The organism is Pseudarthrobacter humi (assembly GCF_024294965.1).
GTDB lineage: Bacteria > Actinomycetota > Actinomycetes > Actinomycetales > Micrococcaceae > Arthrobacter > Arthrobacter humi.
This window is the reverse complement of record NZ_JANCLV010000009.1, coordinates 1-55454: the sequence shown is the minus strand read 5'-3', so window position 1 is coordinate 55454 and position 55454 is coordinate 1. Positions and strand designations below refer to the sequence as shown.

54 protein-coding genes, 5 tRNA genes and 1 other RNA gene are annotated in these 55454 nt (G+C 65.3%); 22 read left to right on the top strand and 38 right to left on the bottom strand.

What is annotated here, in order from left to right:
- The first annotated feature begins 47 nt into the window (after positions 1-47).
- Complete coding sequence (locus NFC73_RS13745; RefSeq protein ID WP_254751070.1) at positions 48-1058, top strand: endonuclease/exonuclease/phosphatase family protein; 1011 nt, start codon at positions 48-50, stop codon at positions 1056-1058.
- Here the strand turns inward: NFC73_RS13745 and NFC73_RS13740 are convergent.
- Positions 1055-1813, bottom strand: a complete 759-nt coding sequence (locus NFC73_RS13740) for an SDR family oxidoreductase (protein WP_254751068.1) — start codon at positions 1811-1813, stop codon at positions 1055-1057. The genes NFC73_RS13745 and NFC73_RS13740 overlap by 4 nt on opposite strands.
- An 82-nt stretch (positions 1814-1895) precedes the next feature.
- Between NFC73_RS13740 and valS the strand changes: the two genes are divergently transcribed.
- Entirely contained in the window at positions 1896-4514 is a 2619-nt protein-coding gene (valS, locus tag NFC73_RS13735; protein ID WP_254751066.1) for a valine--tRNA ligase, read from the top strand.
- A gap of 313 nt (positions 4515-4827) precedes the next feature.
- On the opposite strand, the gene NFC73_RS13730 is transcribed toward valS, so the two are convergent.
- From NFC73_RS13730 to NFC73_RS13705, 6 genes are all read right to left on the bottom strand, one after another.
- A complete protein-coding gene (locus NFC73_RS13730; protein ID WP_254751064.1) occupies positions 4828-5442 on the bottom strand; it encodes a mycothiol-dependent nitroreductase Rv2466c family protein in 615 nt (204 codons plus the stop codon).
- 68 nt (positions 5443-5510) lie between these two features.
- Entirely contained in the window at positions 5511-6791 is a 1281-nt protein-coding gene (gene clpX / locus NFC73_RS13725; RefSeq protein ID WP_056340575.1) for an ATP-dependent Clp protease ATP-binding subunit ClpX, read from the bottom strand.
- Positions 6792-6970: 179 nt separating this feature from the next.
- A complete protein-coding gene (locus NFC73_RS13720) occupies positions 6971-7630 on the bottom strand; it encodes an ATP-dependent Clp protease proteolytic subunit (protein ID WP_190988153.1) in 660 nt (219 codons plus the stop codon).
- A 39-nt stretch (positions 7631-7669) separates the two neighbouring features.
- Complete coding sequence (locus tag NFC73_RS13715) at positions 7670-8293, bottom strand: ATP-dependent Clp protease proteolytic subunit (protein ID WP_254751233.1); 624 nt, start codon at positions 8291-8293, stop codon at positions 7670-7672.
- Positions 8294-8517: 224 nt separating this feature from the next.
- Entirely contained in the window at positions 8518-9909 is a 1392-nt protein-coding gene (gene tig / locus NFC73_RS13710; RefSeq protein WP_254751062.1) for a trigger factor, read from the bottom strand.
- A gap of 85 nt (positions 9910-9994) precedes the next feature.
- A tRNA-Pro gene (locus NFC73_RS13705) sits at positions 9995-10069 on the bottom strand.
- Positions 10070-10217: 148 nt separating this feature from the next.
- On the opposite strand from NFC73_RS13705, the gene NFC73_RS13700 reads away from it, so the two are divergent.
- Positions 10218-10291: transfer RNA gene (locus NFC73_RS13700), tRNA-Gly, on the top strand.
- Between the two features lie 58 nt (positions 10292-10349).
- Here the strand turns inward: NFC73_RS13700 and NFC73_RS13695 are convergent.
- The 3 genes from NFC73_RS13695 to NFC73_RS13685 form a co-directional block, all read right to left on the bottom strand.
- Positions 10350-11270 (bottom strand): Fpg/Nei family DNA glycosylase, encoded by a 921-nt coding sequence (locus NFC73_RS13695; protein WP_254751060.1) that lies wholly within the window; start codon positions 11268-11270, stop codon positions 10350-10352.
- Entirely contained in the window at positions 11270-11764 is a 495-nt protein-coding gene (locus NFC73_RS13690) for a ribose-5-phosphate isomerase (RefSeq protein ID WP_254751058.1), read from the bottom strand. The genes NFC73_RS13695 and NFC73_RS13690 overlap by 1 nt, the downstream gene beginning before the upstream one ends.
- Positions 11765-11843: 79 nt before the next feature.
- Positions 11844-12860 carry a hypothetical protein gene (locus tag NFC73_RS13685; RefSeq protein ID WP_254751056.1) on the bottom strand — a complete coding sequence of 339 codons (1017 nt, stop codon included), beginning with the start codon at positions 12858-12860 and terminating at the stop codon, positions 11844-11846.
- A 110-nt stretch (positions 12861-12970) separates the two neighbouring features.
- On the opposite strand from NFC73_RS13685, the gene pepN reads away from it, so the two are divergent.
- Entirely contained in the window at positions 12971-15538 is a 2568-nt protein-coding gene (gene pepN / locus NFC73_RS13680) for an aminopeptidase N (protein WP_254751054.1), read from the top strand.
- 9 nt (positions 15539-15547) lie between these two features.
- Positions 15548-16021: an OsmC family protein gene (locus tag NFC73_RS13675; RefSeq protein ID WP_254751052.1), complete on the top strand. Its 474-nt coding sequence runs from the start codon at positions 15548-15550 to the stop codon at positions 16019-16021.
- 102 nt (positions 16022-16123) lie between these two features.
- Here NFC73_RS13675 and NFC73_RS13670 read toward each other — a convergent pair whose 3' ends face one another.
- Positions 16124-17116 carry a Rossmann-fold NAD(P)-binding domain-containing protein gene (locus NFC73_RS13670; RefSeq protein WP_254751050.1) on the bottom strand — a complete coding sequence of 331 codons (993 nt, stop codon included), beginning with the start codon at positions 17114-17116 and terminating at the stop codon, positions 16124-16126.
- A gap of 120 nt (positions 17117-17236) precedes the next feature.
- On the opposite strand from NFC73_RS13670, the gene NFC73_RS13665 reads away from it, so the two are divergent.
- Positions 17237-17935, top strand: a complete 699-nt coding sequence (locus tag NFC73_RS13665) for a mechanosensitive ion channel family protein (protein ID WP_254751048.1) — start codon at positions 17237-17239, stop codon at positions 17933-17935.
- Positions 17936-17939: 4 nt separating this feature from the next.
- Positions 17940-18392, top strand: coding sequence for a globin (locus NFC73_RS13660; protein WP_305884513.1), 453 nt, complete (start codon positions 17940-17942; stop codon positions 18390-18392).
- Between the two features lie 51 nt (positions 18393-18443).
- Here the strand turns inward: NFC73_RS13660 and NFC73_RS13655 are convergent, their stop codons facing one another.
- A complete protein-coding gene (locus NFC73_RS13655; protein ID WP_254751046.1) occupies positions 18444-19100 on the bottom strand; it encodes a DUF8185 domain-containing protein in 657 nt (218 codons plus the stop codon).
- Between the two features lie 63 nt (positions 19101-19163).
- Between NFC73_RS13655 and NFC73_RS13650 the strand changes: the two genes are divergently transcribed.
- A complete protein-coding gene (locus NFC73_RS13650) occupies positions 19164-20144 on the top strand; it encodes an acyl-CoA thioesterase (RefSeq protein ID WP_254751044.1) in 981 nt (326 codons plus the stop codon).
- A gap of 94 nt (positions 20145-20238) precedes the next feature.
- Here NFC73_RS13650 and ettA read toward each other — a convergent pair whose 3' ends face one another.
- From ettA to NFC73_RS13635, 3 genes are all read right to left on the bottom strand, one after another.
- Positions 20239-21921, bottom strand: a complete 1683-nt coding sequence (gene ettA / locus NFC73_RS13645) for an energy-dependent translational throttle protein EttA (RefSeq protein ID WP_058932192.1) — start codon at positions 21919-21921, stop codon at positions 20239-20241.
- A 46-nt stretch (positions 21922-21967) separates the two neighbouring features.
- A complete protein-coding gene (locus NFC73_RS13640; RefSeq protein WP_254751042.1) occupies positions 21968-22543 on the bottom strand; it encodes a DUF6993 domain-containing protein in 576 nt (191 codons plus the stop codon).
- A gap of 108 nt (positions 22544-22651) precedes the next feature.
- The gene (locus tag NFC73_RS13635; RefSeq protein WP_254751040.1) at positions 22652-23233 is read right to left on the bottom strand and encodes a single-stranded DNA-binding protein; all 582 of its coding nucleotides are present in this window, start codon (positions 23231-23233) and stop codon (positions 22652-22654) included.
- A gap of 215 nt (positions 23234-23448) precedes the next feature.
- Here NFC73_RS13635 and NFC73_RS13630 point away from each other — a divergent pair.
- Positions 23449-23521: transfer RNA gene (locus NFC73_RS13630), tRNA-Arg, on the top strand.
- A gap of 109 nt (positions 23522-23630) precedes the next feature.
- On the opposite strand, the gene NFC73_RS13625 is transcribed toward NFC73_RS13630, so the two are convergent.
- From NFC73_RS13625 to NFC73_RS13615, 3 genes are read right to left on the bottom strand one after another with little or no spacing between them, the layout of a single operon-like run.
- Entirely contained in the window at positions 23631-24488 is an 858-nt protein-coding gene (locus NFC73_RS13625; protein WP_254751038.1) for a sugar phosphate isomerase/epimerase family protein, read from the bottom strand.
- Positions 24485-25699 (bottom strand): dihydrodipicolinate synthase family protein, encoded by a 1215-nt coding sequence (locus NFC73_RS13620; protein WP_254751036.1) that lies wholly within the window; start codon positions 25697-25699, stop codon positions 24485-24487. Before NFC73_RS13620 ends, NFC73_RS13625 begins: the two co-directional genes overlap by 4 nt.
- Complete coding sequence (locus tag NFC73_RS13615; RefSeq protein ID WP_254751034.1) at positions 25699-26868, bottom strand: Gfo/Idh/MocA family protein; 1170 nt, start codon at positions 26866-26868, stop codon at positions 25699-25701. Before NFC73_RS13615 ends, NFC73_RS13620 begins: the two co-directional genes overlap by 1 nt.
- A gap of 178 nt (positions 26869-27046) precedes the next feature.
- Between NFC73_RS13615 and NFC73_RS13610 the strand changes: the two genes are divergently transcribed.
- Entirely contained in the window at positions 27047-28135 is a 1089-nt protein-coding gene (locus NFC73_RS13610) for a LacI family DNA-binding transcriptional regulator (protein WP_254751032.1), read from the top strand.
- A 5-nt stretch (positions 28136-28140) separates the two neighbouring features.
- Positions 28141-28776, top strand: coding sequence for a GNAT family N-acetyltransferase (locus NFC73_RS13605; RefSeq protein ID WP_254751030.1), 636 nt, complete (start codon positions 28141-28143; stop codon positions 28774-28776).
- On the opposite strand, the gene map is transcribed toward NFC73_RS13605, so the two are convergent.
- Positions 28763-29530 (bottom strand): type I methionyl aminopeptidase, encoded by a 768-nt coding sequence (map, locus tag NFC73_RS13600; RefSeq protein WP_254751028.1) that lies wholly within the window; start codon positions 29528-29530, stop codon positions 28763-28765. The two genes, NFC73_RS13605 and map, sit on opposite strands and share 14 nt — an antisense overlap.
- A 140-nt stretch (positions 29531-29670) precedes the next feature.
- Between map and NFC73_RS13595 the strand changes: the two genes are divergently transcribed.
- Positions 29671-30447 (top strand): DNA alkylation repair protein, encoded by a 777-nt coding sequence (locus NFC73_RS13595; RefSeq protein WP_372494656.1) that lies wholly within the window; start codon positions 29671-29673, stop codon positions 30445-30447.
- Positions 30448-30462: 15 nt separating this feature from the next.
- Here NFC73_RS13595 and mptB read toward each other — a convergent pair whose 3' ends face one another.
- Positions 30463-32019, bottom strand: coding sequence for a polyprenol phosphomannose-dependent alpha 1,6 mannosyltransferase MptB (gene mptB / locus NFC73_RS13590; RefSeq protein WP_254751024.1), 1557 nt, complete (start codon positions 32017-32019; stop codon positions 30463-30465).
- A gap of 161 nt (positions 32020-32180) precedes the next feature.
- Between mptB and orn the strand changes: the two genes are divergently transcribed.
- From orn to def, 3 genes are all read left to right on the top strand, one after another.
- On the top strand, positions 32181-32813 hold the full coding sequence (gene orn, locus NFC73_RS13585; RefSeq protein WP_308292686.1) for an oligoribonuclease: 633 nt from the start codon (positions 32181-32183) through the stop codon (positions 32811-32813).
- A gap of 129 nt (positions 32814-32942) precedes the next feature.
- Positions 32943-33015: transfer RNA gene (locus NFC73_RS13580), tRNA-His, on the top strand.
- Between the two features lie 116 nt (positions 33016-33131).
- Positions 33132-33704, top strand: a complete 573-nt coding sequence (gene def, locus NFC73_RS13575; protein ID WP_254751022.1) for a peptide deformylase — start codon at positions 33132-33134, stop codon at positions 33702-33704.
- A gap of 9 nt (positions 33705-33713) precedes the next feature.
- On the opposite strand, the gene NFC73_RS13570 is transcribed toward def, so the two are convergent.
- The 4 genes from NFC73_RS13570 to rnpB all read right to left on the bottom strand — a co-directional run bounded on the left by NFC73_RS13570 (position 33714) and on the right by rnpB (position 37053).
- Entirely contained in the window at positions 33714-34511 is a 798-nt protein-coding gene (locus NFC73_RS13570; protein WP_254751020.1) for an HNH endonuclease family protein, read from the bottom strand.
- 127 nt (positions 34512-34638) lie between these two features.
- The gene (locus NFC73_RS13565; RefSeq protein WP_254751017.1) at positions 34639-34842 is read right to left on the bottom strand and encodes a hypothetical protein; all 204 of its coding nucleotides are present in this window, start codon (positions 34840-34842) and stop codon (positions 34639-34641) included.
- A 77-nt stretch (positions 34843-34919) separates the two neighbouring features.
- Positions 34920-36398 (bottom strand): glyceraldehyde-3-phosphate dehydrogenase, encoded by a 1479-nt coding sequence (locus NFC73_RS13560; protein ID WP_308292685.1) that lies wholly within the window; start codon positions 36396-36398, stop codon positions 34920-34922.
- 268 nt (positions 36399-36666) lie between these two features.
- An RNA gene (gene rnpB / locus NFC73_RS13555) (RNase P RNA component class A) lies at positions 36667-37053 on the bottom strand.
- Positions 37054-37110: 57 nt separating this feature from the next.
- Between rnpB and NFC73_RS13550 the strand changes: the two genes are divergently transcribed.
- Positions 37111-37875 (top strand): YaaA family protein, encoded by a 765-nt coding sequence (locus NFC73_RS13550; RefSeq protein ID WP_254751015.1) that lies wholly within the window; start codon positions 37111-37113, stop codon positions 37873-37875.
- Between the two features lie 60 nt (positions 37876-37935).
- Here NFC73_RS13550 and NFC73_RS13545 read toward each other — a convergent pair whose 3' ends face one another.
- Positions 37936-38691, bottom strand: coding sequence for a zinc ribbon domain-containing protein (locus NFC73_RS13545; RefSeq protein ID WP_254751013.1), 756 nt, complete (start codon positions 38689-38691; stop codon positions 37936-37938).
- A 123-nt stretch (positions 38692-38814) separates the two neighbouring features.
- Positions 38815-39738 carry a Nif3-like dinuclear metal center hexameric protein gene (locus tag NFC73_RS13540; protein ID WP_254751011.1) on the bottom strand — a complete coding sequence of 308 codons (924 nt, stop codon included), beginning with the start codon at positions 39736-39738 and terminating at the stop codon, positions 38815-38817.
- Between the two features lie 99 nt (positions 39739-39837).
- Here NFC73_RS13540 and msrA point away from each other — a divergent pair, with 99 nt between their 5' ends.
- The 3 genes from msrA to epsC all read left to right on the top strand — a co-directional run bounded on the left by msrA (position 39838) and on the right by epsC (position 41987).
- Positions 39838-40362, top strand: coding sequence for a peptide-methionine (S)-S-oxide reductase MsrA (msrA, locus tag NFC73_RS13535; RefSeq protein WP_254751009.1), 525 nt, complete (start codon positions 39838-39840; stop codon positions 40360-40362).
- A gap of 65 nt (positions 40363-40427) precedes the next feature.
- Complete coding sequence (cysK, locus tag NFC73_RS13530; RefSeq protein WP_058932137.1) at positions 40428-41363, top strand: cysteine synthase A; 936 nt, start codon at positions 40428-40430, stop codon at positions 41361-41363.
- 39 nt (positions 41364-41402) lie between these two features.
- The gene (gene epsC, locus NFC73_RS13525; protein WP_252601539.1) at positions 41403-41987 is read left to right on the top strand and encodes a serine O-acetyltransferase EpsC; all 585 of its coding nucleotides are present in this window, start codon (positions 41403-41405) and stop codon (positions 41985-41987) included.
- 4 nt (positions 41988-41991) lie between these two features.
- Here epsC and NFC73_RS13520 read toward each other — a convergent pair whose 3' ends face one another.
- Both NFC73_RS13520 and gnd read right to left on the bottom strand, forming a co-directional pair.
- Entirely contained in the window at positions 41992-42837 is an 846-nt protein-coding gene (locus tag NFC73_RS13520; protein ID WP_254751008.1) for an oxidoreductase, read from the bottom strand.
- Positions 42838-42961: 124 nt separating this feature from the next.
- Positions 42962-44398 (bottom strand): NADP-dependent phosphogluconate dehydrogenase, encoded by a 1437-nt coding sequence (gene gnd, locus NFC73_RS13515; RefSeq protein WP_254751006.1) that lies wholly within the window; start codon positions 44396-44398, stop codon positions 42962-42964.
- A gap of 172 nt (positions 44399-44570) precedes the next feature.
- Between gnd and NFC73_RS13510 the strand changes: the two genes are divergently transcribed.
- The gene (locus NFC73_RS13510) at positions 44571-45299 is read left to right on the top strand and encodes a FadR/GntR family transcriptional regulator (RefSeq protein WP_254751004.1); all 729 of its coding nucleotides are present in this window, start codon (positions 44571-44573) and stop codon (positions 45297-45299) included.
- Between the two features lie 32 nt (positions 45300-45331).
- Here NFC73_RS13510 and NFC73_RS13505 read toward each other — a convergent pair whose 3' ends face one another.
- From NFC73_RS13505 to NFC73_RS13495, 3 genes are read right to left on the bottom strand one after another with little or no spacing between them, the layout of a single operon-like run.
- Positions 45332-46432: an L-idonate 5-dehydrogenase gene (locus NFC73_RS13505; RefSeq protein WP_254751002.1), complete on the bottom strand. Its 1101-nt coding sequence runs from the start codon at positions 46430-46432 to the stop codon at positions 45332-45334.
- Positions 46432-47202 carry an SDR family oxidoreductase gene (locus NFC73_RS13500; protein ID WP_254751000.1) on the bottom strand — a complete coding sequence of 257 codons (771 nt, stop codon included), beginning with the start codon at positions 47200-47202 and terminating at the stop codon, positions 46432-46434. Before NFC73_RS13500 ends, NFC73_RS13505 begins: the two co-directional genes overlap by 1 nt.
- Positions 47199-48143, bottom strand: a complete 945-nt coding sequence (locus NFC73_RS13495) for an NAD(P)-dependent oxidoreductase (protein WP_254750998.1) — start codon at positions 48141-48143, stop codon at positions 47199-47201. The genes NFC73_RS13500 and NFC73_RS13495 overlap by 4 nt, the downstream gene beginning before the upstream one ends.
- Positions 48144-48216: 73 nt before the next feature.
- Between NFC73_RS13495 and NFC73_RS13490 the strand changes: the two genes are divergently transcribed.
- The gene (locus NFC73_RS13490) at positions 48217-49281 is read left to right on the top strand and encodes a D-2-hydroxyacid dehydrogenase (protein ID WP_308292684.1); all 1065 of its coding nucleotides are present in this window, start codon (positions 48217-48219) and stop codon (positions 49279-49281) included.
- A gap of 235 nt (positions 49282-49516) precedes the next feature.
- On the opposite strand, the gene NFC73_RS13485 is transcribed toward NFC73_RS13490, so the two are convergent.
- From NFC73_RS13485 to NFC73_RS13455, 7 genes are all read right to left on the bottom strand, one after another.
- Positions 49517-50833 (bottom strand): MFS transporter, encoded by a 1317-nt coding sequence (locus tag NFC73_RS13485; protein ID WP_254751225.1) that lies wholly within the window; start codon positions 50831-50833, stop codon positions 49517-49519.
- A 214-nt stretch (positions 50834-51047) separates the two neighbouring features.
- Positions 51048-51845, bottom strand: a complete 798-nt coding sequence (locus NFC73_RS13480; protein ID WP_254750994.1) for an IclR family transcriptional regulator — start codon at positions 51843-51845, stop codon at positions 51048-51050.
- Positions 51846-52110: 265 nt separating this feature from the next.
- Entirely contained in the window at positions 52111-52401 is a 291-nt protein-coding gene (locus NFC73_RS13475) for a hypothetical protein (RefSeq protein ID WP_254750992.1), read from the bottom strand.
- Between the two features lie 127 nt (positions 52402-52528).
- A tRNA-Val gene (locus NFC73_RS13470) sits at positions 52529-52604 on the bottom strand.
- A gap of 98 nt (positions 52605-52702) precedes the next feature.
- Positions 52703-53623: an NAD-dependent protein deacetylase gene (locus NFC73_RS13465; protein ID WP_254750990.1), complete on the bottom strand. Its 921-nt coding sequence runs from the start codon at positions 53621-53623 to the stop codon at positions 52703-52705.
- Positions 53624-53629: 6 nt separating this feature from the next.
- A complete protein-coding gene (locus tag NFC73_RS13460) occupies positions 53630-54124 on the bottom strand; it encodes a peroxiredoxin (RefSeq protein ID WP_254750988.1) in 495 nt (164 codons plus the stop codon).
- Positions 54121-54540 carry a DUF3052 domain-containing protein gene (locus NFC73_RS13455; protein ID WP_254750986.1) on the bottom strand — a complete coding sequence of 140 codons (420 nt, stop codon included), beginning with the start codon at positions 54538-54540 and terminating at the stop codon, positions 54121-54123. The genes NFC73_RS13460 and NFC73_RS13455 overlap by 4 nt, the downstream gene beginning before the upstream one ends.
- A 398-nt stretch (positions 54541-54938) precedes the next feature.
- Between NFC73_RS13455 and NFC73_RS13450 the strand changes: the two genes are divergently transcribed.
- A partial coding sequence (locus tag NFC73_RS13450) for a pyruvate dehydrogenase E1 component-related protein (RefSeq protein WP_504967617.1) occupies positions 54939-55454 on the top strand: 516 nt, incomplete at its 3' end.

The window sequence follows — 55454 nt, the reverse complement described above, 5'->3', positions numbered from 1 at the left end:
TAGACTCGTGCCATGACAGACTCCCGGGCGACTTGTTCCGGTCCCTGATGGGCCATCGTGCACACCGCGGCTGGCTGTGGTCTGCTGGCCTGGTTGCGGCACCTGTTGTGGTGGTGTCCTGGTTCCGCACCGTCCCGGCGCCGTGGCCGCCGCTTGTGGTACAGGTGGTGGCCTTTACGCCGTGGCTGGCATTCCTCGCCGCGGCCGCGGTGTTGTTGGCACTGCCCAGCCGGCGTGCCTGGGCTATCCTGCCGGCGGCAATCCTGCTGACCGCACAGCTTATCTGGCTGTTCCCGCCGGAGGTGTTCCTGGCCCGGCAGGGAGGGTACCCCCAGGTCCGGGGGCCGGATGCCCCGGCCGCGGCGAAGCTGACAGTCATGAACCTCAATGCCCGGCTCGGAGGTGCTGATAGCGCCGCCATCGTCCGGCTGGTCAAGGACCACCATGTTGGCCTGCTGACCGTCCAGGAGCACAGCCTGGAGCTGGAGAAGCGGCTGGCGCGTGCGGACCTGGGCAGCGTGCTTCCCCACCGCGTATCCCATCCCCGGAACGGAGCGGCCGGCAGCGCCGTCTACTCGTCTTTCCCGCTCAAGGAGGTGGGACTGGTCCCTGACACAGCGTTCAGTATGCCGGTTGTCCGGCTTGAGACCGGCGACCCGGGCGCCGGCGCCGGCCTGACGGTCATCAATGTGCACACGCACGCGCCCGTGGACAGTGCCGTTCATCAATGGCGAAGTGACCTTGCAGCGGTGGCCCGGGCAGGCAGCGGAGCCGGTCCTACGCTTCTGGCCGGCGATTTCAACGCGACATATGACCACTGGGAATTCCGCGCGATGCTGGAGGGGGCCGGCGGCGGCCTGAAACTGGTGGATGTTGCAACCGCGTTGGGCAGCCGGCTCATCCCCACCTGGCCGATGCGGGATTACAGCCTTCCCGGAGTGACTCTGGACCATGTGGTGACCAGCCCTGACGTTTCAGGTTCGGGGTACTCGGTCCACCCGGTCAACGGTACCGACCACGCTGCAGTGATCGCTACCCTGGAGATCCGCCTTCCCTAACGCTTGCGGATCAGCTTGTGCGTGGCCGCCTGCGCAACGGGCCGGATCACGATCTGGTCCAGGTTGACATGGTGCGGCGCGCTGACGGCGTAGCGCACCACGTCGGCGACGTCGGCTGCGGTCAGGGGCTTCTCCACGCCCTCGTAAACCTTCTCCGCGGCGTCCTGGTCACCAAAGCGGTTGAGCGCGAACTCTTCGGTGCGGACAAGGCCCGGGGCTACCTCGATGACGCGGATGTTGTGTTCCGCCTCTTCCAGCCGGAGGGCACCGGTCAGTGCGTGCTGGGCAAACTTGGCGGCGTTGTAGCCGCCGCCGCCCTCGTAGGCCACCAGTCCGGCGGTCGACGTCAGGTTCAGGACAGTTCCTTCGCCGGTGGCACGGAGCATCGGCAGGAACGCCCGGGTGAGCTTCACGGTGCCGAGGACGTTGACCCGGAACATCCACTCCCAGTCCTCGGTGTTGGCCTCGCCCACCAGGTCAGCACCCCGGGCCCCGCCGGCGATGTTGATGAGCGTCCCCACGCCGCCGGCTTCGGTGACGCGGGCAAGGAGCCGGGCGACGTCGTCGTCCTCGGTGATGTCAGCGGGAATTCCGACGGCGCCGGTCTCCGCTTCCAGCGCGGCGAGGCGTTCGGCGCGGCGTGCCACAGCGAATACCGTCCAGTTTTCCGCCCGCAATGCCCGCACGGTCGCCTCGCCGATGCCGGTGCTGGCGCCCGTTACTACTGCTGTCTTGTTCAGTGAATCTTCAGTCATGGCACCACCCTAACGGGCCCGGCCGGTGGCATACGTGGAGCGATGTCGCCGGATGAAGTCCTGGTCATGAAACAATTGCCAGATGGCTGAAGACACTCAGGGTACAGACACGCCCTCCACCGCCCCTATCAACGTTCCGGACAAGCCCGCCCTTGAGGGGCTCGAAGCTGCCCTCACGCAGCGCTGGCTTGCCGAAGGGACCTACAAGTTCAACCCGGACACCACCCGGGAGCAGGTCTACTCGATCGACACTCCCCCACCCACGGCGTCCGGCTCCCTGCACGTGGGGCACATGTTCTCCTTCACGCAGACGGACGTGTTGGCCCGCTACCAGCGCATGACCGGCAAGAACGTGTTCTACCCGATGGGTTGGGATGACAACGGCCTGCCCACCGAGCGCCGCGTCCAGAACTACTACGGCGTGCGCTGCGACCCGGCCATCCCGTACGACGCCGGCTACCGCGCTCCGGCCGAGCCCGCCAAGAACCAGCGCGATTTTGACGTCGTCTCGCGCCGGAACTTCATCGAGCTGTGTGAAGAACTTGCCGTGGAGGACGAGAAGGTCTTCGAAAGCCTCTTCCAGCAGCTCGGTCTTTCCGTGGACTGGCAGCTGACGTACCGGACCATCGATGACGCCTCCCGCGAAGTCTCCCAGCGCGCCTTCCTGGCCAACCTGGCAGCCGGCGATGCGTACATGGCCGAAGCGCCAACTCTCTGGGACATCACCTTCCGCACGGCCGTGGCCCAGGCGGAACTCGAAGACCGCGAAGTTGCCGGCGCGTACTACCGCTATCCGTTCTTCACCGAAGACGGCGAGAAGATCTATGTCGAGACCACCCGTCCCGAACTGCTGGCAGCCTGCGCCGCCCTCGTTGCAAACCCCGACGACGAGCGGTACCAGCCGCTGTTCGGCAAGATGGTCACGTCCCCGGTCTTCGGTGTTGAGGTTGAGGTCAAGGCCCACCCGCTGGCCAAGGCGGACAAGGGCTCCGGCATCGCCATGGTGTGCACGTTCGGTGACCTCACCGACGTCACCTGGTGGCGGGAACTCCAGCTGCCCACCCGTGCCATCGTGGGCCGGGACGGCCGGATCGTCGGCGAAACCCCGGACTGGATCACCACCGATGCAGGGCGCACCGCCTACGAAGCCATTGCCGGCAAGACCGTCTTCAGCGCCAAGGAAGCAGTGGTGGAGCTCCTGGCCGCCGAAGATCTGATCGACGGCGAACCGAAGAAGATCATGCACCCGGTGAACTTCTACGAAAAGGGCGACAAGCCCCTCGAGGTTGTCACCTCACGCCAGTGGTACTACCGCAACGGCGGCCGCGACGAAGAGCGCCGCGCCCGCCTGATCGCGCGCGGCCAGGAGATCGACTTCCACCCGGCCTTTATGCGGTCCCGCTTCGAAAACTGGATCTCCGGGCTGAACGGGGACTGGCTCGTGTCCCGCCAGCGCTTCTTCGGTGTGCCCATTCCCGTCTGGTACCCGCTGGACACCGACGGCAACCCGCGGTACGACGCCCCGATCGTGCCCCTGGATGAGCAGCTGCCGGTTGACCCTGCGGCCGATGCCGCACCGGGTTACGACGAAGCCCAGCGCGGTGTTCCCGGTGGCTTCGCCGGCGACGCCGACATCCTGGATACGTGGGCCACGTCGTCCCTGACGCCGCAGATTGTGGGCGGCTGGAGCCGGGACGAGGACCTCTTCGCCAAGGTCTTCCCGTTTGACCTGCGCCCCCAGGGCCACGACATCATCCGCACCTGGCTGTTCTCCTCGGTAGTCCAGGCTGATGCGCTGCAGCACGCCGCGCCGTGGAAGCATGCCGCCATCTCCGGCTGGATCCTGGACCCGGACCGGAAGAAGATGTCCAAGTCCAAGGGCAACGTGGTGGTTCCCACCGATGTGCTGGACGAATTCGGCTCCGACGCCGTCCGCTACTGGGCCACGTCCGCCAAGCTCGGCGCGGATACGGCATACGAGATCGCGCAGATGAAGATCGGCCGCCGCCTGGCCATCAAGTTGCTGAACGCCTCAAAGTTCGTCCTGAACCTGGGCGCGACGGAGAATTCCGTGGTCTCCACCGATCTCTCGGTGCTGACCAACCCGCTGGACCGCGCGGTGCTGGCCCAGCTGGCGGAGGTGGTGGGCCAGTCCACCAAGGCGTTCGAGAATTATGACTACGCCCGGGCCCTGCAGATCACTGAGAGCTTCTTCTGGCAGTTCACGGACGATTACGTGGAGCTCATCAAGGACCGCGCCTACGGTGCCGCCGGCGACGCTGAGCAGGCCTCCGTGCTGGCAGCTCTTGCCACCAGCCTGGACACCCTGCTGCGCCTGTTCGCCCCGTTCCTGCCCTTCGCCACGGAAGAGGTCTGGGGCTGGTGGCGCAACGGCTCCGTACACCGTGCACAGTGGCCCACGGCAGTGGACGTGGACGGCGACACTACCCTGCTTGCCACCGTTGGCACGGCGCTGAGCGGTGTCCGCAAGGCAAAGTCCGAGGCCAAGGTCAAGCAGCGCACCGAGGTCCTCTCCGCCACCATCACGGCGTCGGAATCCCTGACCACGCAGTTGAAGGCCGGACTGGGCGATCTGAAGGCAGCCTCGAACGCCCGCGAACTGACCCTCGTGGCAGGCGACGGCGAACTGACCGTCAGCGATGTCGTGCTGGCCGCTCCGGAGGAACAGCCCAGGGCCTGACCTGTTTTTGGGCAAAGGGGAAGCCCCATCAGCGTTTTGCCGTTGGTGGGGCTTCGACTTTTCGGCCATCCTGGTGACGTCTTTGATGGTCTGGCAGGATCCTTGGATCTTCAGGTCTTCCTACCTCGTCACTGGTAGCTTGTATCTGACTTTGCCGATGGCTGCGTCGGATACATATCACTGAATCTTTGGTTCCTGCGTCCCGCTTCTTTCGAAGTGGGTAAGAACTATTGTTGTCCCGCCGGTTTAGATACGCAAGAGCCCCGGACGAACTACATCAGAGTAGTTCGTCCGGGGCTCTTTGCTGTCTGCGTCAGTTGAATTCGGGACGTTCGCTGCGGCTGCGCTTAATCTCGAAGAAGTGCGGGTACGAGGCGAGTGTGACGGTGGCATCCCACAGCCGGCCCGCCTGCTCGCCGCGCGGGATGCGGGTCAGCACGGGGCCGAAGAAAGCAGTTCCGTTGAAGGCAACAACCGGCGTGCCGACGTCCTGGCCCACCAGCGAGATGCCCTCCTCATGGCTGGCCCTCAGCTGGGTGTCAAAAGCGTCCATTGCGGCAACGTCTGCCAGGCCGGCCGGGAGTCCGCACTCCGCCAGTGCCTTGCTGATGACAACGCCGAAGTCCTTCTCCCCGCCAAGGTGGATCAGGGTGCCCATGGCATCGTAGAGCGGCTTCACCACGTGGTCGCCGTGCTGCTCCTGGGCCGCAATGATGACCCGGACCGGGCCCCATGCGGTGTCCATGGCTTCGCGGTACGCGGGTTCCAGGTCCCGGCCTTCGTTCAGGACAGAGAGGCTCATAACATGCCACACGGTTTTGATGTCGCGGACAGCCTCAACCTCGCCGATCCAGCGTGAGGTGATCCAGGCGAACGGGCACAGCGGATCAAACCAAAAGTCGGCCTGGTTGATGGTTTTTTCAGTCATGCGTGAGTCCTCTGTTCCTGGGCATGCGGGGGCGGAAGGCGGATGTGTCAGGCGGCGTGGCGGACGTGTCAGGCGGACTTGCGACGCTTGGTCACGTGCGGAATGAGGGTTGGCTCGGCCTTGCTGAGGACAACGTCGGCGGTGATGACCACGCTGGCCACGTCTTCGCGGCTGGGGAGGTCGAACATGACCGGGAGCAGCACTTCCTCCATGATGGCGCGCAGGCCCCGGGCACCGGTGCCACGCTCCAGGGCCTGGTCGGCGATGGCATTGAGGGCGTCGTCATCGAAGACGAGTTCCACGCCGTCGATCTGGAACATCTTCTGGTACTGCTTGACCAGCGCGTTCTTCGGCGTGGAGAGGATCTGGATGAGCGCGTCGCGGTCCAGGCTGGAGACCGTGGTGATCACGGGAAGGCGGCCGATGAATTCCGGGATCAGACCGAACTTCAGGAGGTCCTCGGGCATCACTTCACCGTAGGAGTCCACCTTGTTGCTGGCATCGTTGAGTGGGGCGCCGAAGCCAATGCCTTTGCGTCCGGAACGCGAACCGATGATCTCCTCCAGCCCGGCAAAGGCGCCCGCCACGATAAACAGCACGTTGGTGGTGTCGATCTGGATGAATTCCTGGTGGGGGTGCTTGCGTCCGCCCTGGGGCGGAACGGAGGCGACGGTTCCTTCGAGGATCTTCAGGAGGGCCTGCTGCACGCCCTCACCGGAGACGTCCCGGGTAATGGAGGGATTCTCGCTCTTGCGCGAAATCTTGTCGATTTCGTCGATGTAGATGATGCCCTGTTCGGCCTTTTTGACGTCGTAATCCGCTGACTGGATAAGCTTGAGGAGGATGTTCTCCACGTCCTCACCCACATAGCCGGCTTCGGTGAGTGCCGTGGCGTCGGCAACAGCAAACGGAACATTCAACCGCCGCGCCAGTGTCTGGGCCAGGTAGGTTTTGCCGCAGCCCGTGGGGCCGATCAGGAGGATGTTGGACTTGGCGATTTCGACGTCGTCGTGGTGGCCGCCCTCGGCGAGGCTGCCGCTCTTCGGTGCGTGGCCGGCCTGGATCCGCTTGTAGTGGTTGTAGACGGCGACGGCGAGGGACCGCTTGGCAGGTTCCTGGCCGATGACGTATTCCTGCAGGAAGTCAAAGATTTCGCGGGGCTTGGGCAGTTCGAAGCTTCCCAGATCGGCGACTTCGGCGAGCTCTTCCTCAATGATCTCGTTGCAGAGCTCAATGCATTCGTCGCAGATGTAGACACCGGGCCCGGCTATAAGCTTCCGCACCTGCTTCTGGCTCTTTCCGCAGAAAGAACACTTCAGCAGATCCGTGCTCTCGCCAATCCGAGCCATATGTGAACCCCTTTAGTATCTTGCTGCCAGGCAGCTGTGCACCGTTGCTGGAATCGTGGCGGGCCTGGGAGGACCGGCCGTGACACCTTCCACTCTAGGTCACAATTGCGTCCAAGGGTGGAAAGCGAAGGCCGGTGCGGCCCAAATTACTGGACCGCACCGGCCGTTGAAGAGCCTTGTTACCGAGTGATGGCCTGGGGCTTCATCTTGCGGGAATCAAGCACCTGGTCAATGAGGCCGTAATCGAGCGCCTCGGCCGCGGTCAGGATCTTGTCACGCTCAATATCGTTGTTGACCTGCTCCGGGGTGCGGCCCGAGTGGTGGGCCAGCGTGTCCTCAAGCCACGAGCGCATCCGCATAACTTCCGCAGCCTGGATCTCAAGGTCCGAGGCCTGGCCGCCCTGGCCGCCGGAAAGTGCCGGCTGGTGGATCAGGACACGGGCGTTGGGCAGGGCGAGGCGCTTGCCAGGCGTGCCCGCTGCGAGGATCACGGCGGCAGCGCTGGCGGCCTGGCCGAGGCAGACGGTCTGGATCTCGGGCCGGATGTACGTCATGGTGTCGTAGATCGCGGTCATGGCGGTGAAGGACCCGCCCGGGGAGTTGATGTAGAGCGTGATGTCGCGGTCCGGGTCCGTGGACTCGAGAACCAGCAGCTGTGCCATCACGTCGTCAGCCGAGGCGTCGTCGATCTGGACACCGAGGAAGATGATGCGGTCCTCGAACAGTTTGGTGTACGGGTCCTGGCGCTTGAAGCCATACGGCGTGCGCTCTTCGAACTGGGGAAGTACGTAGCGGCTGGTCGGAAGGTTACCGGCAGTCGATCCGAAGTTGTAAGTCATTTTTGTTGCTCCTGATCTGAAAAGTTCGAAAGTGCCGGGTTACTTCTCGGTTGCCGACTCGCCGGAGGTGCCGTTGGCGGTGCCGCCGCCGCCGGAGACGGAACCGGCGTGGGCCGCAATCTTGTCGAAGAAGCCGTATTCGAGGGCTTCAGGCGCGGTGAACCACTTGTCGCGGTCGTTGTCCTTGAGGATGGTTTCCACGGACTGGCCGGTCTGGTCCGCGGTCAATTCGGCCATGACCTTCTTCATGTGCAGGATCAGCTCGGCCTGGATCTTAATGTCCGAGGCCGTGCCGCCGATGCCGCCGGAGGGCTGGTGCATCAGGACGCGGGCGTTGGGGGTGGCGTAGCGCTTGCCCTTGGTGCCGGAGGAGAGCAGGAACTGGCCCATGGAGGCTGCCAGGCCGGTGGCGACGGTGACGACGTCGTTCGGGATGAACTGCATGGTGTCATAGATGGCCATGCCCGCGGTCACGGAGCCGCCTGGAGAGTTGATGTAAAGGTAGATGTCCTTTTCCGGGTTCTCGGCGGACAGGAGCAGCAGCTGCGAGCAGATGGCGTTGGCGTTGTCGTCACGCACCTCGGAGCCCAGCCAGATGATGCGTTCCTTCAGGAGGCGGTTGTAGATGTAGTTGTCCTGGGCGGCCGGATCTACAGTCGCCATCCGGGGGGCCTCTGCGTGCTGTGACATGTGTACTTACCTCTCGCTGGTGACGGTGACATCACTGAACTTCACTACTTGGACACTAACCGGTTTGGTGGCCGATTTGTTCGCGGGAATCGCGCTGTTCGCTGACGGCGCACGATCCCCGCGACCGCCCGTTAACCAAGGCAGCCCCCGGACCAATAGGTCCGGGGGCTGCCTTCAGTCGCACTGCCAGGGGCGTGCTAGAACTTCACGGCTGCCGGGTCGTCACTCGGAGTGGCCTCGGTCTCGGCGGTGGTGCCTTTAGTAGCCCCAGCCTCAACGGCGGGAGCCTCTTCTTCGCCGCCGGGGCGGACGAAGTCGCTGAGGTCAACGGTCTTGCCGTCGGTGTCGGTCACGGTGGCCTGGCCCAGGACAACAGCCAGTGCCTTCCTGCGGCGGACCTCGGAAACCATCATGGGAACCTGGCCGCTCTGATCAATGATCTGGGCGAACTGGTTCGGGTCCATGCCGTACTGGCTGGCGGCGCTGACGATGTAGTCGATCAGCTCGGCCTGGCTGACATTGACTTCTTCCTTTTCGGCAATGGCGTCAAGGATGACTTCGTTCTGGAAGGCGCGGGCGGTGTTGGCCTTGACCTCTTCGCGGTGCTCCTCGGTGTCGTGTTCGCCTTCACCGTGGCCGTTGCCCTCCTTGAAGTGGGCGTCGACCTGCTCGTCGACCACGGAGTCCGGAACCGGAACCGCAATGAGCTCAACGAGCTTGTCCAGGACCTTGTCGCGGGCCTCTACGCCCTGCTCAACAACCTTGGAGTCGGCGGCTTGCTTGGCCAGGTCCTCGCGGAGTTCGGCGAGGGTATCGAACTCGGAGGCCAGCTGGGCGAAGTCGTCGTCGGCCTCGGGAAGCTCGCGCTCCTTGACAGCCTTGACAACAACCTTCACCTGGGCGGACTCACCGGCGTGGTCACCGCCCACCAGGGTGGTTTCGAAGATTGCGTCCTCGTCAACGCTGAGGCCGGTCACGGCCTCGTCCAGACCCTCGAGCATGGTTTCCGTGCCCACCTGGTAGGACAGGCCGGACGCGGAATCAACGTCGGCGCCGTCAATGGTGGCGGTGATGTCGATGGTCAGGAAGTCGCCATCGGCGGCCGGGCGGTCCACGGACTTCAGCGTGCCGAAGCGGCCGCGCAGTTCGTCCAGGGCCTTGTCAACGTCTTCGTCGGAGGATTCCGCTGCCGCTACCTCGACCTTGATGCCGGCATAGTCCGGGAGTTCGATCTCCGGACGGATATCCACCTCGGCGTGGAACTTCAGTTCCCCGTCCGTGGAGGTGGGGTCCGGAACTTCGGTGATCTCAACCTCGGGACGGCTCAGGGGGCGGATGCCGGATTCCTGGACTGCAGCCTGGTACCAGCCATTGAGGCCTTCGTTGATGGCCGTCTCCAGGACGTAGCCGCGGCCAACGCGCTGGTCGATCAGCTTGGACGGGACCTTGCCCTTACGGAAGCCAGGGACCTGGATCTGCGAAGCAACAGTCTTGTATGCCTCGTCGATGCTGGGCTTCAATTCCTCAAAAGGGACCTCAACATTGAGCTTGACCCGCGTGGGGGTGAGGTTCTCGACAGCGCTCTTCACGGTCTAAGTACTCCTGGGTTTGTGGGTTGGGTTTCTGCAAACGCATTTTTCTGCCCGGGCCGCTTGCACGGACCGAGCCGCAGAGTCGGGGTGACAGGATTTGAACCTGCGACTTCCTGCTCCCAAAGCAGGTGCTCTAGCCAAGCTGAGCTACACCCCGTAAGTGCACAGGCAAGTCTACGTTCATCCGGGCCTTCTTTGCACATTTGACACGTGGGGCATGAATTAGGTTTAGTTGTATCCGGCTTCAACAGCCAGCCCGAAGAAACGCCGAACAGCCTGATGCAACAGCTGAGCCGCATTTTTCCGGGGACGTAGCTTAGTGGTAAAGCCTCAGTCTTCCAAACTGATGATGCGGGTTCGATTCCCGTCGTCCCCTCCACATAGAGCAGGGCCCCTCACTGAGGGGCCCTGCTCTATTGTTCGGCCGGCTGGGTTGGCTACTGCTGGCAGCCGGGGCACCAGTAGAGCTTGCGGCCCACCATTTCGGTGATGGCCACCGGCACGGCGCAGACCCGGCAGGGCTGCCCTTCGCGCTTGTACACAAAGTGGGCATCGCCGCCCGCGGGCAGGAGCGCCCCTGGTTCCCGGTTATCCGGCTCCCAATACACCGGCGGTGTGGTGATGATCCGCCCGTCGCGGACGCCGTCGGCCATTACTGCGGCTGTGTCATCCCACAACAGACCGGCGGCGCCGCTGGAGAGTCCGGTACCCGGCAGCCACGGATCCAGCCGCTGCCGGAACAGCACTTCGGCCCGGTAGACATTCCCGACGCCGGCAATCACCTTCTGGTCCATCAGCAGCGCTGCGATAGACGTCTTGCGGGACAAAAGGCCCGTCACAAAGCGGGTCCTGTCCGCGGGATGGTTGTGCAGCGGATCCGGCCCCAGCCGGGCCAGGACGGCCCGGGCTTCTGCCTCGGTGATGGCCGCACAGGTGGTGGCACCCCGGAGGTCCGCCCAACCATGCTTGCTGACCAGCCGGACACGCACGGCGCCGCGGGGCTCGGGAGGTCCCGCGTACTCAACCATCCCGGCGTCGTCGGTAATTTCGGGGTCCTCGAAAACCTCGCGCTCCCCGATCTTCCGCGGGGCGCCGATGCTGGAGGCCCCGCGGAAGGTCGCGTCGCCGCCGAAGTCCCATGCCCCGTAGAGCCCCAGGTGGACGTGCAGCACCACGGCGTGGTCAAAGTGCAGGAAGAGGTGCTTGCCGTGGGCGCAGGAATCCGTCAGGATCTGGCCGTCCAGCAGGGCTGCGCCGGCAACGAACCGGCCCTGCGGGCTGCTGACGGACAGCGGCTCCCCGGTAAAGACGTCCCCGAACTGTTGCGCCAGGCGGCGGACTGAATGCCCTTCGGGCACTACTCGATGACCTCGCCGGTGGTTTCGTAAGCCGCGATCTTGCCGATGCGGCGGACGTGCCTTTCGTCGTTGCTGAAGGGCTCAGTCAGGAACGCCTCGATCAGTTCGGTTGCTTCCTCGACGGTGTGCTGGCGGCCGCCCACGGCCACCACGTTGGCGTCGTTGTGTTCGCGTGCCAACGTTGCGGTGGAGTGGTTCCAGGCGAGGGCTGCGCGGACCCCCTTGACCTTGTTGGCGGCGATCTGCTCACCGTTGCCCGAGCCGCCCAGGACGATGCCCAGGGCGTGGATGCCTGCCTGCTGGTCAGCGACGACGGCGAGCGCTGCGTTGATGCAGAAGGACGGGTAGTCGTCCAGGGCGTCGTATTCCTTGGGTCCGTGGTCCACCACGTCGTAGCCCTTGGCCGTGAGGTGGCTGACCAGGTGGGCGCTGAGTTCCATGCCTGCGTGGTCGGTGGCGATGTGTACCCGCGGGAAGGCAGGGGAAGAAGTCACAGCAGTATCCGTTCGTTTCGGCGCCGGGGGGCCAGCAGCGCTGGATCGGGCCAGGGTCAGATCATCAGGGACAAGGTTACTAGGACTCAGGCTCCGGCGCGCGTTCGCCAGGGGTGCCCCCGTGCGCCCTGGCAGCCACCCGGGTCAGGACTTCCGCCAGCCGGGCCGCGGATGCCGGACTGCCGCCGCTGACCGCAAGGTTGCGCCCATCGGTTTGATGCACGACGACGGCGGGGCCGCTGCTGACCAGCATCGCGGCGGTGCCGCTGTGGTTGCGGTAGCCCCACCCGCCGTAGTCGGCGGCGCGGACGTCCGCGGCACTTGCGCTGGAGATCGCGGCCGCCGGCACATCCATGACCGGTAGAACTCCGGCCACCAGGACACGCAGGCCACGGCGATCGGCCTTGACGCGGGCGCAGAGGAAAGCAGCGGCCACCACGGCGAGGGCAGCCACCAGGGCCCCGAGCCAGGGCAGCGCCACAGCGATCAGCGCGGCCGGGAACAGGCTTGCCACCGCGATCATCACAAAGACCGAACTGCGGGCGTGCACCCACATCCGGAACGTGTCCCCCGCCAGCTCCGGGTCAAGCTCGCGGGCGAGTGCCCGCTCCAGGGCCCGGTCATCGTCAAGGGACCACTGCCGGTCGGCCTTGAACACGAAGCCCATGATGACACCCAGCGACAACGCCGCCCCGCTGCCCAAGGCGAGGACCGTGAGATCCACCCGGGACTCCCGGGCGTCCGCCAAGCCGGCCTGCCCCACCAGCCCGGCCGCCAGGACGCTGGTGATGAACAGGCTCAGGAACAGTCCCGTCCCCATCATGATCCGGCGCATCACAGCGGGCCGGGACAGCGGTGCCGCCTGGAACATCACCAGCCAGCCTGAGGCGATGATAAGCAGCGCGCCGCCGCCCGCATAGGCGCCGAACGGGGCAAAGGAGGCGCCGCCGTCGGCCGTCCAGCTGATGGCTACGGGGTCCGGAAGATCGGGACGCAGCAAGAAGGCGCAGAACATAAATGCCGCCGCCAGGACCATGGGAAAGCCGACGGCGAAGCGCAGTGCCTTGGTGTCCACCGAATCCCGGAACTTTCCCATGCATTAACGCTACTCCCGCCGGAGGCCGTGACAGAATGACTTCACTGTGCCGGTGCAGGCCACCGCCCGCCGGCAACCGCAACCCCTTCTGGAGGCCCCACTTGCCAGGTATGAACCTGACTCGCGCCGAAGCCCGCGAGCGTGCCGCACTCATCAACGTTGACTCCTACGATGTCATCCTCGACCTGACCAGGGGCGGGAAGGTCTTCCGGACCACCACCACGGTGAAGTTCACGGCAGTGCCGGGTTCCACCACTTTCATCGACGCCGTAACGCATGCCGTCCACAGCGTCACGCTCAATGGGCGCGCCCTGGACCCTGCGGCAGTCTCCGACGGTATCCGGATCCAGTTGCCGGACCTGGCCGCGGCCAACGAGCTCACGGTGGTGGCCGACGCGCCGTACATGAACACCGGCGAAGGCCTTCACCGCTTTGTGGATCCGGTGGACAACGAGGTGTACCTGTACACGCAGTTCGAGGTTCCCGATTCGCGCCGGATGTTTGCGGTGTTTGAGCAGCCCGACCTCAAGGGCACCTTCAGGTTCACGGTCACGGCGCCGTCACACTGGGATGTCATCTCCAACTCCCCCACCCCTGCCCCGGTGGAAGCCACACCAGGGGAGGACGGCGGCGCCCGCTCCGTCTGGACGTTCGCCCCCACACCGCGCCTGTCCTCCTACGTCACCGCCCTGATCGCCGGCCCGTACCAGTCGGTCCGCAGCGAAGTGGCCAGTTCCGACGGCCGCGTGATCCCGCTGGGAGTTTTTGCCCGGAAGTCCCTGATGCAGTATCTCGACGCGGACAACATCTTCGAGCTGACCCGTCAGGGCTTCGAATTCTTCGAGGCGCAGTTCGGCTTCCCGTACCCGTTCGAGAAGTACGACCAGCTCTTTGTGCCCGAGTTCAACGCCGGCGCCATGGAGAATGCCGGCGCGGTGACCATTCTCGAAGGCTACGTATTCCGGAGCAAGGTGACCGGGGCGCAGATCGAGCGCCGGGCCATCACCGTGCTGCACGAACTCGCGCACATGTGGTTCGGCGACCTGGTGACGATGCGCTGGTGGAACGACCTCTGGCTCAACGAATCCTTCGCCGAATACATGTCCCACCTCGCAGCCGTGGAAAACACGTCCTTCACCAGCGCGTGGACAACTTTCGCCTCGGTGGAGAAGTCCTGGGCCTACCGCCAGGACCAGTTGCCCACCACTCACCCGATCTTCGCGGACATCAGCGACCTGCAGGACGTGGAGGTCAACTTCGACGGCATCACCTACGCCAAGGGCGCCTCGGTCCTGCGCCAGCTGGTGGCCTGGGTGGGTCCGGAACAGTTTATGGCCGGGGTCCGGGAGTATTTCGCGAAGCACGCCTGGCAGAACACCGAGCTGAGCGACCTCATGGTGGAGCTCGAGAAGGCCAGCGGCCGCGACCTGGACCAGTGGGGCCGCCTCTGGTTGGAGACCGCCGGCGTCAATACGCTCAAGCCGGAGCTCGCCGTGGACGGCTCCGGGACGCTGACGTCCTTCACCATCGTGCAGTCCGCCGTCGAGGAGTGGCCCACCATCCGTCCGCACCGGCTCGCCGTCGGGTTCTACAACCTGAACAGCGCGGGCAAGCTGGAGCGCGTGCACCGCGAGGAGCTCGACGTGGACGGTGAGCGCACCGAGGTGCCGGAGCTGGCCGGCCTGGCGCAGCCTGACCTGATCCTGGTCAACGACGACGACCTCGCCTACGCCAAGGTCCGGCTGGACGAGAAGTCCCTTGCCACGGCAACGGCGCACCTGAAGGACTTCAGCGAGAGCCTGCCGCGAACCCTGGTGTGGAACTCCGCCTGGGATGCCGCCCGCGATGGCGAGTCCCCGGCGCGCCGGTATGTGGAGCTGATCCTGGCCAACGTGGCCGCGGAATCGGATTCGTCGGTGATCCTGGTCCAGCTGCGCCAGCTGGCCACCACGCTGAACTTCTATGTGGCCGACGGGCACCGCGAGGACACAACGGTCGCCGCCGTGGACACGCTCTGGGATCTGGCCCGCGCGGCACTTGGCGGGTCCGACGCCCAGCTGCAGTTTGTGAAGTCGTTTGCCCTGTTGGCCGGCAGCCCGGGCCAGCTGGGCACTGTCGCCGGGCTCCTGGACGGCACGGCCACCCTGGAGGGGCTGGCCGTGGACCAGGACCTCCGCTGGGAGCTGCTGGCGTCGCTGGTGGCCGGTGGCCGGCTGGGCCAGGCTGAGATCGACGCCGAACTGGAACGCGACAACACTGCCAGCGGACAGAACGCCGCGGCGCTGGCCACGGCCGCCATCCCCACCGCCGAAGCCAAGGCCGCCGCGTGGGACTCGATCGTGGTCACGGGAGAACTCTCCAATGCGCTCCAGGGTTCAGCGGTTACTGGCTTTATGCGGGTGCTGGACCGTTCGCTGCTTGAGCCGTACGCGGAAAAGTACTTCGAGGCAGTCCCCGGCATCGTGGCAAACCGCACGCACGCACTCGCCCAGCAGATCGTCGTCGGGCTTTACCCGGCGCTGCTGACCACGCAGGCAACGGTGGACCGGACGGATGCTTTCCTCGCCGGTCTTCCGGCCGACAGCAGTGCACTGCGCCGCATGATGCTGGAAAACCGGGACGGCGTGGCCCGGGCCCTGCGGGCACGCGCGGCCGACGTCCTGCCGGGCGAAGCCTAGGCCGGCGCGATGGGCCTCGGCGAGCACCACTATTCCCTGACCGTGCAGTGGACCGGCAACCTGGGTAACGGCACGTCGTCGTACCGGGGCTACTCACGGGACCACGACGTCCGGATCCCCGGACTGCCGGTCCTGCCCGGCTCGGCCGATCCGACGTTCCATGGGGATCGTGACCGCTACAACCCGGAGCAGCTGCTCCTGGCGGCGCTGGCGCAGTGCCATATGCTGTCGTTCCTGCATGTGGCGGTGAAGCACGGGGTGGTGGTGACCGACTATCAGGACGACGCCACCGGTGTGATGCGGCTGAACCGCGACGGCAGCGGACAGTTCGAGTCCGTCATGCTGAACCCGCGGGTGACCGTGGCGGACGCGGCGCACGTGGATCTGGCTGAACAGCTTCACCGCGAAGCCAACGCCGTCTGTTTCATCGCCCGGAGCGTCAACTTCCCGGTGCATCATTCACCCGTGACTTTGGTGGCCTGAGACTCCCAACTGGGTAGCGGCACATGTCGTTATGAGCGCTCATAACGACATGTGCCGCTACCTACTTCGGTGCGGCGCCACTTAGTTGGGTGGGGGCGGGACTCACCGGCTTCGAACAAGCTCCTCTGCCAGCCGGGCTTCGGTGGCTGGCGTGAGCCCGGCCTTCCGGGGGCGGTCCAGGCCGCGGCGGCGTTCGTCCTCAAGCGTGGCGGCCAGCGTTTCCTGCCACGGCCTTATCGCCAACCCGGCGGCCCTGGCAGCATGGTTCCTGCGGTTGCAGAACCCCTCGTGGCCCGGCGGCAGCCACAGCGGGACAGAGTCCGGTCCGGCCCAGTAGTCGACTCCCTGTTCCAGGAGCCAATCCTCCGGGGCATCGAGGGCCTTGCCTTCGTACCCAGCCACAGTTTTGGCCGCCTCGATGTACTCGCCAAAGGGCACGTGCTCCCCCACTGCGTTCAGCGGCCCTGTAACCCCGCGCTGGGCAGCATCGAGGACCCAGGCCGCGAGGTCCCGCACGTCAATCACTTGCGTGGCGTGGCCGGAGATGGCCGGGACCACGGCCGGGCCGTTGTCCCGGGCAAACCTTGCAGGCCAGTACCCATACCGGTCCGTCCCGTCGCCGGGGCCGCTGATCAGGCCGGCGCGGCAAAGGTGGGCCCTGTCCCCCGCCGCCTCCAGGGTGGCCTGTTCAATCGCTGACTTGGATTCCCCGTAGTTCTCCGGGGTGGATTCCGTGCCGGCCGGCAAGGCGGGCAGGAGTGCGGCGTCCTCGGCCGCTCCCGGCGTCGAAGCGTCCGCATAGACGGAGCAGCTGGACACAAACGTCCAGTGGGCGGTCCGGTGGGCCAGGACGGCCAGCGCCCCCTTGGCCAGGACAGGATCTCGGGCCACGTCAATGACCGCATCCCACTCCCCTGCCACCTGGGCGTAGCTGTTCGCGCCGAGTGAACGGTCCGCTTTTACCCACCGGACACCGGCCGGCGGTTTCGTCACGGATCCGCGGGCCAGACAGGTGACAGTGTGACCTGCGGAAACGGCCTGCCGGGCGATTTCGGACGAGAGAAAGGCGGTTCCGCCCAGAATGAGGATGCGCATGGGGCCACGCTACGGCGCTAGGGTTGAAAGAGAATAGAGCCTTATGCCGCGGGCGAACCTGTGCATGGGCCCGACGTCATCCCCGGCCGCCGCCGGTGACCCCCAAGGAGTTTTGCCTCTATGTTCAGCACGATGTCGCTTACACCGCCGCCCCTCACCTCGCAGCCCAACGGCGTCAGCATCACAGGCATCGCGATCAGCCTTGGCGTCGGAATCGCCGTGTGGCTGGTGGCGACGTTCGTGATTTCGCGGATCACCAAGCGCGTGGCTGCGGGTACCAATTTCTTCAAAAAACCGCATTTCAAGTGGGTCGCTCCGGCGCTGCGGGCACTGGACCATGAACGCCGCGTGCAGCGGGCGGAAACCATCGGTTCCCTGCTCAACAGCATCGTGGGCGTGCTGGTGGCCGTGATCACCATCATGTATGTGCTGCAGAACCTGGACATCAACATCGCCCCGCTGCTGACCAGCGTGGGAATCCTGGGTATCGCCATCGGTTTTGGCGCCCAGCAGCTGATCCGTGACTTCCTCGCCGGGATCTTCATCACCATCGAGGACCAGTACGGGATCGGCGACGTCATCGAAACCAGTGAAGTAGTGGGTGTGGTGGAGTCCATGGGGCTGCGCATCACCCGGGTCCGCTCGGAGGATGGCGCCATCTGGTACCTCCGTAACGGCGAGATCCTTCGCGTCGGCAACCGTTCGCAGGGCAACTACGTGCCAGTGCCGGACGCACCAGCTGCGGGCCCCGAAGCCGCACTGCACGAGCCGGCCAGCAACACCGAGACTAAAAAGACTGACCAGAAAGCCGGAGAATAGAGACATGACCATACCCGCCGAGCCGCAGCCGCCACGCCAGCTTATGCAGAACGATCCCTTCAGCCAGCCCGGCTACACGGAGAACTTCTATGACGCCGTGGGCGGACACGGGACGTTCGTCAAGCTGATCGATGTCTTTTACGACGGCGTCGCCACGGACCCGCTGTTGCGCCCGATGTACCCGGAGGAGGACCTCGAACCGGCCAAGCGGCGGTTCCTGATGTTCCTGGAGCAGTACTGGGGCGGCCCCACCACGTACGGCGAGGAACGCGGCCACCCGCGCCTGCGGATGCGCCACATACCGTTCCGGGTCACGCCGGAGGCCAAGGACCGCTGGCTGTTCCACATGCGGACCGCTGTCGATGCCCTGGAACTGCCACCCTTGTACGAGGGAACCCTCTGGGACTACATGGAACGCGCCGCGCTGTCCATGGTGAACAGCCCGTCGGAGGCCTGACGCGGCCCATGGGCTTAGCGTACGGGCGCGTACGACGGCGGCTGGCCGGGCTTAGAGGCCGCTGCCGGTGCGCGCCAGGACGTGGCCGCGTGGACCGCTGAGGCGGAACCAACGGCCGGCCCGGTACAGCTTCTGGTCCGCGTCTGCGAGGAATCCCAGGGTGAGGGCCGCGAAGGCGGCTCCTGCCGGAAGGCCGGAGTCATCAAGGGCCCGGCCCCACACAGCGGCGCGTGCGTTGTTGACGATCAGCGCCCCCGGCTGGGCAGGCATGATGCCCGCCACTTCGGTGATGCCGGCTTCGGCCGCGCGCCGGAGTTCGGCATCCGGCAACGCACCCACCAGCTCCCAGCCGCTGCGCGGCGCGCCGACGCCTGTCCACGATTCGGTGACGGTGGACGGCGGCACCGGCAGCTCGACGTCGTCCTCCCCTGCCCTGGCAAGCCGGTCAAGGACGGCTGAGAGCGGCACCGTCACGTCAATCGCGGAAGGTTCCGCCAGCGCCATGGTCCGCAGGCCCAGGATGGTGGGCGTGGATTCGCCCAGCAGGCGGGGCCGCAGAATGCACACGTAGGCCGCGAGAACGGAACCTGCGGCCTGAAGCCGGATGGCGCCGTCGTCGACCGTCCTGGCACGTGTGGTGAATGTTCGCAGATCGGCGAGATCACGCGGGTCGGCGAACCGGAAGGACTTCGTTAGTAGGTCAGTCACACTAAGAACACTACCGGCTGAAGCTTGGTTGAGCAGCGACGGGGCGGCGTCTAGAGTCGATCCATGACTGAAGCCGAAACCGGACTGCTGGCGCCACCCAGCGGCGACCCCACCGAAACGCTCATCCAACTCCTTAACCTCGGTGAGCTTGAAGGCGCCCGGACCGATGAGGACATTTTCCTCGGCCCATCACAGCAGCAGCCCCGGCAGCGCGTGTTCGGCGGCCAGGTGCTGGCCCAGTCGCTGATCGCTTCCATGCGGACGGTGGACCCGGAACGGTTTGTCCACTCCATGCATGGCTACTTCCTCCGGCCTGGAGACGCCAACAAGCCCATCACGTTCGGTGTACAGCGCCTGCGTGACGGCCGGTCCTTTTCCGCCCGGCGGGTTCACGCCTACCAGGAAGGCGTGCCCATCCTTTCGATGATCGCGTCTTTCCAGGACCTGGACGAAGGCCTCGACCATGAATCCAAGATGCCCGCCGGCATTCCCGATCCTGAGTCGCTGCCGAGCACGGCCGACCTGCTGGGCAAGTTCGATCACCCCATCGCCCAGCATTGGGCTTACGAGCGGCCCTTTGATATCCGGCACGTCGACCCGCCGCTCTACGTTTCAGCCAAAGGCAAGAAGGAGGCCCGGAACGCCGTCTGGATGAAGACGTTCGGGCCCATGCCCGATGATTCAAACCTGCACCGGGCCGCCCTGGCCTACGCCAGCGACTACACGCTGCTGGAATCCATCCTGCGCCGCCACGGGCTGAGCTGGATCACGCCCGGCATGAGTGTCGCCAGCCTCGACCACGCCATGTGGTGGCACCGTCCCGCCCGGGTGGACGAATGGCTGCTTTATGTCCAGGAATCCCCCAGCGCCCAGGGAGCCCGCGGACTCGCCACGGGAAAAATCTTCAACCGGGCCGGGCAGCACGTCGCCTCGGTGGCGCAGGAGGGCATGGTCCGGGTTCCCACCGACCTGAAAAACAAAGTAGTTGGCGCGTTCCAGTCCAAAATCCTGGAGCACCAGATCCGCAAGGCCGGGCGGAACTAAGGCTGAGCCGGCTGGCGGAGCTGGCTGGCTGGCTGGCTTCCGGCAGGCAGCAGAAAGGCCGGCACCCCTGAGGGGGTGCCGGCCTTCTTTGCGATCAGTCGCGGGTGAGGCGGCGGTGCGTCACGCGGTGCGGCTTGGCCGCATCGGGTCCGAGCCGCTCGACCTTGTTCTCCTCGTAGGATTCGAAGTTGCCCTCGAACCAGTACCACTTGGCGGGGTTTTCCTCGTCGCCTTCGTAGGCCAGGATGTGTGTGGCCACCCGGTCCAGGAACCAGCGGTCGTGCGATACCACCACGGCGCAGCCGGGGAACTCCAGCAGCGCGTTTTCAAGGCTGCTGAGGGTTTCGACGTCGAGGTCGTTAGTGGGTTCGTCAAGGAGCAGCAGGTTACCGCCCTGTTTGAGCGTCAGTGCAAGGTTGAGCCGGTTGCGCTCACCACCGGAGAGCACCCCGGCCTTCTTCTGCTGGTCCGGACCCTTGAAGCCGAACGCGGCAACGTAGGCGCGGGACGGCATTTCGACCTGGCCCACCTGGATGTAATCGAGGCCGTCCGAAACAACTTCCCACAGGGTCTTGTTCGGGTCGATGCCGCCCCGGCTCTGGTCCGCGTAGGAGATCTTGACCGAATCGCCGATCTTCAGCTCGCCGCCATCGAGCGGCTCCAGGCCAATGATGGTTTTGAACAGCGTGGACTTGCCCACGCCGTTGGGGCCGATGACGCCGACGATGCCGTTGCGGGGAAGCGTGAAGGACAGTCCGTCGATCAGGGTGCGGTCGTCGAAGCCCTTCTGCAGGTTCCTGGCTTCCAGGACCAGCCCGCCCAGGCGCGGGCCCGGCGGGATCTGGATCTCTTCGAAGTCCAGCTTGCGCGTACGGTCAGCCTCGGCTGCCATCTCCTCGTAGCGGGCCAGACGGGCTTTGGACTTGGTCTGGCGGCCCTTGGCGTTGGAGCGTACCCACTCGAGTTCCTCGGTGAGGCGCTTGGCCTGCTTGGCGTCCTTTTTGCCCTGGACTTCCAGGCGGGCGCGCTTTTTCTCCAGGTACGTGGAGTAGTTGCCTTCGTAGGGGTACAGGTGGCCGCGGTCAACCTCGGCGATCCATTCCGCGACGTGGTCAAGGAAGTACCGGTCGTGGGTGACGGCCAGGACTGCGCCGGCGTAGCTGGAGAGGTGCTGTTCCAGCCACAGCACGCTCTCGGCGTCGAGGTGGTTGGTGGGCTCGTCCAGGAGCAGGAGGTCGGGCTTCTGCAGCAGGAGCTTGCAGAGGGCCACGCGGCGGCGCTCACCGCCGGAGAGCAGTGTCACGTCGGCGTCCGCGGGCGGGCAGCGGAGGGCGTCCATGGCCTGCTCGAGCTGGGAGTCGAGATCCCAGGCCTCAGCAGCGTCAATGGCTTCCTGCAGCTGACCCATTTCTTCGAGCAGGACGTCGAAGTCAGCGTCGGGGCTGGCCATTTCCTCGGAGATCTCGTTGAAGCGCTGGATCTTGCCGTAGATCTCGCCAACGCCTTCCTGGACGTTGCCCAGGACAGTCTTTTCCTCGTTCAGTGGCGGTTCCTGCAACAGGATCCCCACGGTGTAGCCAGGGCTGAGCCGGGCCTCACCGTTGGAGGGGATGTCCAGTCCGGCCATGATCTTCAGGATGGTGGACTTACCGGCACCGTTCGGGCCAACAACACCGATTTTGGCGCCCGGGAAGAACGACATGCTTACGTTGTCAAGAATGAGTTTTTCGCCAACTGCCTTGCGGGCATTGGTCATTGTGTAGATAAATTCCGCCATGGTTCCAAATCTAGTGGGTTGGCGGGCTTAACTCACATTCGAGGCGTCAGGCAGCTGCTCCCACGAAACACCTGCCGCTGGCCAGGACCGGCAGAACGATAACTGTGACCTTGCCGTCGCGGACCTGTCCCACCACGCAGTCGGTGCCCTGCAACACAGCGGCCTCAATGGCATCAGCTTCCAGCCCGGTAGGAGTCCGGCTCGCCGATACTTCGAGCGCCGGCGGGGAAACCCCGGCGCCGCTCAGGGCATCGGTCACCTGGGCTGTGGCTGGCTTTGGTGTCCCCGCCGCCAGCTTCCCCAGCGCATCCGTCACAGTCTGTTTCATCGCGACGATGGCCGGATCCTCCGCCGGGGACGTGGCGGCCGGCCGGGTGGAGCCCGCCGTGGCCAGTTCCGTCGGAGCGGCCACTGCCGAGGGGGCGGCCATTTCGCCGGGGGTGGCAGCGCCCTGTCCCGCTCCTGTTGAGGAGCCGCCGGCGCAGGCTGCAAGCGCAAGAACCATCAGGAGGCTTCCGGCGAGCGCCGCGGGCGCCCGTCCGGCAGAGGGCCCATGCCGACGGGAACGGGTGGTCCGGCTGGTGATGGGGGTTGCCTGCCGGTTGTCCGTCGCGCGATTCATGCCGCCATTCTGCCACGCGGCCCAGCCTGGGACGGAACGGTCCCGGCGCGGGCGGACTGCCGGCACCGGGACCGCCCGGGTCCCGTGCGGTATCCAACGCCAGCACTTTCAGACGGTGGCTCCGGCGAGCTCGCCGGTTTCAGCGTCCACCGGAATGTGATTGCCGTCAGCATCCTCGTGGAAGACCCCCAACGCTGCAGCGTCGTCATCCGGATGCTCCCCTTCTTCCGGGTCTCCGCCGTCCTCGTCAGGATCAGCGGGGCCGACGCCGCTGCCTTCCGCTGACGCCACCTGCCCTGCCGCGCCGTTGCCTGAGACGAGGTGCAGTCCGGTGTCGCTGGTACGGATGTAGTTGGCCGAACCACGCTTGAGGTCGTGACCTACGGAATCCGCATCGATTTCGGCCGAATGGTAGACCCGGCCGTCTTTCTCCCAGCTGCGCAGCTTGAGCCGGCCAACGACGATGACGCACTGGCCCTTTTTGATGCTGCAGGCCATGTTCCCGGCCAGCTGACGGTAGCCCTGGACGTTGAACCAGTTGGTGTGGCTGTCCACCCAGGTGCTGGTGGCCCGGTCAAAACGCCGCGCCGTTGAACCGAGGCGGAACGAGGCGGTGCCAACGCCGCCCGGAGTTGTGGAGGTCTTGATATCCGTAGCAACGAAGCCTCGGAACGTTTGGTAGTCAGTCATCATCTTGTCCTGTCTCGAAAGGTAGCGCCTTAGCGGCAGAACCAGCTTCGCGCGGGACGGCCCCGCGCCGCGAGGGACAACTTCGCGTATGTGCACAACCCTGCCTGAAGCCGTCCTGTTGAGGAGAAGTGCTGGCCGCGCGCCAAGGTGACGCCGCCGCACCGTGGGGCCATGTAAACTTTTGATGCGCCGGATCTCTGGTCGTGGCGCCACGTGCCCCAGTAGCTCAGGGGATAGAGCAGCGGCCTTCTAATCCGCCGGTCGGGGGTTCGATTCCCTCCTGGGGCACAAGATGATGAGTTGGCACGTCCTTGACAGATGCGCCCGGTCAGCAAAAAACACCCCGGTCAGCAGACCGGGGTGTTTTTCACTGTGGCTTGTGTGAAATTACCGTTTCTCAGGCGTAAGGCAGGACGAGTTCCGCGTAGCGCTCCTTGACCGTGGACAGGACGACATCGCCATCCGTGTCCCATATCTCCTGGTTGAAGATTTCGACTTCGATGTCGCCGGTGTACCCGGCGTCCCGGACCCAGGTGCCGATGGTGGCGAAGTCTATGACGCCGTCGCCCATGTATCCGCGCGACAGCAGCGGATCCGCGGCGATGGGCATGTTGAAGTCGCACACCTGGTAGGAAGCGATGCGGTCTTCCCTGCCGGCGCGTTCAATCTGCGCCTTCAGCTCCGGATCCCACCAGACGTGGAAGGTGTCGACGGCGACGCCAACATCCTTCGTATCGAACGGGGCCGCGAGGTCCAGGGCCTGTCCCAGGGTGGAGATCAGGGCACGGTCAGCGGCGTACATCGGGTGCAGGGGTTCGAGCACCAGCCGGATCCCGTTCTCGGAGGCGAACGGAACAAGGTCGGCGAGGCGGTCGGCGACGCGCTGGCGGGCAGCCACCACGTCCTTCTCCCCCGGCGCCAGTCCGCCGACCACCAGGAAGAGTTCCCGGGTGTCCAGCGCCGCTGCCTCGAGGATCGCGGCGCGGTTGTCCGCCAGGGCGGCGGCCTGGCCCTCGGCGTCGGGCGCTGTCAGGAAGCCGCCGCGGCACAGGGAGGAGACACGGAGGCCGGCATCCTTGATCAGCTTGGCGGCTTTGTCCAGCCCTGCTTCTTGAACGCGGTCACGCCACGGGCCGATCGACGGGATGCCGGCATTGGCGCAGCCGTCGACGACCTGTGCGAGGGTCCACTTCTTGGTGGTGGCGCTGTTGATCGAAAGCCGCGAAAAAGGGGACGGTTCTGAATTGGATGTCATACTCCCACCCCGTTGATGCGCAGGTAGTCGGACATCCGGAACGCGGCGAGGGCCGGGTCCTTCAGCAGCCCTGCCTGGTCGGCCAGTTCGAAGGTCTTGGCCAAGTGGCAGACGGAGCGGCCGGAGTGCAGGCCGCCCACCATCTGGAAGCCGGGCTGCCTGCCGTTGAGCCAGGACATAAAGGCGATCCCGGTCTTGTAGTAGAACGTGGGGGCGCTGAAGATGTGCTTTCCGAGCTCACGGGTGGAGTCCAGGATGGCGCGCCCTTCAGCACCTTGGCCGGCGTCGTACTTCTGCAGCGCAACCGATGCGGCAGGGTAGATCGCAGCGAAGATGCCCAGCAGCGCGTCCGAGTGGTGGCTGCCGTCCCCGTCGATCAGTTCCGGATAGTTGAAGTCGTCCCCGGTGTAGAGGCGGACGCCCTCCGGAAGGGCGGCGCGCAGGGCAACCTCATGCGAAGCGTCCAGCAGCGAAACCTTCACGCCGTCCACCTTGTCGGCGTGCTCGCGGATCAGCGAGAGGAACGTCTCGGTCGCGGCAGCGACGTCATCCGAACCCCAGTATCCGGCCAGCGCGGGATCGAACATGGTTCCGAGCCAGTGCAGGATGACGGGCTGGTCCACTTCCTGCAGCAGCGTCGAATAGACGCGCAGGTAGTCGTCCGGACCGCTGGCCACGCGAGCCAGCGCCCGTGAAGCCATCAGGATGATCTTGGGTCCGGCTTCACTGACGACGGCGATCTGCTCGCGGTAGGCGTCCAGGACGGCGGCGAGTCCTGCGTGGCCGGTGGGCAGTGTGGCGAGGTCCAGCTGGTCGGTGCCGGCGCCGCACGAGACGAGATCGCGCACAGTCTTGCCGGCGGTGGCGGGGCCACCGGCGCCGACCACCGAAGCGGCCTCCACACCGGTGCGCTTGATGAGCTGCTGGGTTGCGGCCCAGTCCAGGCCCATGCCGCGCTGTGCGGTATCCATGGCATCGGCGACACCGAGCCCGTAAGACCAGAGTTCGTGCCGGTACGCCATGGTGGCGTCCCAGTCGAGGCTTGCCGGGGCACCTGGCGTGTTGTCCGCCAGGACCTCGGGAACGACGTGCGCGGCCGCGTAGGCACGCCGCGACGTGAGCGGGGCGGTAGGGCGGGCCCACGACACGCCGCCCTGGAGGCGGTACTCGCGGGTGCCGCCGTCGTGGGTGGGAAGGATCAGGGAAGTCATCAGAGCGTGATCTCCGGGATGTCGATGGTGCGGCGTTCGTCGTTGGACTGCAGGCCAAGCTCGGCGAGCTGGACGCCGCGGGCGGCGGACAGCAGGCCGAAGCGGTGCTCGCGGCCGGCTACGACATCGCGCAGGAACTCTTCCCACTGCAGCTTGAAGCCGTTATCCAGCTCGGCGTTGGCAGGGACTTCCTGCCACTGGCTGCGGAAGGATTCCGAGACGGGCAGGTCCGGGTTCCAGACGGGCTTGGGGGTATGCGCACGCTGCTGGGCGACGCACTTGTTGAGTCCGGCAACGGCCGAACCGTGCGTGCCGTCGATCTGGAATTCCACAAGCTCGTCGCGGTAGACGCGGACAGCCCAGGAGGAGTTGATCTGGCCGATGACCGGCTCGCCCGCCGGGGTTTCGAGTTCGAAGATGCCGTAGGAGGCGTCGTCAGCGGTGGCCTTGTATTCCTTGCCCGCCTCGTCCCAACGGGCCGGGATGTGGGTGGCGGTCTTGGCGTTGACGCTCTTGACCTTCCCGATGATGCCTTCGAGGACATAGTTCCAGTGGCAGAACATGTCCGTGGTCATGCCGCCGCCGTCTTCCTTGCGGTAGTTCCAGGACGGGCGCTGTGCTGCCTGGACGTCGCCTTCGAAGACCCAGTAGCCGAATTCGCCGCGGATGGAGAGGATGCGGCCGAAGAAGCCTTCGTCCACCAGGCGGCGGAGCTTGACCAGGCCGGGGAGGTACAGCTTGTCGTGCACAACGCCGGCCGTGACACCGGCTTCCTTGCCGATGCGGGCCAGCTCGATGGCTTCCTGCAGAGATTCGGCCGTGGGCTTCTCCGTGAAGATGTGCTTGCCGGCCAGCATGGCCTTCTTCAGCGTGGCGGCACGCAGGCTGGTCATGGAGGCATCAAAGATGATGTCCACCGAAGGATCATTGATCACGGAGTCGAGGTCCGTGGTCCATTCGGCCACCTTGTGGAGCTCGGCGAGCTCACGGATCTTGGCTTCATTGCGGCCCACCAGGATCGGCTCCACCTGGACCTTGGTGCCGTCCTCCAGCGTGAAGCCCCCGGCGTCGCGGATGGGAAGGATGGAACGCAGCAGGTGCTGGCGGTAGCCCATCCGACCGGTAATGCCGTTCATGGCGATACGGATCGTCTTTGTTTCGAAGCCCATGTGTCCTCCACGGTGAGTGAGCAGTGTTACTCAAGGGATATTGGGAAAGCGCATTCCCACTGCCTCCATCATGCACTGCTCGCCTTCGGATTGGCAAGCGCTTTCCCAAAGTATCCCCAAACTGCCATACTGAAAGCGGCGCTAACGGCGCTGAAAGTCTGGACGAACAGGAGAAGTTGTGGCTGCAAGTACCCTCACCGAAGTGGCCCGGCTGGCGGGCGTGTCGCCGGCCACCGCCTCCCGCGTGCTGAACGGCTCCGCCCGGATACCCGGGAAGGATATTGCGGAACGGGTGCGCCAGGCCGCCGAATCCCTCGGCTACATTCCCAACGCCCAGGCGCAGGGGCTGGCCAAGTCCAGTTCGGGGCTGATCGGGCTGATCGTGCATGACATTGCCGATCCGTACTTCGCAGCCATTGCCCGCGGCGTCCAGGATGCCGCGAGGGAACAGCACAAGATGGTGCTGCTGGCCACCACCGAGGGCGCTCCGGACAGTGAGAAGGAAGCCGTGGCTGCCTTTGCCGCACGCCGCGCCGATTCCATCGTGATCGCAGGATCACGGACCTCCCGCGCCGAGGACCTGGGCGGCAACACCGAACTCGCTGCGGAACTGGACCGGTACTGCCGCAACGGCGGCCACGTGGGCGTGATCGGCCACGGGATTGTGGGCGCCGCGGCAGCGGACGGCTACCACGTGGTGAGGGTGCCCAATGAGGAGCTGGCCGCGCAGCTCGCAACTGAACTGGCCGCGTCGCGGGAAGAAGACTTCGTGATCGTCGGCGGCCCGGAAGGGCTGTTCACCTCCGACGACCGGATCCGCGGGTTCCAGCGCGGCCTTGCCAGCGCCGGCCTGCCCGCCGCGGACGTCATCCGCACGCACTTCACCCGTGCGGGCGGCTTCGAGGCCGGCCTCGCCCTGGCTGCACGGATCGCAGCGTCCCAACCCGGGACCGAGGCAAAACGTCTCTGCATCTTTGCCGTCAACGATGTTATGGCCATCGGGGCCGCTGCCGCGCTGCGCTCCCAGGGACTGCGGATCCCGCGCGACGCCGCCGTTGCCGGTTTCGACGATATTGAGACCCTGCGGGATTTCCGGCCGGCCCTCTCCACGGTGCACCTTCCCCTGGAGGAGATCGGACGGCAGGCCGCCAGCAGCGCAGCCGGCCCGTCCGCCGATGATGCCGGATCGCCCCCGATAACCGGCCAGGTCATACTCCGGCGCAGCACCGAAGTGGCACACCCGAGCAGCACCGAGTCGGTGGCCTGACCAGCATGACGGATGGGCCCGCCCCCGGCCTGACGACGGCCGCGGCGCAGTGGAACGGCGTCGAGCGCTTGTTCAGCCGCCCCGGCGAGCCGTCCCGCTGCTGGTGCCGCTTCTTTGCCCTCACCGGTCCGGAGTACTCCGCGCTGGGGCCGGCCGCCCGCAAGGCACAGTTGAAGGAAAGGTTCGACGGCGGCTCCCCGGCCCCCGGCGTCCTCGCCTTTGTCGACGGTCAGCCCGCAGGCTGGTGTGCCGTGGAGCCACGGACCTGTTATCCCCGAGTGCTTCGCTCCCGCATGCTTCGGCAAGCGGAGGAACCAGGGCCGCCCGATTCCGAAACAGCTTCACCGGATGCGGCCGGCGGGGTGTGGTCAGTGACCTGCTTTGTGGTCGCCGCCCGCCACCGCCGGAGCGGTGTGGCAGCCGCGCTGCTGCGCGCCGCCGTCGAGCATGCCCGGCTCAATGGTGCCGACGTTGTGGAAGGCTACCCGGTGGACCGCGAGCAGCGGCCCAAAGCAGGACCCGCGGACCTTTACCACGGCACGCTGAACCTCTTCCTGCGCGCCGGGTTCACCGTGGTCAGCAGCGCCGTCCCGGGGCGGGCCGTGGTGCGCCTGAGCCTCACCGGACCTAAGGGAGCGTAAGGATCAGCGGGCCATCGGCAGTGATGGCCACTGTGTGTTCGCTGTGGGCAGCCCGGCGGCCGTTGGCGGAACGCAGCGTCCATCCGTCGTCATCCTGGTAGTAGTCGTCCTTGCGGCCCAGGATCAGCATGGGCTCGATGGCGATGACCAGCCCCTCGGTGAGCTTGATCCCCCGCCCCGGCCTGCCATCGTTGGGCACCGGCGGTTCGGCGTGCATGGTGCTGCCGATCCCGTGGCCGCCGTGGTCAGCCAGCAGACCGTAGCCCGCCCGCCGCGCGGCGCCGCCGATCGCGTAGGCAAGATCGCCCATTTTGTTGCCGATCCGGGCTGCCTCGATCCCACGGGCCAAGGCGGCATCCGTAGCATCAATGAGGGCCTGGTCCACAGGATCGGGTGTTCCCACAATGAAACTGACGGCGGCATCGCCGCACCAGCCCTCCAGGAATGCCCCGCAATCCACGCTGAGCAGGTCACCGTCCTGGAGTTTGTAGCCGTCGGGGATTCCGTGGACCACGGCGTCGTTCACACTTGTGCAGATCACGCCGGGAAACGGAACTGCGGCCCAGCGCGGGTGATAGTCCAGGAAGGCCGGTGTGGCTCCCGCCGTGGCAATCGTCTCGGCGGCCAGCGCATCGAGGTCACGCAGGGTGACACCCACTCCGGCGGCCTCACGCACCGCCGCCAGCGTATTGGCCACCACCCGCCCGGCTTCGCGCATGAGCGCAATCTGCTCGGGAGTCTTGATCATGGACATGCAGGGAACCTCCGACGTCGGGTGGCACGGTTCACGGGAACGTGCAGTTTGTCTGGTCCCACTCTAGAGCCGTCCGGCTGAGGATGGACCCGCCGACATACACGCCGCCGGCACCTCGCTAAAGTTGCACCATGGACCGAATGTCGCCGAATGACGAATCGCTGGACACGGAGGCAACGGTCACGGAAGCTCCGGCCACGGAGACTCCGAACCGCGAGTTGCTGGATGCCGTGCGCGCGGCGCTGCGGGAGCGGACGGACCCGCTGCGGGCCACTGGCGCGCAGGCGTATATGAAGTCCACTCTGCCGTCGCTGGGTGTCAGGGTCCCGGAAGTCAGGCGGCTGGCGCTGGCCGCTGCTTCCGTCCATCCCGTGACGTCGGCAGGCGAGCTCCGGGCCACGGTGCTCGAACTCTGGCGCGGCTCCACAGTACGCGAGGAACGCTATGCGGCCATTGACCTGACCAGCCTCCGGTTGGTGGCCCGTGACCAGCTGATGCTCCCTGTCTATGAGGAGATCATCCGCACCGGCGCGTGGTGGGATTACGCGGATGGGGTGTCGCAGCGTATCGGAGGGCTTCTTCAGGCCCACCGGCCCATGATGACCGAACTCCTGCTGGCATGGAGTACAGACCAGGACTTCTGGATCAGGCGGTCGGCCATCACCTCGCAGTTGAAGGCCAAGGCAAGCACCGATCAGGACCTGCTGCGGGCTGTCATTGAGCCGAACCTGGCGGACCCGGAGTTCTTTATCCGGAAGGCCATTGGCTGGGCGCTTCGTGAATACGCCAAAACGGATCCGGAGTGGGTACACGATTTCGTGGTGGAAAAGGGCACGCGGTTGAGTCCGCTGTCCCGGAAGGAAGCCTTGCGGCACCTGGAACAGGGCACGACGGCGGGAATCACCGGCGCCGGATAACCGCGCCTGCGGAGACTAGATAACAGGGCGTTCGGTCACCGGTTCGGCCGACTTCCGGAACAGCCTCTTGGTGTCCGGATCCATGAAGATCAGGTACATGGCAAAAAGCAGGCCGGTAATCGCCGCCGCGAAGCGGGCCAGCACCAGGGCAAGTCCCAGGTCCTCGGTCTGGAGGTAGGGAAATACCTCCAGCTGGTCAGAAATGGCGTAAATCATGAAGAACGACACGATGAAATACAGGGCCTTGACCTGCCAGTCATTGCGGATGCCTGTCACCGCGAACAACGGGATGAGCCACACCACGTACCAGGCCTGGATCATCGGCGCCAGCACCACGATGGCCGCAAAACCCAAGGTGAGACGGCGGATCAGCCGTTCATGCTCGCCCCTGAAGATCTGGAAGGCGACGATGCCAACCGCAAGCAGTTTTCCGGCGTCGAACACCCAGTCGGCGAGCGTCCACCCGTCAAGGCCGAAGGCGTTCGAAACGGAAGCGACCACCAGCCCCACCAAGCCCACCGGCGCGTACCAAATGAAGAGGCTGCCAGGGGCGGACAGCCCATTGATCCAGCCGAAGCCGAACCCGTTGACGAGGCTCAGTCCGTACAGAATGGCCAGGCTCAGCCCTCCGGTCAGTCCCCAGAACAGGAATTTCCGCGGCCAGCCGGCGTTCTTGCCTGCCCAGATCAGGCCGATGAACGGCAGGAAAACGATGGTGATGGGCTTGACGGCGATGGAAAGGGTGACGAGGACTATGCCCAGCACCACGCGCCTGGTGGCCGCGTAGTACAGCCCGGCAAGGGCCAACCCGATCATGAGGGCATCGTTGTGGACGCTGGCGATGAAGTTGGTGAGGAACAGGGGGTTGGCCGCGGTGAGCCACAAGGCGCGGTGCGGATTGACGCCGTGAAGCTCGGCCAGCTTGGGGACGTAGATGACACAGAGGACCACACCAAACAGCGCCACGAGCCTGAAAAGCATCACGCTGGCCTCGGGCTGGACGTTGGTGGACCAGACCACAAACTGCTCGATCCACAGAAACAGCTGGCCGTACGGCACGGGAGCTTCAGTCCACTGTTTGTCGGCGCCAAGCTGGAAATAGTTGGACAACGCCGAGATGCCGTTCTCGTAGGGGTTGAACCCCTCCACCATCAGCCTGCCCTGACCAATGTAGGCATACACGTCGCGGCTGAAGAGCGGGACGGTGAACATCAACGGCAGGCCCCATGCTGCGATGGCCTGCAGTGTTGCCTTTCGCGCCGCCGGCCCCCATACGCGGACCCGCTGGCCGAGCCTCAGCCAGGAGCGGACCAGGAGCATGCCGCCTACCGCAACCAGCACGATGGCCAGGGCAACGCCGATGGCCTCCGTCCGCATCCAGATAAAGATCGGTACGCGGCGGAGTTCGGAAACGGGGGCCAGCCAGCCGACGCCGAGGGATCCGAACACCATAAGGACCGAGCCGACAAGACCGGCAAGGATGGGGGACCTGGCGTTATCCACTTCTGCCGCACCGGGCTCCGGGATCACGCTGGCCGCCATCTCCCCCGTTGCAGGCACAGGCGCCGTCATCTCAGGATCGTCCAATCTCTTTACACTCGGCGCTTCAGTCCCGCGGGCGGAGGTGGCCGCCGGGGCGCGCAGGCACAGCACAGCGGCAAAATCCTCGCCCCCATGTACCCGAAATCCTAGCATCGGACGGTTGCGCCGGAGCTAAACGGTAGGCTGGTCCGGTGCCTATATCTAACGAACGCATCGTCTGGATCGACTGCGAAATGACCGGCCTGGACATCAAAACCGACGCCCTGATCGAGGTGGCGGCGCTGGTGACGGACTCAGAGCTCAACATTCTCGGCGACGGCGTGGACGTGGTGATCAAGCCTGAGGATGCTGCCCTCGCCCAGATGAACGACTTCGTGAGGGACATGCACACCCGGTCCGGGCTGCTCAAGGAACTGCCGCACGGCAAGACCATGGCCGAGGCCGAAGCCGCCGTGATGGAATACATCGAAAAGTGGGTGCCGGACCCGCGCAAGGCACCGCTGGGCGGCAACTCCGTGGGGACCGACCGCGTCTTCCTATCCCGCGACATGCCGGCCGTTGTGGAGCACCTGCATTACCGCGTGATCGACGTGAGCACCATTAAGGAACTCTCCCGCCGCTGGTTCGCCCGGGCCTACTTCCAGTCCCCCGCCAAGAAGGGCGGCCACCGCGCCCTGGGTGACATCCAGGATTCCATCGACGAGCTCCGCTACTACCGCGAGGCGGTTTTCGTTCCGGCTCCTGGGCCTGACAGCGCCACCGCCCGCGAAGTCGCCCAGCGCATCACTGCCTCGCCGGGCACAGCAGGCATTCCGAAAGAGTAATCTGCGCCACGTTTGGCGGAAATTTTCGCAAAAACCCCAAAAGTGGCGCACGCACCCTCAAACAGCAGGTAAGCTATTTGAGTTGCCTTTCCAGAGCACCGGACCACCGGGAAATCTGTGGGGCACATGGTGGGCTTAGCTCAGTTGGCAGAGCGCCTGGTTGTGGTCCAGGAGGTCGCGGGTTCAACCCCCGTAGCTCACCCTCATAGGGCGGCAGTAAAAGCCGCCCATTTGGAGGCCGTACCGGATATCCGGTACGGCCTCCATTTTTTTGCATAACCGCCGGCGCCACGCCGCACGCACGAAGGGCCGCCTGACATGACAGTTCTGCCAATCACCGTCTGGGGTGAACCGGTGCTGCACCGCCGCGCCGCCGAGGTGGAGGTTTTCGACGACGAACTGCGCACCCTGATCGCGGACATGTTTGAAACCAACGAGGCGGCCAACGGCGTGGGCCTGGCGGCGCCGCAGGTCGGTGTGGGCAAAAGAATCTTTGTGTACAAGTACGCCAATGACGACGGCGCTCCGCCCGTCGGGGTCCTGGTAAACCCGGTACTGACCCTGTCCAAGATCTCCGGCGCGCTGCCGGACCCTGAGGAAGAGGAAGAGGGCTGCCTCTCCTTCCCCGGCGGCGCATACCCGCTCAAGCGTGCGGAGTGGGCGCGGGTGGAAGGATTTGACGGCTATGGGCACCCGGTGGAGTTTGAAGCGACCGGATGGTTCGCACGGGTTATCCAGCACGAATACGACCACCTCGACGGAAAGCTCTACGTCAACCGGCTGATTGACCGCTATGCACGAAAGGCCATGAAACTGGCCAAGAAGAGCGGCTGGGGTGTGCCCGGCCTGACGTGGATGCCCGGCGTGGATCCGGACCCGTTCGGCCACTGAGCCGACGCATTACCTCGCGGTAATCGTTGGCTGGTCCGGGCAGGAGTCCAGGACGCGCTTCATCGCATCCTTCTCCGGCTGCGTGACCCACAGCCCATAGGACACCTTCACCGAGATCTGGCGGGCCACGTAGTGGCAGCGGATGTTCTTGTTCTTCGGCAGCCAGGTGGCGGCGTCGCTTGCGCTCTTCTGCTGATTTGCAGGACCGTCCGCGGCGATGAGGTTTATCGGATCGTTGGCCAGGCTCTGGCGCTGCTGCGCGGTCAGCCCCTGTGCGCCTTTCTGCCACGCGTCACCGAGCGCCACGACGTGATCGATCTGGATTTCCTTGCTGCTTTCCGGGCCACGCCGGAACTCCACGGCTTTGCCCGTGTACGGCTCATGGATGGACCCTGACACTACCTTGCATTTAGACCCCTCCGTGAAGCCCACAGCGGTGAGGTCCCTGCGGAGGATGTCGTTGCGGGTGTCGCAGCCGTTCCGGTCCACGTCCAGCCAAGCCTGCCCGAAGGCCTCCCGCTGGTAGTTGTCCTTGGGGGCCCGTCCCTTGACGGCAAGCCGCTCGAGGGCGTCCAGGGCACTCCCCTGCGGTACAGCATGCACAGGGACCACGGGTTTCATCCAGGTCCCATCGTAAACAGGCGCCTCGCGGGGCCCGGCGATTGCCGGTTCTGCCGCTGCGAACTGGCCCGCGGTGAAAAACCACACCACGGCGCCCGCTGCGGACAGTGCCAGCACGGCCAGGAGGGCCCAGGCCTGCCTCGAGCGGCGGCGGGAACGGCGGTAGGCACGCCAGCTGACGGTCATGGGCAACCGGCTCTTCCGGAAATGTAATGCACCAGACGAGCCTAGGCCACCCCCCCCTGACACCCATGCGGTTATCCACAATGGGGAGGACGAGTGGCCCGGGTGATCCGCCGACTGCTATGGCCGGCTACTGCTCCCGGGCTACCCGGCGCAGGTCTTCTTCGGCAACTTGGAGGAGCCCTTCGAGCTGGCGCACACGGTCGTCGCCGACGTCGCCGGAAGCCCGGGAGGCGCGGGCCTGCTCCAGGAGCCTGATGGCTTCTTTGTGGTTGGCCCTGGCAACGTCGAGGGCGTGTTCAAGGGTGGTCTCGTGGAGAGTTTCGTTATCCATGCCACCAGTGTGGTCCCGATTCCCGGCTGATTCCAGCGAATCAGCCGGGAATGTAGGGCAGCCAGCCCGCAAACTGCCTAGACGGCGATTGCGGCCAAGGCAGCAGCGGCTTCCTTGGCGGGGAAGGACGGCGGGTTGACCCCGGCCATCTCTTCCATGACCCGGACTACCTGGCAGCTGTAGCCGAACTCGTTGTCGTACCAGACGTAGAGGATGACGTTCTTGTCATTGGAGATCGTGGCGAGGCCGTCCACGATGCCGGCACGGCGCGACCCGACGAAATCGGTGGAAACAACCTCCGGCGAATCGATGTAGTCGATCTGCTTGCGCAGGTCCGAATGCAGGGACATCTGGCGCAGGTAGTCGTTCACCTCATCCTTCGTGGTGCCGTTCTCCAGGCTCAGGTTCAGGATGGCCAGCGAAACGTCCGGCGTGGGGACGCGGATGGAACTTCCCGTGAGCTTGCCCAACAGCTCGGGCAGCGCTTTCGCCACAGCGGTGGCCGCACCGGTTTCCGTGATGACCATGTTCAGCGCTGCGGAGCGGCCGCGGCGGTCGCCCTTATGGAAGTTGTCGATGAGGTTCTGGTCGTTGGTGAAGGAGTGGACGGTTTCCACGTGGCCGTGGATCACACCGAACTTGTCGTTGATGGCCTTCAGGACCGGGGTGATGGCGTTGGTGGTGCATGAGGCTGCGGAAACGATCTGGTCCGTATCCTCGATCGTGCCGTGGTTGATGCCGTGCACGATGTTCTTCAGATTGCCCTTGCCCGGGGCGGTGAGGAGAACGCGGGCAACACCCTTGCTCTGCAGGTGCTGCGACAGGCCCTCGGCGTCGCGCCAGCGGCCCGTGTTGTCCACCACCAGGGCGTCGTGGATGCCGTAGGCGGTGTAGTCGATCGTGGAGGGGTTGTCCGAGTAGATGACCTGGACCTGGACGCCGTTGGCGGTGATGGTGTTGGCGTCCTCGTCCACGCGGATGGTTCCCTCGAAGGAGCCGTGGACCGAGTCGCGGCGGAGGAGGCTGGCGCGCTTGGTGAGGTCCTTGTCCGAGCCGCGGCGAACCACGATGGCGCGCAGGCGCAGGCCGTGGCCGCCGCCGGCCTTTTCGATGAGGAGGCGGGCCAGGAGGCGGCCGATCCGGCCAAAGCCGTACAGTACGACGTCGGTGCTGGTGCGGTCATCGCCGCCACGCTTGCCGACTACCTCGGCAAGCTCGGCGCGGAGGAACTCTTCCAGGGTGGCGCCGTCGCCTTCTGCCTTGAACTTCTCTGCGAGGCGGGCGACGTCGATCGCCGCTGCACCCAGCTCCAGCTGAGCCAGGATGTTCAGCAGCGGTGCGGTCTCTTCGAGCAGCAGCTCGGTGTTGCTCATGCGGCGGGCGAAACGGTGCGCCTTGAGGATGTTCATGGTGGACTTGTTGATCAGGCTGCGGCCGTGAATGCTGGTCACCACGTTGTTTTCGCGGTACAGCCGGCCAATCACCGGAATCATGGCCTCGGCGAGAGCCTCCCGGCCCATCCACGTATCAAGACAAGAATCTGACGTCTGGCTCACAGAACTACCTTCCTCGGTTCAGCCGCATACGTCGTCGTACGCGGTTGGCGGCCACCTGATGTTGTCCAGGGGCTCTGGCACCGGCAGGATGCGGTCCATCCCGGGTGCCGTGGAGAAGCGTAAAGAAAAGCCACCGGCTGCGAACGCAGACCCGGCGGCAGAACTTCTACGTTCGCTCTCTATTCTAGGCTGGAGCGACACCGCGGACCGCCGCAACCGGCGTGAAATCACTCACATGCGGGGAGGGTCGGTGCCCGGCGGGTGGTGTTGGATGGGTTGACCGATACGCCGGGTTCTGTGCTCCCGTGCCGTTACCAGCGCGGGAGTAGCGGCCATCCATCTACGGACGCCGTTGCCGACGCCCTCCAGCGGCCTACCCGGACACTCGGGCGGGCAGCCCTCAAACGTGTCCTGTCTGGCCTTGCTCCGGGTGGGGTTTACCTAGCCTTCCCGGTCACCCGGGAAGCTGGTGGTCTCTTACACCACCGTTTCACCCTTACCTGCTGAGCCTCCGTTGCCGGAAGACACAGGCGGTCTGTTCTCTGTGGCACTGGCCTGCGGGTTACCCCGAGTGGGCGTTACCCACCACCCTGCCCTGCGGAGCCCGGACGTTCCTCGAGCCACTTGCGTGACGCGCGGCCGCCTGGTCAACCCATCCGCAGCCCAGTCTACCGCCGGTGGAGGGCACCGCCGTCGCCGGTAGGATCGTACGGTGCTGATTCTGCTTCCCCCCTCCGAAGGCAAGACCCCCGCAGTCCGCGGGTCCGCCGTCGACTGGCCGTCACTGAGCTTTCCGGAACTCAACACCTACCGGGCCAAGGTCCTGGAGTCGCTGGGGACGGTGAGTGCGCATGAGGATGCCCTCGCGTTGCTGGGCGTCGGTGCCTCGCTGCAGGACGACGTCGAACGCAACACCCGGCTCGACGCCGAACCGGCGGCCCCTGCGCACCAGATCTATTCGGGCGTTCTGTACGACGCCCTCGGCTACAAAACGCTGACCCCGGCGCAGCGCCGTAAGGCCGATGGTTCCGTGCTGGTGATCTCGGCCCTGTGGGGTGCCATCCGCTTCGCCGACCGGGTGCCCGCATACCGGCTGTCGATGGGAACGGCACTGCCCGACGTCGGCCGCCTCGCCTCGTTCTGGAAGCCGCAGCTTTCGGAAGCCCTCACGGAGTTCGTGTCCGGGCATCTGCTCGTGGACTGCCGGTCCAGCACGTATGCCGTGGCATGGGCACCACCGCCGGCTCAGACGGTGGCCGTCAACGTGTTCACCGAGGTCAACGGGGCGCGCAAGGTGGTCAGCCACTTCGCGAAGCACACGCGCGGCGAGCTCGCACGGCACCTGCTGGCCCGCCGCGGCAACGCCCCGCAGACCCCGGTACAGCTGCTGAAGGCCGCGCGCGAGAAATGGGACGCGGAGTTGGTTGACGGTTCAGCGCGGAAGCCGCACGCCCTGAACATTATCCTTCCCAACTGAGTCGCAGCAGATGTCGGTATGGGCGCCCATAGCGACATCTGCTGCGACCTACATGGGCTGCTAGGCAGTTGGGGCGGGGGTGTTCCACTCGGCGGAGCGCACCAGGATGGCGCCGGAATCCGGGCAGAACACGATGTCGTCGTCGGAGGCGGCCTTGATCTCGGCGAGGTCTCCAGGGCTCAGCTTCATTCCTGAGGCCTCGGAGGTTCCGTGGAACAACCGTGCGGCGCCCACTCCACGCTTAGCGAGCGTCTTTTCGTAAATTGCCAGCATCCCGGCGTCGAGTCCTTCAGCGAATTCGGCGCGCTTGCCGCGGACAACGGCGGCTTCGGCGGCCACCTCGGCCAGGGCCTCATCGAGTTCGGCCCGGATGCCGCCGAAAGAGCCCTGGACGTTGTCCACGATGAGCTGCTGGGCCGCCTGCCGTTCGCGCAAGGAATCCAGGCGTTCCAGGACTTCCAGCTCCACGTCCTCAAGGTCGGAGCGGCGTTTGTTGAGGGAGGCGATGTCCTTCTGCAGTGCCACGAGGTCCTTTGACAGCCCCGTGCCGCTGTTGAGCCGGGCTTCGTCGCGTGCGATGCGGGAGGCTACCTGTTCGACGTCGGCCTCGGCCCGCTTCAGCTCGGCTTCGGCGTCATGGACGGCCATCTTGGCGGAGCCGAGTTCACCGTTGGCGACGGACAATGCTGATTGCAGGTCCTCGATCCGGGGATCGGTTTCCAGGGCGCGACGGCGGTTGGAGAGGGACTTGAGCTTTGCGTCCAGCCCCTGCAGTTCGAGCAACTTCAACTGTTCCGCCGGTGCTGCCTTGGCCACTATTTACCTCCGCTAAATCCAATCCGGCCGAAGCCGGGCACCGTATCGGCGCTGTATAGACTCTAGCGCCTGGCGTGCTCCCCTGCCTCGCTCCGCTCACCCAGGGCCCCTCGCACGCCAGGCTCAGCCCGGAGTCAGAATGAAGTCCCACGGATCGCTGTTGGTGGTGCTTACCTGGATCTCGACGTCGTGGCCCTGGTCGGCGAGCACATTGCCCAGTGCGGACGCAGCTGCAGGCAGCCAGAGCCATTCGCTGGCGAAGTGCGAGACGTCAATCAGGTACGGCCGGCCGTTCACTGCCGCTTCGCGGGCTTCGGACGCCGGGTGGTGCCGGAGGTCGGCGGTGACATAGACGTCGGCGTTGTTGGCCCGCACCTCGTTGAACAGGGAATCCCCCGCCCCGCCGCAAACCGCAATACGCCGCACCAGCCCATCCTTATCCCCGGACACGCGGACTCCCCCGGCCACCGACGGCAGGATGCCGAACACCCTGGCCGCGAAGTCGCCCAGGCTCATCACGTCCGCCAGATCACCCACGCGTCCGATGCCTTCCTCCGGCAGGCCGTTCGCGGCAACCGTCAGCGGGACAACGCCCTCCAGTCCCAGCGCATCAGCCAGGACGTCGGAAACGCCCCCGACGGCGGAATCACCGTTGGTGTGGACGGTCAGGAGTGCGGTGCCGGACTCGATGAGACGGTGGATGGCCTGCCCTTTGGCAGTGGTGGCGGCTACCGACGTGACGCCCTTGAGGAGCAAGGGGTGGTGGGTGATCAGGAGCTCGGCACCCCATTCCACCGCTTCCTCGATTACCGTAAGCGTGGGATCAACGGCGAACATCACCCGGCTCACGGGCGCTGAGGGGTGGCCGGCCACGAGCCCTACTTCGTCCCAGTTTTCGGCCAGTGACTCGGGCCAGAGTTCCTCTACCGCCAGCAGCACCTGGCCCAGCGTGGGAGCAGCCGGACCAGCCGCTGCAGCGTCCTCCCCCGTACGGGAGCCGTCGTCGTGCTTGCCCGCATCTGTCACGCCGGTGTCTGCAGATTCCATAGTCTCAGTTTTACCCCATCCGGCCGTTTGCCCGGCATCATTCAAAGTCTCGTAGGGTGGTCAGGGAATCATCCGGCGCGCTCAACCATTGAAGAGGTCATGAAAACTTTTGTTCTTGGCGGGGGCTGCTTCTGGTGCCTTGATGCTGTCTACCAGAAAACCAAGGGAGTCTCCTCGGTGATTTCCGGCTACACAGGCGGCCATGACCCCCGGCCGGACTACTACTCCGTCTGCGGCGGAACCACGGGCCACGCTGAGGTCGTGGCGGTCACCTTCGACGAGTCCGTCATCCCGGCCGAGGTCATCCTGGACATGTTCTTCGCGCTGCACGATCCCACCACGCTCAACCGCCAGGGCTACGACGTGGGCACCCAGTACCGTTCGTCCATGTTCTATGAGACCACCGAGGAGAAGATTCTCTTCGAGGAAGCCATTGAACGGAACCAGGCGCTGTGGTCGCACCCGATTGTGACCGAGGTCAGCCGGCTGTCACGGTTCCATGTGGCGGAGGACGTCCACCAGGACTATTACGCCAAGTACCCCGAGCAGGGCTACTGCCAGGTAATCATCAATCCGAAGCTCGCGAAGGCCAGGAAATATTACTCTGCATGGCTTAATGCTTAGCAGCGGCTGCTCAGCCATCGTTAGGCTGACCTCAGCATTCACTCTTGAGAGATAGGCATATCTACATGGCACGGATCTATGACGATGTAACGCAGCTGGTCGGCGGCACTCCGCTGGTCCGCCTGAACCGGCTCACCGAGGGCCTGGGCGCCACTGTGGCCGTCAAGCTGGAGTTCTACAACCCGGCCAACAGCGTCAAGGACCGCATCGGCGTGGCCATCGTTGACGCCGCCGAGAAGTCCGGCGCCCTCAAGCCCGGCGGCACCATCGTCGAAGGTACTTCCGGCAACACCGGCATCGCCCTGGCCATGGTGGGCGCTGCCCGCGGCTACAAGGTCATCCTGACCATGCCCGAGACCATGTCCACCGAGCGCCGCGTTATGCTGCGTGCGTTCGGTGCCGAGATTGTGCTGACCCCGGGTTCCGAGGGCATGCGCGGCGCCGTGGAAAAGGCCCAGGAAATCGTGGCCAACACGGAGAACTCCATCTGGGCCCAGCAGTTCGCCAACGAGGCCAACCCTGAGATCCACCGCACCACCACCGCCGAGGAAATCTGGTCCGACACCGACGGCAAGGTGGACATCTTCGTCGCCGGAATCGGCACTGGCGGAACCGTCACCGGCGTCGGCCAGGTCCTGAAGGAACGCAATCCTGACGTCCAGATTGTGGCCATCGAGCCGAAGGACTCCGCAATCCTGAACGGCGGCGCTCCCGGGCCGCATAAGATCCAGGGCATCGGTGCGAACTTCATCCCGGAAATCCTGGACACCAACGTTTACGACGAAGTACTGGACGCCACCCTGGAGGATTCCGTCCGCGTCGCCCGTGAACTCGGCGTCAAGGAAGGCATCCTCGGCGGCATCTCCTCCGGCGCCATCGTCTGGGGTGCCCTGGAACTGGCCAAGCGTCCGGAGAATGCCGGCAAGCTGATCGTGGCGGTTGTCTGCGACTTCGGTGAGCGTTACATCTCCACCGTGCTCTATGACGACATCCGCGGCTGATCAGTCCGTTGTCGCCCCGTTTACTGTAGAAAGAACTTTGTGGGCTTTTTCGCAAGACTGAAGGAAGACCTCGACGCCGCCCGGTCACACGACCCGGCGGCGCGAGGTTCTTTTGAGAATTTTTTCGCCTATTCGGGGCTGCACGCCATCTGGATCCACCGGCTGACGCACCGCATGTGGCAGAGCCCGGGGCTGCGGTTCCCGGCGCGGCTGGTGTCGCAGCTGGGCCGCTTCCTGACCGGAATCGAGATCCACCCCGGCGCCACGATCGGCCGGCGCTTCTTCATCGACCACGGCATGGGTGTGGTCATCGGCGAGACCGCCGAAATCGGCGAAGACGTGATGATCTATCACGGCGTCACGCTGGGCGGCCGCTCCCTGGCCAAGGTCAAGCGCCACCCCACCATTGAGGACCGGGTCACCATCGGTGCCGGGGCCAAGATCCTGGGACCCATCACCATCGGCCGGGACAGCGCCGTGGGCGCCAACGCCGTGGTGGTCAAGGACGCGCCGCCGGAATCGATTGTCACCGGGGTGCCTGCCAAGTGGCGCCACCGCGACGCCCAGCGCGAAACCAAACCCGCAGTGGATCCGGCCGAGTACGACATCGAATACCGGATCTGATCCGTTACTGCAGTCCCTGCCCCGCAACGCGCTTCAGGACTGCCATGACCACCGCGTCATAGAGCCGGTCGGGCAGGACGCGCCGCAGGCCAAGGATTACTGCCGCTCCCCTGCCCACCGGATACCGGGTCCGGGGACGCGCAGCGGTGGCCGCGTGCAGTACAGCAGCAGCAATCACTGCTGGCTGCGTTGACGTCTCAGGCCTGTCCGTGGACGCCAGGACATTCGCCATGTGCTTTGCCTGGGCAGCGTACGGCCCCTCACCGCTGCTGGCCAACAGCCCGTCAGCGGAAATCCGGCCCCATTCGCTGAGCGTACTTGCCGGTTCGATGATGGCTACGTCGATGCCGTGCGGCTTGAGTTCCAGCCGCAGCGCATCGCTCATGCCCTCCACGGCGAACTTCGTGGCGTGGTACCAGGCGCCGAGGGGCTCGTAGAATTTTCCGCCGATGGACGAGATGTTGATGATCCTGCCCCGGCCCGCACTCCGCATGGCCGGCAGGACCAGCTGGGTCATCCTGGCAAGGCCAAAGACGTTCACCTCAAATTGGCGGCGGCCTTCGGCCAGGTCCACCTTCTCCAGCGCCCCGTAGGACCCGTAGCCGGCGTTGTTGACCAGAACGTCTATCCGCCCGCGTTCTTCCAGGACACGGCCGACGGCGGCACGCATCGAGTCGTCGTCCGTTACGTCCAGTGCCAGGACTTGGACGCCAAGCGCTTTCAGCGGCTCCATCCTGTCCACGCGACGGGCGCCGGCGTAGACGATGAAGCCATGGCTGCCGAGCTTCTTCGCCGCCTCGAAGCCGATACCCGTGGAGGCTCCCGTAACAAATGCGACTGGCTTGGGCATTCTGACTCCTTGGATGGACGGACACCGCGCCTGCTGCCAGAGACGCCAACGGCCGGCAGCTCCCAGAATATCCGGGAAGTGCCGGCCGCAGGGTTTGCAGCTTGATGCAATCAGAGCATGGGGATTAGTGCGTGTCCACTGCTTCGATTTCGGACTTGTCCTCGCCCCACAGGGTGTGGAACGTGCCCTCGGCGTCGACGCGGCCGTAGGTGTGCGCGCCGAAGAGGTCACGCTGGCCCTGGATCACGGCGGCCGGCAGGCGCTTGCGGCGCAGGCCGTCGTAGTAGGCCAGTGATGAGGAGAAGACCGGCACGGGGATGCCAAGCTGGACGGCGGTGGAGACCACGCGGCGCCAGGCCGGCAGGACATCGGCGATGGCCTTGGTGAACGCCGGGGCGAACAACAGGTTGGCCGGCTTGTCTTCGGCGGCGTAGGCGTTGGTGATTTCCTTGAGGAGCTCTGCACGAATGATGCAGCCACCGCGCCACAGCGAAGCGATCTCGTCCAACTTGAGGTCCCAGCCGTATTCCTTGGCTGCTGAGGTCAGCATGTCCAGGCCCTGGGCGTAGGAAACCAGCTTGGACGCGTACAGCGCCTGGCGGACGTCCTCAACAAAGGTGTCGGGAACGTCGACGGCGATTTCCTCACCGGCGAGGAGCTCCTGGGCGATCTTGCGCTGCTCGGACTGCGATGACAGGGCGCGGGCGAAGACCGACTCGGCGATGCCCGACGTCGGGGAACCAAGCTCCAGCGCCGAAATGACCGTCCAGCGTCCGGTGCCCTTCTGGCCTGCGGCATCCACCACAACGTCGACGAACGGCTTGCCGGTGCGGGTGTCAACGTGGCCCAGGACCTCGGCGGAGATTTCGATCAGGAAGGAGGCGAGTTCGCCCTTGTTCCACTCTTCGAAGATCTTGGCCTGGTCGGCGGGTTCGATGCCGGCGCCGGAGCGGAGGAGGTCGAAGGCTTCGCCGATGACCTGCATGTCGGCGTATTCGATGCCGTTGTGGACCATCTTGACGAAGTGGCCGGCGCCGTCGGTGCCGATCCAGGCGCAGCAGGGCTTGCCGTCGACGTGCGCGGAGATCTTTTCGAGCAGAGGGCCGAGGGCGTCGTAGGACTCCTTGGAACCACCGGGCATGATGGACGGGCCGTTCAGGGCACCTTCCTCACCGCCGGAGACGCCGATGCCGACGAAGTGCAGGTCCTTCTTCGCCAGCGCGGCTTCGCGGCGGCGGGTGTCCTCGTAGTGGGAGTTTCCGGCGTCGATGATGATGTCGCCGGCTTCCAGGAGGGGTTCAAGCTGCTCGATGACCGAGTCAACCGGCTTGCCGGCCTTGACCATGATCAGGACACGGCGGGGCTTCTCCAGGGAGTCAACAAGGTCCTGCAGCGTCTCGGTGCGGACGAAGTCGCCGTCCGTGCCGTGCTTTTCGAGCAGCGCGTCGGTCTTTTCGACGGACCTGTTGTGCAGGGCAACGGTGAAGCCGTTGCGGGCCAGGTTGCGGGCCAGGTTGGCGCCCATCACCGCAAGGCCGGTGACACCGATGTGTGCAGACATCAAAACTCCAATTTCGTTGTGCAATGGATGTGCAGATGGCTCCGCGTTCGCTGCGAAGCACGCTGTCACGAACCGATGGATCCTAATAAAGCATATATATTCAATCGGCTTGAGGGAAGCGGTGCCCACTTTGTGGAACGGGGCCAGTCCATCCCAGTTTAGGCTTGAGTCCATGTCGACGAGCCTGCACCACCGTGCCATTGAGAACCTTGGCACCCGGATCATCACGGGCGAGCTGCCCACCGGACACATCATGCTGGCCGAGCATCTTGAGGAAGAACTGCAGGTTTCGCGTTCCGTGGTCCGCGAGGCTGTACGGGTCCTTCAGTCCCTGGGCCTCGTGGAAACCACCAAGCGGGTGGGGATCCGGGTGCTGCCGCCGAGCCGCTGGAACCCTTTCGATTCGCAGGTCATCCGCTGGCGGCTGTCCAGCGACGCCCGCGGCGCCCAGCTGCGTTCACTGATCGAACTGCGTTCCGCCGTCGAGCCCGCAGCTGCCGAGCTGGCCGCGAACAATGCCCCGGCACAGCTCCGGCGTGAGCTGGTGGACATCGCCCATGCCCTGCGCGACGCCGGCCACTCCGGGGACGCGCAGAAGTTCCTGGAGCTGGACATCGCCTTTCACTCGGTCCTGCTTTCCGGATCGGGCAACGAAATGTTCGCCAACCTGATGGGGCAAGTGGCGGAGACCCTGACGGGGCGCACGGTCCACGGACTCATGCCGGACCACCCCCACGAGGGAGCGCTCCAATGGCACGTCGATCTCGCCGAGGCGGTCGCCGCCGGGGACGCCGCCACGGCCCGGGCCGCATCCGAACAGATCATGCGCCGCACCACGTCCCGGCTGTCCGGAACGTGGACGGACCAGCCCCGGGTGTTTATCCCGGTCCGCCGGACCTGACAACGCCCCGGCCCCGCCCGTCCCTTATGGCGTTACTCGGGTTGGAAGTTGAGGAGGACTTTTCCTGATGCGGCGGAGTTTTTGGCGGTTTCGAAGGCTTCGAGTCCTTGGCTGAGGGGGTATTCGTGGGTGATGACGGGGCCGATGTTCAGGGTGCGGTCGGCGAGGGCGGTGATGACGTCGTCGATCTCGTTGTTGAAGCGGAAGGATCCGCGCAGGTCCAGTTCCCGGGTGATGGCCAGGGAGATCAGGACCGGCTGGGGCCCGGTGGGCAGCAGCCCGACCATGACCACCGTCCCGCCGCGCCCCGCGCCGTGGATGGCCGAGGCCAGGCCGTGGTGGCTGCCGGAGGATTCGATGACGACGTCGGCCTGCACCGCGGCGATCGCGTCCGCGTCCCCGGCCTGCAGGGTCTGGTCCGCTCCGACGGCGGCGGCGATCTCCAGCGGTTTGGCATGGACATCGACGGCGGTGATCCGGCCCGCGCCGGCACGTTTGAGGACCGCGACGGCCAGCGCACCGATCGGGCCGGACCCGATCACCAGCACGCTCCTGCCCGCGACGTCCCCGGCACGGGCGACGGCGTGCCAGGCCACCGACGCGGGTTCGATCAGCGCCGCGGTCCGCAGGTCCACCCCGGCCGGGAGTGCCCGCAGCATCCGGGTGGGCAGGTTCACGTAGCGGGCGAAAGCGCCGTCGGTGTGCGGGAACCGGGCCGCGCTGCCCAGATACGTACATCCCGGGGAGAGGTTGGGCCGGTCCGCCGGCCACCGCACCTCCCCCGCCCCCGGACCCGGGGTAGCCGGGTGGACCGCGACCGGGGCGCCCGCGGACGGGCCGGTCCCGTCCGCCGCCGCCCGGACCACAACACCGGAAATCTCATGCCCCAGCACCAGCGGCGCCCTCAGGATCGATTCGCCCGCCGCCCCGTGCAGCCAGTAATGCAGGTCCGACCCGCAGATCCCGCCGTACGCAACCTCGACCACGGCCTCGTCCGCGGCCGGGGCGGCCAGCGGGACCTCCTCGATCCGCAGGTCCCCGGCCGCATGCGCCACCACCGCCACACCCGACACCGGCAGGGAAACCGGCAGGGATGTTGCTTCGGTCCCCCGGGCCACTGCTGAAGCGCCCATCAGACCACCACCGTCATTCCGCCGTCGATAAAGATCGTCTGCCCGTTCACAAAGTCCGACCCGTCCGAGGCCAGCCACACCGCCGGCCCGGCCAGGTCCTGGACCGTGCCCCACCGGCGCGCCGGGGTCCGGCCCAGGATCCAGGCGTTGAACTGCTCATCGTCCACCAGGTTCTGCGTCATCTCGGTGTGGATGTAGCCCGGGGCGATCCCGTTGATCTGCAGCCCGGACCCCGCCCACTCCGCCGTCATCGCCCGGGTCAGGTTCCGCAGCCCGCCCTTCGCCGCCACATACGGGGCGATCGTGGGCCGGGCCAGGTCTGTCTGCACCGAACAGATATTGATGATCTTGCCCCTGCCCCGCGGGATCATGTGCCGGGCGGCCTCCCGCCCCACCAGGAACGCGCTCGTCAGATCCGTGGCGATCACCCGCTCCCAGTCCGCGACATCGAGCTCCAGCATCGGCACCCGGTGCTGGATCCCGGCATTGTTCACCAGGATCTCCAACGGACCTACGTTTTCCTCCACCCACGAAACGCCCCGGGCAGCCTCGGCATCACTGGTGACATCAAACGCGACACTATGGACCCGCCCCGGCGCGAAGTCCGCGGCCATCGCCGCCTCAGCCGCCTTCAACCGCTCCGCATTAATCCCGTTCAGCACCACCGTCGCTCCGGCATCCGCCAACGCCCGCGCCAACGCATGACCAATCCCCCGGCTCGAACCTGTCACCAGGGCAACCCGCCCCGTCAAATCAAAAAGTCCACTCATGGCGCAGCTGTCCCTTTCGTTGCGGCTTCCACTGGTTCCGCGCTATTGGTGTTGTCGCTCAGATTCGAAATGGCCTGGCGGACCACGGCAAGGTCCTGATCGCCAAGGCCCTGGCGCTTGAGTTCGGCGTAAAGCTCGACGGCGGCCGCCGCCATCGGCACGGCAGCGCCGGCCGCCCGGGCCGACTCGAGCACAAAGGACAGGTCCTTATGCATAAACTTCGCCGGGCCCGTTGGTGTGTAGTCCTTCCGGGCCAGGCGCGGCCCCGCGTTCTCCAGAACACGGCTGCCCGCAAGGCCGCCGGCCAGGACGTCGAACAGCGCCGCCGGATCCATCCCGGAGCGCTCGGCGAGCTCGGCCGCTTCGGCGAGCGCCGCCGTCGTGGTTCCAACAATGAGCTGGTTGCAGGCCTTGGCGAGCGACCCCGCGCCCAGTGGGCCCATGTGTCTGACGGTTGTCCCCATGGCGCTGAAGAACGGCTCGAGCCGCCGGAAGTCGTCCGCGGTACCGCCGGCCATAATCGCCAGGGTGCCGTCGGTGGCGCCCTTGGTTCCGCCGCTGACCGGGGCGTCCACGACGCTGGCGCGGCCGTGGCTTGCCGCGTGGACCCGTCGCCCGAAGTCCTGGACCTTAGCCGGTGAGACTGAGCTTGCGACCACTACGGCAGTGCCGGCCTGCGGCGGATTCGCATGCCAGCTCGCCAGCAGCCCCGCCGAGGCCTCCTCGATGAAGGAAAGGTCCGGGAGCATAAAGGCGATGATTGGCTGGTCCCGCAGGGATGCAATGTCGGGCGCGGAATGGCCACCCTGCGCCACGAATTCCTGGAGGGGAGCATCGGATCTGTTCCAGGCGGTGACCACCCAGCCGGCGCGGACCAGATTCGCTGCCATGGGCAGCCCCATCAGCCCCAGGCCTACAAAGCCCGCTGTTCTGTCTTCCATATCTAGGCCTCGACTCACATCGTTGTGTGGTTAATGAAGGGACATCTGTCCAATATCCTAGCCGCTATTCAGTATGATGAACACTATGACGACTCTAACCACCGTCGCGATCGCCGTCCCGCTCGAAGCAGAGCTGGTGGACCGCATCCGCGCCGTAGACCCCTCCGTAACTGTCCTCTATGAGCCGGACCTGCTTCCGCCCGAGCGTTTTCCGGCCGACCACTCAGGGGATCCGGACTTCAAACGAACTCCCGCGCAGGAGGAGCAGTACTGGGCCATGCTCAACAAGGCGCAGGTTCTGTACGGCCTGCCCAATGAGAGCCCCGCGGGCCTGGCCCGCATCGCGCGTGAAAATCCACGGCTCCAGTGGGTCCACGCCATGGCCGCCGGCGCCGGCGGCGCTGTCAAGGCATCCGGGCTGGACCAGGAAACCCTCCTCAAGTTCAAGGTGACCACCTCCGCCGGCGTCCATGCCCTGCCGCTGGCAGAATTCGCTGCACTGGGAATCCTCAACGGCTTCAAGCGCAGCGCCGAGCTGGCCCAGGACCAGGCCGCCAAGGTGTGGCCCGAGCTTCGGACCCCCACCCGCCTGGTCAGCGGTTCCACGCTGGTAGTGACCGGCCTGGGAGAAATCGGTCTGGAGACCGCCCGGATCGCCCGGGCCCTGGGCATGACGGTCAGCGGCACCAAGCGGAATGTTGAGCCCATCGAAGGAATCGAGCAGGTTGCCGGCAATGACGGACTGGCCGGACTGCTCGCCTCGGCAGACGCCGTCGTCAATACGCTGCCCGGCACGCCGTACACGGAGAAGCTCTTCAACCGTGCGGCGTTTGCCGCAATGAAGCCGGGAACGGTGTTTGTGAACGTGGGCCGCGGCACTGTGGTGGACGAGGACGCCCTGCTGGAGGCCCTGGACAACGGCCAGGTCTCCTACGCGTGCCTTGATGTCTTTGCCGTGGAACCGCTCCCCCAGGACAGCCCGCTGTGGAACCACCCCAGGGTCATGGTGTCGCCACATACGTCGGCGCTCAGTGCCGCGGAGAACCGCCTGATCGCGGAGCGCTTCTGCAGCAACCTGCGCACGTTCCTCGACGGCGGCGACCTCCCCCACCTGGTGGACCCGGTCCACTTCTACTAAGGCGCAGGCCCCGGCACGTCAGAGCCCCTGCCGTGGATCCTGGAAACAGGGATCCGCAGCAGGGGCTCTTTTGTGTCAGCGGTTGTGTCAGTGTCGCGTCGACGGTTGCATCCGCGTTCTGTCCGCGGGAACAGCCTGCCGCATGGTGCCGGAAGGTACATCAGGCGGTGCGGGCATAACGCGCGAAGGCGGCCTCCCCATCCAGGGGAAGCCGCCCATTGCGTCGGTGAAGTGCCTAGCGTGCATCCTCCACCAGGAGCAGGTCCCTGCCGTTGGTTTCTGGGGTGAAGAAGGTGGTGCCGAAGGAGATCAGCGCCAGGACCAGGGAGTAGATGGCGGGAACCAGCCAGGAATGGCCGGTCGCGGCCAGGAGGGCCACACCGATCATGGGTGCGAATCCGCCGGCCAGGACGGCGGAGAGTTCACGGCTCAGCGCCACGCCGGTGAAGCGATGCTGGGAGCCGAAGAGTTCCGGCAACAGGGCGCACTGCGGACCGAGCATGGACTGCACGCCGAGTGAAATGCCCACCACCATGACCACCCAGACGAGGGTGACGTTGCCGAGCGTGACCAGGTAGAAGGCCGGCAGGGCGATGACGGCCTGGAAGAGGGCGCCGTAGCGGTATACCGGAACGCGTCCGAAGCGGTCGGAAAGGGCGCCGAAGGTGACCACCATGACCGCTGCGAAACCGGCGGCAATGAGGAGGCCGGTGGGGCCGATGAACTTGTCGCCGGCGAAGACCCCGGCGGGCAGGCTGATGAAGGACACCAGGAGGGCGGAGTAAATGGAGGAGTTTCCGTTTTCTCCCATGCGCAGGCCGATGCCGATGAGCACGTTCTTCTTCGAATGCTTCCAGATCTGTACGACGGGGTTCTTAACCACGGCCTTGTGCTTTTCCAGTTCCTGGAAGACCGGAGTTTCCTTAAGCCGGAGCCGGATAAAGACCGCGATGGCAATCAGGATGACGCTCGCCAGGAACGGAACACGCCACAGCCATCCCTGCAGCACTTCCTTGTCGGCCAGTGCCATCAGGGCGAAGGTGCCTGCGCCGAGCAGGGTGCCCAGCTGGATGCCGACGAACGGCAGTGCGGCGAAGAATCCACGACGGCGGCGCGGGGCCACTTCTGAGATCAGGGTAGTGGCGCCTGCCTGCTCGGCGCCGGCGCCCAGGCCCTGAAGGATCCGAAGGGCCACCAGGAGCACTGCGCCGACCATTCCCGCCTGTTCAAAGGTGGGCAGGAGCCCGATGGCGAAGCTGGCCATGCCCATCAGGCCGATGGTCAGGATCAGGACCATCTTCCGGCCGAACCGGTCACCGATGTAGCCAAAGACGATGCCGCCGAACGGCCGGGCTGCGAAGCCCACACCGTAGGTGGCGAACGACGCGATCACGGCGCCGCTTTCCCCCAGCGGTGAGAAGAAGAGCGGCCCAAAGATCAAGGCCGAGGCGAGGCCGTAGATGTAGAAGTCGTAGTACTCCAGTGCGGAGCCTACTGAGCTGGCAAGAGTTGCCCTTCGCAGCTGCTCCGGATCGACGGCGGCGCCGTCCATGTCAGTCTGCGGTGATTTAGTACGAGTTGTCACAAGAACTCCCTCAAAAACACTCCAGGCCCCCGTTGGCCTGGTGGGATAGCGAGGACACTCCGTGGTGTCGATCACTATATTGAACAGAGTACAGCAAGTTGAACACGCAGCAAGTGGTTGACGGATATTTTGTTCACAACCGGGGTGTGAACGTTAAATAGGGCCGCCAAAACGGGGGCACTCAGCCCATGGGGTTGCCCAGGGACCGCGCCAGCTCGTTCAGTTCCTTGACCATCCGGGAACCCTGCTCCGCGGTGTAGGTGGCCTTGAGGGCCGTGACTGACAACCCAAGGCTCGGGCCGTGGGCACCGCGCGTGGGCACGGCCACAGCCAGGCAGACCACTCCGGTGGTGGATTCCTCATCTTCGAACGCATAGCCCTGTTCACGGATGGTTGTGAGCTGCGCTTTCAGTTCGGCCCCGGTGCGGAGGGACTTCGGGGTCAGCACCGGAAGTTGGGCGTCATCGGAAAACATTGCGTCGACGTCGTGGTCATGAAGGCGGGCAATCAGGGCCTTGCCCACGGCACACAGGGACACCGGCATCTTGTCGCCGATGTTGGACGTCAGGCGGACCGCCGGATGTCCCTCGTAGCGGGCCAAATAGATCACGTTGGTTCCGTCCAGCATGGCTATGCGTACCGTCTCCCCGGAAAGGGTCGGCGCCTGCTCGCAGAACCGGTAGAACTCCTGTACTTCGTCGAGCCGGCTGAGATAGGCGGCACCGAGTTCCACGAGCTTGCGGCCCAGCGTGAATTCGGCGCCCTGGCGGCTGATCAGCCGGGCTTCTTCCAACGCCAGCAACAGGTTGGAGGTGGACGACTTGGGGATACCAAGCTCGCGGGCCAGGTCGCTCAGCGTCAGCCGCCCCGTCGCCGAGGCTGACAAGGCGTCCATGACGGCGGCGGCACGCGTGACCGCCGGCGCCGGCGATGTGCTCCCCAAACCCTCGGAGGAGCGGGAGGTGCGGGAATCGGCCATGATTCTCCTTCGATCGGCACGCCGGGGCGCTTCGCGTAGATGCGTTCATTCTGCTGAACACTAACCATCATAATGGCTTAGGCGCGATTCAGGGCCCGGCCAAGGCGCCATTCACCGCGCCATGCACGCCTGGTCCGCGTGGCATTTGTTTGTTTCAGGAAGTTCACGGTATATTCATTTCAGACCCTCCACCGCGGCATCCCCCAATAGTCGCGGTGGAGGGTTTTCCAATGCCTGAATGTTGCCGCGGCCTGGCCCGCCGGGTTCAGGCAACGTCCACCATGGATTCCCTCAGCCTCCAGCCGCCACCAAGGCCGTCGCGCTCCAGCACCATGGTGGTCAGCGCGGACCGGGGATTGCGGCCCAGCCGCACCTGGACCTGCAAGACCTCAACGTCCACGCGGCCCAGACCTTTGGGCATGCGCCGCTGCGCCTCCCACCAGCTCACACGCTCAAACCACCTCACTGCCTCGGCACCGACGGCCCATTCCCTGCCGTTGCTGACCACCGTCGTCGGGCTGCCGTCCTTGGCCGTCTTCACCACCACATATTCCATAGCGGGAACACTAGGGACAGCCACCGACAATATGGCGCCTCAGCGGAACTGAGCCAGCGCGGCCCTGTACGGGCAACAAAAAAACCCCGTTGTTTCCGGCCACTCGGGCCAGGAACAACGGGGTTGGTGGTGGGTCCTACCGGGATCGAACCGATGACATCCACGGTGTAAACGTGGCGCTCTACCAGCTGAGCTAAAGACCCAAACCGCCGGTTTTTCGCACCTCAGCGCGTCAACCAACGAACATAAACTCTACCTGACGGGCGGGACGAAAAGCCAATCGACACGGCCGCCCCGAACGTCAAAGATCGGGGAGTTCGGCGGCGAGCCAGGTCAGTGCCTCGCTGACGCCGGCGTCGAGCTTGATGGTGGCGTGCTGGTCGCCCCGGGTACCGCCCCTGTTGATGATCACCACAGGCTTACCGTCTTTCGCCGCGTGCCGGACGAACCGCAGTCCGCTCATGACGGTCAGCGATGAACCGGCAACCAGCAATGCCTCTGCACTGTCCACCATCGCGTAGGCGGCTTCTGCGCGTTCTTTGGGCACGTTCTCGCCGAAATAGACAAAGTCGGGCTTGAGAATTCCGCCGCAGGCGGGGCAGCCAGCGACCACAAAACTGCTGATAAGAGCAATGTCCTCAACAGAGGCGTCGGCGTCGGGCGCCATTTCCACCAGGCCGGAAGTTGTGGCGCGCGCCAGGAAGCCGGGATTGAGTTCTTCGAGCACCCCGGCCAGCAGGCGGCGCGTGTAGCTGCGCCTGCAATCGAGGCAGACCACCCGGTCATAACGGCCGTGGAGGTCAATGACATTCCGGCTGCCGGCGTCTTCATGCAGCCGGTCGACGTTCTGGGTGATCAACCCGGTGAGCAGGCCCCGCCGCTCAAGTTCTGCGGCCGCAGTGTGCCCAGGGTTTGGATCTGCGTGCCGCAGGTGGGACCAGCCGATATGGTTCCGCGCCCAATAGCGCTGGCGGTTGGCGCGGTCGCGCACAAACTCCTGGTACGTCATGGGCGAACGTGGCACGGCGTCCGGCCCGCGGTAATCCGGGATGCCCGAATCGGTGCTCAGCCCTGCGCCGGTCAGTAACGCCAGCCGCTTGCCGGACAAAAGCTCCCGGACGCGTTCAAGCCCCTGAAGGTCCGCACTGGACAGCGCGGCAGGGTCAGCGGCCGGCAGGCTGGCGAAGCCTGTCAGGCCGATGCCGTGCCGCTGCCGGTCCATGCGGCCTCAGGCTTGTTCCAGACCTGCCAGAGCATCCTGGTACTCGGCGAGCTCGCGGGCCTGCCCGCGCGGATTCACCACGACATAGCGGATTGTTCCTGCTGCATCGATGATGAAGGTCCCGCGCCCAGCCATACCGCTCTCCGGGTCGAAGACTCCATAGGCGGAAGCGACAGCGCCGTGCGGCCAGAAGTCGGCCAGAAGGTCAAAGCCGTAGCTTTCCTTCTCGGCATAAGCCCTCAGGCTGAACTTGCTGTCCACGGACACGGCCAGGACGGTGGCCCTGGCATCCTCGAACGCGGCCAGGTTGTCCCGGATTTCGCAGAGCTCGCCGGTGCAGACACCCGAAAAAGCAAACGGATAAAATACCAGCACAACGTTTTGCCCGCGCAAAGTGGATAGCCGGACAGGTTCTCCGAACTGGTTTACGAGCTCAAAGTCCGGGGCAAGCTCCCCCACCGCCGGAACAGTCTGCCCGGCTACGGCAAGAGTTGCCGTCACTTGTTCTTCCTGCTGACCAGGCGGGTGGCACTCCAGTCCTTTGACACACCTGCCGAGGTGGTGAGGTGCAGGCCCGCAGTGGGCGCCGCTTCCTGGATTTCCGCCGGCGACACGTACCCGGTGCGCCCGGACTTTGGCGTCAACACCCAAACAACCCCGGTTTCACTCAGGGTGGTCAGGGAGTCCATGAGGCTGTCGACCAGATCCCCGTCGCCGTCCCGCCACCAAAAAATGACGGCGTCAACAACGTCGTGGTCGTCCTCGTCCAGGAGCTCGGACCCTGTCAGGTCCTCAATATCATCACGTAAGTCGAAATCGACGTCGCCGTCGTAACCGAACTCCTGAATCAGATCCCCGTTTTTGAAACCCAATTTTTCCGCCACATTTACCGAAGTGGCGGCGTCGGCCTCGCTCACGTGTTCCTCCAATGCCTAATACATGCAATTCGCATAGTGATTTCCATTACTCCCAGCCAACACCCTTTGTGCCTGCGCTTCAAGCTGCCACCACCGCGATCCGCCATATTCTGCGTCACATCCGGTACCGTCAGCCTGCGTTGCAGCGGCTTTCGTCACACAACCAGTATGACGGCGAAATACAACAGGGACGCCATGGACGCGGCTACGCATCGCGCTGGAGTCACAGCTAGAGTGACTGGTGACAACTATGCCTGCGGGGCGACCGCCTGTAACTCAATGGCAGACATAGGCGTGATAGGACCCTGCCCGGCGCACATGACCGGGCTGTTGTAACCGATACGTCGCACACGTCGCATTCATGCCGGACAGTCACCCTGCCCGGCATGTGGGCGCCGATGCATGCGCGCAAAGAGAGGTTGGACGTGGCTGCAGGAGAAGATACCTCCCATATCCTCAGCGGGTTGACAAACCAGCTGCCTGATCGTGATCCGGAAGAGACCGCCGAATGGGCTGAGTCCCTGGACGCACTGATCAGGGAACAGGGCACGGAACGTGCCCAATACATCATGCGGAGCCTGCTGCAGCGCGCGGGCGCGCAGAGCGTCGGCGTGCCGATGGTGACCACTACGGACTACGTGAACACCATCCCGGTGGACCAGGAAGCTCCGTTCCCCGGCAATGAAGAGTTCGAGCGCCGGTACCGGGCGTACATGCGCTGGAACGCCGCCATCATGGTCCACCGGGCGCAGCGGCCGAACATCGGGGTGGGCGGGCACATCTCCACGTACGCCGGTGCCGCCACCCTGTACGAGGTGGGCTTCAACCACTTCTTCCGCGGCAAGGACCACCCCGGCGGCGGTGACCAGGTCTTCTTCCAGGGCCACGCCTCCCCCGGCATGTACGCCCGCGCG

Bases quoted from the DNA above. Each gene is read 5' to 3' on its own strand.
- NFC73_RS13640 (WP_254751042.1), bottom strand. From the start codon at position 22,543: ATGAATCGCGCGACGGACAACCGGCAGGCAACCCCCATCACCAGCCGG.
- NFC73_RS13500 (WP_254751000.1), bottom strand. From the start codon at position 47,202: ATGAGTGGACTTTTTGATTTGACGGGGCGGGTTGCCCTGGTGACAGGT.
- NFC73_RS13490 (WP_308292684.1), top strand. From the start codon at position 48,217: ATGATGAACACTATGACGACTCTAACCACCGTCGCGATCGCCGTCCCG.
- NFC73_RS13625 (WP_254751038.1), bottom strand. From the start codon at position 24,488: ATGACATCCAATTCAGAACCGTCCCCTTTTTCGCGGCTTTCGATCAAC.
- NFC73_RS13670 (WP_254751050.1), bottom strand. From the start codon at position 17,116: ATGCGCATCCTCATTCTGGGCGGAACCGCCTTTCTCTCGTCCGAAATC.
- ettA (WP_058932192.1), bottom strand. From the start codon at position 21,921: ATGGCGGAATTTATCTACACAATGACCAATGCCCGCAAGGCAGTTGGC.
- valS (WP_254751066.1), top strand. From the start codon at position 1,896: ATGGCTGAAGACACTCAGGGTACAGACACGCCCTCCACCGCCCCTATC.
- NFC73_RS13480 (WP_254750994.1), bottom strand. From the start codon at position 51,845: ATGGCCGATTCCCGCACCTCCCGCTCCTCCGAGGGTTTGGGGAGCACA.
- NFC73_RS13685 (WP_254751056.1), bottom strand. From the start codon at position 12,860: ATGGGAAAGTTCCGGGATTCGGTGGACACCAAGGCACTGCGCTTCGCC.
- NFC73_RS13635 (WP_254751040.1), bottom strand. From the start codon at position 23,233: ATGACTGACTACCAAACGTTCCGAGGCTTCGTTGCTACGGATATCAAG.
- NFC73_RS13745 (WP_254751070.1), top strand. From the start codon at position 48: ATGGGCCATCGTGCACACCGCGGCTGGCTGTGGTCTGCTGGCCTGGTT.
- NFC73_RS13570 (WP_254751020.1), bottom strand. From the start codon at position 34,511: ATGACCGTCAGCTGGCGTGCCTACCGCCGTTCCCGCCGCCGCTCGAGG.
- pepN (WP_254751054.1), top strand. From the start codon at position 12,971: ATGAACCTGACTCGCGCCGAAGCCCGCGAGCGTGCCGCACTCATCAAC.
- NFC73_RS13520 (WP_254751008.1), bottom strand. From the start codon at position 42,837: ATGCCCAAGCCAGTCGCATTTGTTACGGGAGCCTCCACGGGTATCGGC.
- NFC73_RS13475 (WP_254750992.1), bottom strand. From the start codon at position 52,401: ATGGAATATGTGGTGGTGAAGACGGCCAAGGACGGCAGCCCGACGACG.
- cysK (WP_058932137.1), top strand. From the start codon at position 40,428: ATGGCACGGATCTATGACGATGTAACGCAGCTGGTCGGCGGCACTCCG.
- NFC73_RS13675 (WP_254751052.1), top strand. From the start codon at position 15,548: ATGGGCCTCGGCGAGCACCACTATTCCCTGACCGTGCAGTGGACCGGC.
- clpX (WP_056340575.1), bottom strand. From the start codon at position 6,791: ATGGCTCGGATTGGCGAGAGCACGGATCTGCTGAAGTGTTCTTTCTGC.
- NFC73_RS13465 (WP_254750990.1), bottom strand. From the start codon at position 53,623: ATGGACCGGCAGCGGCACGGCATCGGCCTGACAGGCTTCGCCAGCCTG.
- NFC73_RS13595 (WP_372494656.1), top strand. From the start codon at position 29,671: ATGTCGCCGAATGACGAATCGCTGGACACGGAGGCAACGGTCACGGAA.
- NFC73_RS13715 (WP_254751233.1), bottom strand. From the start codon at position 8,293: ATGGCGACTGTAGATCCGGCCGCCCAGGACAACTACATCTACAACCGC.
- NFC73_RS13650 (WP_254751044.1), top strand. From the start codon at position 19,164: ATGACTGAAGCCGAAACCGGACTGCTGGCGCCACCCAGCGGCGACCCC.
- NFC73_RS13740 (WP_254751068.1), bottom strand. From the start codon at position 1,813: ATGACTGAAGATTCACTGAACAAGACAGCAGTAGTAACGGGCGCCAGC.
- NFC73_RS13615 (WP_254751034.1), bottom strand. From the start codon at position 26,868: ATGGGCTTCGAAACAAAGACGATCCGTATCGCCATGAACGGCATTACC.
- NFC73_RS13605 (WP_254751030.1), top strand. From the start codon at position 28,141: ATGACGGATGGGCCCGCCCCCGGCCTGACGACGGCCGCGGCGCAGTGG.
- NFC73_RS13510 (WP_254751004.1), top strand. From the start codon at position 44,571: ATGTCGACGAGCCTGCACCACCGTGCCATTGAGAACCTTGGCACCCGG.
- gnd (WP_254751006.1), bottom strand. From the start codon at position 44,398: ATGTCTGCACACATCGGTGTCACCGGCCTTGCGGTGATGGGCGCCAAC.
- NFC73_RS13620 (WP_254751036.1), bottom strand. From the start codon at position 25,699: ATGACTTCCCTGATCCTTCCCACCCACGACGGCGGCACCCGCGAGTAC.
- NFC73_RS13495 (WP_254750998.1), bottom strand. From the start codon at position 48,143: ATGGAAGACAGAACAGCGGGCTTTGTAGGCCTGGGGCTGATGGGGCTG.
- msrA (WP_254751009.1), top strand. From the start codon at position 39,838: ATGAAAACTTTTGTTCTTGGCGGGGGCTGCTTCTGGTGCCTTGATGCT.
- NFC73_RS13505 (WP_254751002.1), bottom strand. From the start codon at position 46,432: ATGGGCGCTTCAGCAGTGGCCCGGGGGACCGAAGCAACATCCCTGCCG.
- NFC73_RS13660 (WP_305884513.1), top strand. From the start codon at position 17,940: ATGACCATACCCGCCGAGCCGCAGCCGCCACGCCAGCTTATGCAGAAC.
- NFC73_RS13720 (WP_190988153.1), bottom strand. From the start codon at position 7,630: ATGACTTACAACTTCGGATCGACTGCCGGTAACCTTCCGACCAGCCGC.
- NFC73_RS13485 (WP_254751225.1), bottom strand. From the start codon at position 50,833: ATGGACGGCGCCGCCGTCGATCCGGAGCAGCTGCGAAGGGCAACTCTT.
- def (WP_254751022.1), top strand. From the start codon at position 33,132: ATGACAGTTCTGCCAATCACCGTCTGGGGTGAACCGGTGCTGCACCGC.
- map (WP_254751028.1), bottom strand. From the start codon at position 29,530: ATGTCCATGATCAAGACTCCCGAGCAGATTGCGCTCATGCGCGAAGCC.
- NFC73_RS13665 (WP_254751048.1), top strand. From the start codon at position 17,237: ATGTTCAGCACGATGTCGCTTACACCGCCGCCCCTCACCTCGCAGCCC.
- NFC73_RS13730 (WP_254751064.1), bottom strand. From the start codon at position 5,442: ATGACTGAAAAAACCATCAACCAGGCCGACTTTTGGTTTGATCCGCTG.
- mptB (WP_254751024.1), bottom strand. From the start codon at position 32,019: ATGACGGCGCCTGTGCCTGCAACGGGGGAGATGGCGGCCAGCGTGATC.
- NFC73_RS13565 (WP_254751017.1), bottom strand. From the start codon at position 34,842: ATGGATAACGAAACTCTCCACGAGACCACCCTTGAACACGCCCTCGAC.
- NFC73_RS13540 (WP_254751011.1), bottom strand. From the start codon at position 39,738: ATGGAATCTGCAGACACCGGCGTGACAGATGCGGGCAAGCACGACGAC.